Source organism: Burkholderia sp. YHN3-13 (assembly GCF_055810675.1).
The window spans coordinates 1-57,154 of record NZ_JBVVNQ010000029.1 but is presented as its reverse complement, the minus strand read 5'-3'; the positions used below and the strand labels follow the sequence as shown (position 1 = coordinate 57,154).

General features: G+C 69.0%; 50 protein-coding genes. 18 read left to right on the top strand and 32 right to left on the bottom strand.

Translation table 11 applies throughout. The features are described 5' to 3' along the window. Window positions 1–7 precede the first annotated feature (7 nt). From aroC to AC0KUR_RS35355, 3 genes are all read right to left on the bottom strand, one after another. Window positions 8–1,108 (bottom strand): chorismate synthase, encoded by a 1,101-nt coding sequence (aroC, locus tag AC0KUR_RS35365; RefSeq protein ID WP_034191153.1) that lies wholly within the window; start codon window positions 1,106–1,108, stop codon window positions 8–10. 242 nt (window positions 1,109–1,350) lie between these two features. Further along, window positions 1,351–3,285, bottom strand: coding sequence for an MFS transporter (locus AC0KUR_RS35360; RefSeq protein WP_034191154.1), 1,935 nt, complete (start codon window positions 3,283–3,285; stop codon window positions 1,351–1,353). 139 nt (window positions 3,286–3,424) lie between these two features. After that, window positions 3,425–3,880: a CBS domain-containing protein gene (locus tag AC0KUR_RS35355; RefSeq protein WP_006488504.1), complete on the bottom strand. Its 456-nt coding sequence runs from the start codon at window positions 3,878–3,880 to the stop codon at window positions 3,425–3,427. A gap of 159 nt (window positions 3,881–4,039) precedes the next feature. Here AC0KUR_RS35355 and AC0KUR_RS35350 point away from each other — a divergent pair, with 159 nt between their 5' ends. Then, window positions 4,040–4,357: an Mpo1-like protein gene (locus AC0KUR_RS35350; RefSeq protein ID WP_034191155.1), complete on the top strand. Its 318-nt coding sequence runs from the start codon at window positions 4,040–4,042 to the stop codon at window positions 4,355–4,357. Between the two features lie 16 nt (window positions 4,358–4,373). On the opposite strand, the gene AC0KUR_RS35345 is transcribed toward AC0KUR_RS35350, so the two are convergent. Further along, complete coding sequence (locus AC0KUR_RS35345) at window positions 4,374–5,705, bottom strand: YihY family inner membrane protein (protein WP_034191156.1); 1,332 nt, start codon at window positions 5,703–5,705, stop codon at window positions 4,374–4,376. A 145-nt stretch (window positions 5,706–5,850) separates the two neighbouring features. On the opposite strand from AC0KUR_RS35345, the gene wrbA reads away from it, so the two are divergent. The 4 genes from wrbA to AC0KUR_RS35325 are packed head-to-tail and all read left to right on the top strand — an operon-like array spanning window position 5,851 to window position 9,156. Beyond that, a complete protein-coding gene (wrbA, locus tag AC0KUR_RS35340) occupies window positions 5,851–6,471 on the top strand; it encodes an NAD(P)H:quinone oxidoreductase (RefSeq protein ID WP_034191157.1) in 621 nt (206 codons plus the stop codon). After that, the gene (locus AC0KUR_RS35335) at window positions 6,468–6,860 is read left to right on the top strand and encodes a DUF2069 domain-containing protein (protein ID WP_034191158.1); all 393 of its coding nucleotides are present in this window, start codon (window positions 6,468–6,470) and stop codon (window positions 6,858–6,860) included. Before wrbA ends, AC0KUR_RS35335 begins: the two co-directional genes overlap by 4 nt. An 18-nt stretch (window positions 6,861–6,878) precedes the next feature. Then, a complete protein-coding gene (locus AC0KUR_RS35330) occupies window positions 6,879–8,300 on the top strand; it encodes an FAD-binding oxidoreductase (protein ID WP_049032386.1) in 1,422 nt (473 codons plus the stop codon). Between the two features lie 25 nt (window positions 8,301–8,325). After that, window positions 8,326–9,156: a metallophosphoesterase gene (locus AC0KUR_RS35325; RefSeq protein ID WP_059556980.1), complete on the top strand. Its 831-nt coding sequence runs from the start codon at window positions 8,326–8,328 to the stop codon at window positions 9,154–9,156. 59 nt (window positions 9,157–9,215) lie between these two features. On the opposite strand, the gene AC0KUR_RS35320 is transcribed toward AC0KUR_RS35325, so the two are convergent. Both AC0KUR_RS35320 and AC0KUR_RS35315 read right to left on the bottom strand, forming a co-directional pair. Next, window positions 9,216–9,368, bottom strand: a complete 153-nt coding sequence (locus tag AC0KUR_RS35320; RefSeq protein WP_006476208.1) for a hypothetical protein — start codon at window positions 9,366–9,368, stop codon at window positions 9,216–9,218. Window positions 9,369–9,485: 117 nt separating this feature from the next. After that, window positions 9,486–10,427: a LysR family transcriptional regulator gene (locus tag AC0KUR_RS35315; RefSeq protein WP_034191161.1), complete on the bottom strand. Its 942-nt coding sequence runs from the start codon at window positions 10,425–10,427 to the stop codon at window positions 9,486–9,488. Window positions 10,428–10,584: 157 nt separating this feature from the next. On the opposite strand from AC0KUR_RS35315, the gene AC0KUR_RS35310 reads away from it, so the two are divergent. The 4 genes from AC0KUR_RS35310 to AC0KUR_RS35295 are packed head-to-tail and all read left to right on the top strand — an operon-like array spanning window position 10,585 to window position 15,491. Then, a complete protein-coding gene (locus tag AC0KUR_RS35310; protein WP_473377202.1) occupies window positions 10,585–12,183 on the top strand; it encodes an efflux transporter outer membrane subunit in 1,599 nt (532 codons plus the stop codon). Window positions 12,184–12,198: 15 nt separating this feature from the next. Beyond that, a complete protein-coding gene (locus tag AC0KUR_RS35305) occupies window positions 12,199–14,403 on the top strand; it encodes an FUSC family protein (protein ID WP_301740730.1) in 2,205 nt (734 codons plus the stop codon). Continuing rightward, complete coding sequence (locus AC0KUR_RS35300; protein ID WP_011351756.1) at window positions 14,400–14,603, top strand: DUF1656 domain-containing protein; 204 nt, start codon at window positions 14,400–14,402, stop codon at window positions 14,601–14,603. The genes AC0KUR_RS35305 and AC0KUR_RS35300 overlap by 4 nt, the downstream gene beginning before the upstream one ends. A 12-nt stretch (window positions 14,604–14,615) precedes the next feature. Then, on the top strand, window positions 14,616–15,491 hold the full coding sequence (locus AC0KUR_RS35295) for an efflux RND transporter periplasmic adaptor subunit (protein ID WP_014897260.1): 876 nt from the start codon (window positions 14,616–14,618) through the stop codon (window positions 15,489–15,491). 21 nt (window positions 15,492–15,512) lie between these two features. Here AC0KUR_RS35295 and AC0KUR_RS35290 read toward each other — a convergent pair whose 3' ends face one another. Next, window positions 15,513–17,186, bottom strand: coding sequence for a methyl-accepting chemotaxis protein (locus tag AC0KUR_RS35290; RefSeq protein ID WP_034191164.1), 1,674 nt, complete (start codon window positions 17,184–17,186; stop codon window positions 15,513–15,515). Window positions 17,187–17,589: 403 nt separating this feature from the next. Between AC0KUR_RS35290 and AC0KUR_RS35285 the strand changes: the two genes are divergently transcribed. Next, the gene (locus tag AC0KUR_RS35285) at window positions 17,590–18,828 is read left to right on the top strand and encodes an MFS transporter (protein WP_034191165.1); all 1,239 of its coding nucleotides are present in this window, start codon (window positions 17,590–17,592) and stop codon (window positions 18,826–18,828) included. 66 nt (window positions 18,829–18,894) lie between these two features. On the opposite strand, the gene AC0KUR_RS35280 is transcribed toward AC0KUR_RS35285, so the two are convergent. Together AC0KUR_RS35280 and AC0KUR_RS35275 are read right to left on the bottom strand one after the other, a co-directional pair. Beyond that, window positions 18,895–19,689 (bottom strand): 5'-methylthioadenosine/adenosylhomocysteine nucleosidase, encoded by a 795-nt coding sequence (locus tag AC0KUR_RS35280; RefSeq protein ID WP_473377204.1) that lies wholly within the window; start codon window positions 19,687–19,689, stop codon window positions 18,895–18,897. After that, the gene (locus tag AC0KUR_RS35275; protein ID WP_034191167.1) at window positions 19,689–22,052 is read right to left on the bottom strand and encodes a UvrD-helicase domain-containing protein; all 2,364 of its coding nucleotides are present in this window, start codon (window positions 22,050–22,052) and stop codon (window positions 19,689–19,691) included. The genes AC0KUR_RS35280 and AC0KUR_RS35275 overlap by 1 nt, the downstream gene beginning before the upstream one ends. A 213-nt stretch (window positions 22,053–22,265) precedes the next feature. Between AC0KUR_RS35275 and AC0KUR_RS35270 the strand changes: the two genes are divergently transcribed. Next, window positions 22,266–25,133 (top strand): valine--tRNA ligase, encoded by a 2,868-nt coding sequence (locus AC0KUR_RS35270; RefSeq protein ID WP_034191168.1) that lies wholly within the window; start codon window positions 22,266–22,268, stop codon window positions 25,131–25,133. Window positions 25,134–25,220: 87 nt separating this feature from the next. Next, the gene (galU, locus tag AC0KUR_RS35265) at window positions 25,221–26,102 is read left to right on the top strand and encodes a UTP--glucose-1-phosphate uridylyltransferase GalU (RefSeq protein ID WP_034191169.1); all 882 of its coding nucleotides are present in this window, start codon (window positions 25,221–25,223) and stop codon (window positions 26,100–26,102) included. 52 nt (window positions 26,103–26,154) lie between these two features. On the opposite strand, the gene AC0KUR_RS35260 is transcribed toward galU, so the two are convergent. From AC0KUR_RS35260 to AC0KUR_RS35230, 7 genes are all read right to left on the bottom strand, one after another. Next, window positions 26,155–26,769: a DUF4136 domain-containing protein gene (locus AC0KUR_RS35260; protein WP_034191170.1), complete on the bottom strand. Its 615-nt coding sequence runs from the start codon at window positions 26,767–26,769 to the stop codon at window positions 26,155–26,157. A 37-nt stretch (window positions 26,770–26,806) separates the two neighbouring features. Next, complete coding sequence (locus AC0KUR_RS35255) at window positions 26,807–29,194, bottom strand: CHASE2 domain-containing protein (protein ID WP_473377201.1); 2,388 nt, start codon at window positions 29,192–29,194, stop codon at window positions 26,807–26,809. A 10-nt stretch (window positions 29,195–29,204) separates the two neighbouring features. Beyond that, window positions 29,205–30,566, bottom strand: coding sequence for a FecR family protein (locus tag AC0KUR_RS35250; RefSeq protein ID WP_059556985.1), 1,362 nt, complete (start codon window positions 30,564–30,566; stop codon window positions 29,205–29,207). Beyond that, window positions 30,563–31,267, bottom strand: a complete 705-nt coding sequence (locus tag AC0KUR_RS35245) for a response regulator transcription factor (protein WP_006490421.1) — start codon at window positions 31,265–31,267, stop codon at window positions 30,563–30,565. Before AC0KUR_RS35245 ends, AC0KUR_RS35250 begins: the two co-directional genes overlap by 4 nt. Window positions 31,268–31,534: 267 nt before the next feature. Further along, window positions 31,535–31,969, bottom strand: coding sequence for a hypothetical protein (locus AC0KUR_RS35240; RefSeq protein WP_034191173.1), 435 nt, complete (start codon window positions 31,967–31,969; stop codon window positions 31,535–31,537). Window positions 31,970–32,156: 187 nt separating this feature from the next. Beyond that, window positions 32,157–32,384, bottom strand: coding sequence for a sulfurtransferase TusA family protein (locus AC0KUR_RS35235; protein ID WP_006402122.1), 228 nt, complete (start codon window positions 32,382–32,384; stop codon window positions 32,157–32,159). A gap of 117 nt (window positions 32,385–32,501) precedes the next feature. Then, the gene (locus AC0KUR_RS35230; protein ID WP_034191174.1) at window positions 32,502–33,437 is read right to left on the bottom strand and encodes a LysR family transcriptional regulator; all 936 of its coding nucleotides are present in this window, start codon (window positions 33,435–33,437) and stop codon (window positions 32,502–32,504) included. Between the two features lie 110 nt (window positions 33,438–33,547). Between AC0KUR_RS35230 and AC0KUR_RS35225 the strand changes: the two genes are divergently transcribed. Further along, on the top strand, window positions 33,548–35,068 hold the full coding sequence (locus AC0KUR_RS35225) for a CoA-acylating methylmalonate-semialdehyde dehydrogenase (RefSeq protein WP_034191175.1): 1,521 nt from the start codon (window positions 33,548–33,550) through the stop codon (window positions 35,066–35,068). Window positions 35,069–35,125: 57 nt separating this feature from the next. On the opposite strand, the gene AC0KUR_RS35220 is transcribed toward AC0KUR_RS35225, so the two are convergent. The 8 genes from AC0KUR_RS35220 to AC0KUR_RS35185 form a co-directional block, all read right to left on the bottom strand. Continuing rightward, window positions 35,126–36,010, bottom strand: coding sequence for a MurR/RpiR family transcriptional regulator (locus AC0KUR_RS35220; RefSeq protein ID WP_034191176.1), 885 nt, complete (start codon window positions 36,008–36,010; stop codon window positions 35,126–35,128). Between the two features lie 287 nt (window positions 36,011–36,297). Continuing rightward, a complete protein-coding gene (locus AC0KUR_RS35215; protein ID WP_034191177.1) occupies window positions 36,298–37,470 on the bottom strand; it encodes a Gfo/Idh/MocA family protein in 1,173 nt (390 codons plus the stop codon). A 32-nt stretch (window positions 37,471–37,502) separates the two neighbouring features. Continuing rightward, the gene (locus AC0KUR_RS35210; protein ID WP_473377200.1) at window positions 37,503–38,429 is read right to left on the bottom strand and encodes a TIM barrel protein; all 927 of its coding nucleotides are present in this window, start codon (window positions 38,427–38,429) and stop codon (window positions 37,503–37,505) included. A 29-nt stretch (window positions 38,430–38,458) separates the two neighbouring features. Next, window positions 38,459–39,472 (bottom strand): bifunctional inositol 2-dehydrogenase/D-chiro-inositol 1-dehydrogenase, encoded by a 1,014-nt coding sequence (gene iolG / locus AC0KUR_RS35205; RefSeq protein WP_473377199.1) that lies wholly within the window; start codon window positions 39,470–39,472, stop codon window positions 38,459–38,461. A 59-nt stretch (window positions 39,473–39,531) separates the two neighbouring features. Beyond that, window positions 39,532–40,443 carry a sugar phosphate isomerase/epimerase family protein gene (locus tag AC0KUR_RS35200; protein ID WP_473377198.1) on the bottom strand — a complete coding sequence of 304 codons (912 nt, stop codon included), beginning with the start codon at window positions 40,441–40,443 and terminating at the stop codon, window positions 39,532–39,534. Between the two features lie 43 nt (window positions 40,444–40,486). Next, on the bottom strand, window positions 40,487–41,512 hold the full coding sequence (locus tag AC0KUR_RS35195; RefSeq protein ID WP_034191181.1) for an ABC transporter permease: 1,026 nt from the start codon (window positions 41,510–41,512) through the stop codon (window positions 40,487–40,489). A gap of 27 nt (window positions 41,513–41,539) precedes the next feature. Beyond that, window positions 41,540–43,117 carry a sugar ABC transporter ATP-binding protein gene (locus tag AC0KUR_RS35190; protein ID WP_034191182.1) on the bottom strand — a complete coding sequence of 526 codons (1,578 nt, stop codon included), beginning with the start codon at window positions 43,115–43,117 and terminating at the stop codon, window positions 41,540–41,542. Between the two features lie 68 nt (window positions 43,118–43,185). Next, on the bottom strand, window positions 43,186–44,112 hold the full coding sequence (locus tag AC0KUR_RS35185) for a sugar ABC transporter substrate-binding protein (protein WP_034191183.1): 927 nt from the start codon (window positions 44,110–44,112) through the stop codon (window positions 43,186–43,188). Between the two features lie 306 nt (window positions 44,113–44,418). Between AC0KUR_RS35185 and AC0KUR_RS35180 the strand changes: the two genes are divergently transcribed. The 5 genes from AC0KUR_RS35180 (at window position 44,419) to AC0KUR_RS35160 (ending at window position 50,724) form a co-directional block, all read left to right on the top strand. Further along, window positions 44,419–46,377 (top strand): bifunctional 5-dehydro-2-deoxygluconokinase/5-dehydro-2-deoxyphosphogluconate aldolase, encoded by a 1,959-nt coding sequence (locus tag AC0KUR_RS35180; RefSeq protein WP_049034648.1) that lies wholly within the window; start codon window positions 44,419–44,421, stop codon window positions 46,375–46,377. Window positions 46,378–46,423: 46 nt separating this feature from the next. Beyond that, the gene (iolD, locus tag AC0KUR_RS35175) at window positions 46,424–48,307 is read left to right on the top strand and encodes a 3D-(3,5/4)-trihydroxycyclohexane-1,2-dione acylhydrolase (decyclizing) (protein ID WP_301740718.1); all 1,884 of its coding nucleotides are present in this window, start codon (window positions 46,424–46,426) and stop codon (window positions 48,305–48,307) included. 61 nt (window positions 48,308–48,368) lie between these two features. Then, window positions 48,369–49,298, top strand: a complete 930-nt coding sequence (gene iolE, locus AC0KUR_RS35170; RefSeq protein WP_069706075.1) for a myo-inosose-2 dehydratase — start codon at window positions 48,369–48,371, stop codon at window positions 49,296–49,298. Between the two features lie 36 nt (window positions 49,299–49,334). Then, window positions 49,335–50,153 carry a 5-deoxy-glucuronate isomerase gene (gene iolB / locus AC0KUR_RS35165; protein ID WP_034191187.1) on the top strand — a complete coding sequence of 273 codons (819 nt, stop codon included), beginning with the start codon at window positions 49,335–49,337 and terminating at the stop codon, window positions 50,151–50,153. A 79-nt stretch (window positions 50,154–50,232) separates the two neighbouring features. Then, window positions 50,233–50,724, top strand: coding sequence for a heme-degrading domain-containing protein (locus AC0KUR_RS35160; RefSeq protein ID WP_034191188.1), 492 nt, complete (start codon window positions 50,233–50,235; stop codon window positions 50,722–50,724). Window positions 50,725–50,767: 43 nt separating this feature from the next. On the opposite strand, the gene AC0KUR_RS35155 is transcribed toward AC0KUR_RS35160, so the two are convergent. The 8 genes from AC0KUR_RS35155 to AC0KUR_RS35120 all read right to left on the bottom strand — a co-directional run. After that, the gene (locus AC0KUR_RS35155; protein WP_034191189.1) at window positions 50,768–51,514 is read right to left on the bottom strand and encodes an SDR family NAD(P)-dependent oxidoreductase; all 747 of its coding nucleotides are present in this window, start codon (window positions 51,512–51,514) and stop codon (window positions 50,768–50,770) included. Between the two features lie 159 nt (window positions 51,515–51,673). Continuing rightward, entirely contained in the window at window positions 51,674–52,378 is a 705-nt protein-coding gene (locus AC0KUR_RS35150) for an ABC transporter ATP-binding protein (RefSeq protein ID WP_059556993.1), read from the bottom strand. Beyond that, window positions 52,375–53,127: an ABC transporter ATP-binding protein gene (locus AC0KUR_RS35145; protein WP_473377197.1), complete on the bottom strand. Its 753-nt coding sequence runs from the start codon at window positions 53,125–53,127 to the stop codon at window positions 52,375–52,377. The genes AC0KUR_RS35150 and AC0KUR_RS35145 overlap by 4 nt, the downstream gene beginning before the upstream one ends. Beyond that, a complete protein-coding gene (locus tag AC0KUR_RS35140; RefSeq protein ID WP_473377196.1) occupies window positions 53,124–54,344 on the bottom strand; it encodes a branched-chain amino acid ABC transporter permease in 1,221 nt (406 codons plus the stop codon). Before AC0KUR_RS35140 ends, AC0KUR_RS35145 begins: the two co-directional genes overlap by 4 nt. Further along, window positions 54,337–55,272: a branched-chain amino acid ABC transporter permease gene (locus tag AC0KUR_RS35135; protein WP_034191193.1), complete on the bottom strand. Its 936-nt coding sequence runs from the start codon at window positions 55,270–55,272 to the stop codon at window positions 54,337–54,339. The genes AC0KUR_RS35140 and AC0KUR_RS35135 overlap by 8 nt, the downstream gene beginning before the upstream one ends. Before the next feature lie 9 nt (window positions 55,273–55,281). Continuing rightward, the gene (locus AC0KUR_RS35130; protein WP_034191208.1) at window positions 55,282–55,719 is read right to left on the bottom strand and encodes an acyl-CoA thioesterase; all 438 of its coding nucleotides are present in this window, start codon (window positions 55,717–55,719) and stop codon (window positions 55,282–55,284) included. Window positions 55,720–55,858: 139 nt separating this feature from the next. After that, window positions 55,859–56,395, bottom strand: a complete 537-nt coding sequence (locus AC0KUR_RS35125; protein ID WP_034191194.1) for an NUDIX domain-containing protein — start codon at window positions 56,393–56,395, stop codon at window positions 55,859–55,861. A 121-nt stretch (window positions 56,396–56,516) separates the two neighbouring features. Further along, window positions 56,517–57,154 (bottom strand): YbfB/YjiJ family MFS transporter (locus AC0KUR_RS35120; RefSeq protein ID WP_473377195.1); only part of this gene is annotated, 638 nt, incomplete at its 5' end.

Sequence of the window (57,154 nt, the reverse complement as noted above, 5' to 3'; positions counted from 1 at the left end):
GCTTGTGTCAGGTCGCGCTACCGGCGATCTTCGGCGTCGACGTCTCGACGTCGCCGCATTGTGCGCGATGGCGCAGCGCGTGATCGATCAACACCAGTGCGAGCATCGACTCGGCGATCGGCGTCGCACGAATGCCGACGCACGGATCGTGACGGCCGAACGTTTCCACCGTCGCCTCGTCGCCTGCCTTCGTGATCGAACGACGCGGCGTGCGGATGCTCGACGTCGGCTTGATCGCGATCGACACGGTGATGTCCTGCCCCGTCGAAATCCCGCCGAGCACGCCGCCCGCATGGTTGCCGACGAAACCACCCGGCGTCAACTCGTCGCCGTGCGCGGAGCCGCGCTGCGCGACGCTGTCGAAGCCCGCCCCGATCTCGACGCCCTTCACCGCGTTGATGCTCATCATCGCCTTCGCGATATCGGCATCGAGACGGTCGAACACGGGCTCGCCCCAGCCGACCGGCACGCCCGACGCGACGACGTCGATGCGCGCACCGATCGAATCGCCCTCCTTGCGCAGCGCATCCATGTACGCCTCGAGCTCCGGCACGACCGCCGCATTCGGCGAGAAGAACGGATTCTCGCGCACGTGCGACCAGTCGACGAACGGCACGTCGATCTCGCCGAGGCTGCTCATGTAGCCGCGCACTTCGACGCCGAAGCGCTCGCGCAGCCACTTCTTCGCCACGGCACCCGCGCCGACGAGCGGCGCGGTCAGCCGCGCGGACGAGCGGCCACCGCCGCGGTAGTCGCGGATGCCGTACTTCTGCCAGTACGTGTAATCGGCATGGCCGGGACGGAACGTCTCGACGATGTTGCCGTAGTCCTTGCTGCGCTGGTCGGTGTTGCGGATCAGCAGCGCGATCGGCGTGCCGGTCGTCACGCCTTCGAACACGCCCGACAGGATCTCGACCTCGTCCGCCTCCTGCCGTTGCGTCACGTGCCGCGACGTGCCGGGCTTGCGGCGGTCGAGCTCGAGCTGGATGTCGGCTTCGGTCAGCCCCATTCCCGGCGGGCAGCCGTCGATCACGCAGCCGATCGCGGGACCGTGCGATTCGCCGAAGGTCGTGACAGTGAAAAGCGTGCCGAGAGTATTGCCGGACATGATGGAACCGCCCAAAGATAAATGGGCAAACCGATGCGCTGCCGTGCCGCGGGCAGATCGATCGTTTGCCGGTCGAGAAAAAGAGGTAAACCGCTATTATGCCAGCCGTCCCGGAACCGCGGGACGCGTGACACGCCGGTCAGGGCGCACGGTACGTGCCGGTGCGGCCCGATGGGGGCGGCCGGCGGCCCGTTCCACCCGGACAGCAGCCGCATGCCGGCACGGCGCCGGCCGGCGCCCGCCTACTTCCGCGCGCCGCGCAGCTCGGTCACCGCCGCCTGCAGCGACTCGGGCGTCGCGACCGACGCCGGGACCGGCTCGCCGACTGCCAGCGTGAGCCGGCTCATCACGCCGCGCTTGATGGGGCGCGGCATCCGCGCATCGGAATGCCGCGAGAAATAGCTGCCCCACAGTCCGCGCAGCGCCATCGGGATGACCGGTGCCGGGGTGCGGCTCAGGATCTCGGTGATGCCGTGGTGGAACGTATTGATGTCGCCCGTCTTGGTCAGCTTGCCCTCGGGGAAGATGCACACGAGTTCGCCGTCCTTCAGCGCGGCCTCGCACAGGTCGTACGCACGCGCGAGCATCGCCGGATCCTCGTGGCGCGGCGCGATCGGGATCGCCTTCGCATGCCGGAACACCCAGCTCGCGAAGCGCGTCTTGAAGATCCGGTGATCCATCACGAAACGGATCGGGCGCGGGCTCGCGGCCGCCAGCACGAGCGCATCGACGTAGCTGACGTGGTTGCACACGAGCACGGCCGCGCCTTCCGCCGGAATCCGCTCCGCGTGCACGAGGCGGATCCGGTAGAAGGTGTGCACGAGCACCCACGCGACGAAACGCAGCAGGAACTCGGGCACGAGCAGGTAGATGTACGTCGCGACGATCACGTTCAGCAGCGCGGTGGCGAGGAACAGCCCCGGGATGTCGACACCGGCCTTGGTCAGCCCCATCGCCATCACGGCCGACAGGATCATGAACAGCGCGTTCAGGATGTTGTTCGCGGCGATGATCCGTGCGCGGTGCGTCGGCGCGCTGCGGCTCTGGATCAGCGCGTACAGCGGCACGCTGTAGAAGCCGCCGAACATCGCGAGCAGGAACAGGTCGGCGAGGATGCGCCAGTGCCGCGCGCCGGCCAGGAATTCGCCGACCGACAGCAGATGGCCCGGCGACGGCAGCGCGCGGCTCGCGAAATACAGCTCGATCGCGAACACGCTGATGCCGATCGAGCCGAGCGGCACGAGGCCGATCTCGACGCGCCGCTGCGACAGCCGCTCGCACAGCAGCGAGCCGAGGCCGATGCCGACCGAGAACGTCGCGAGCAGGATCGTGACGACGTCGGGGCTCGCGGACAGCACGTCCTTCGCGAAATTGAAGAACGACGTGAGGAAGGTCGCGCCGACGAACCACAGCCACGAGATGCCGAGCAGGCTGAGGAACACGGTGCGATTCTGGCGCGCCAGCCCGAGGTTGCGCCACGTTTCGCTGACCGGATTCCAGTTGATCACGAGATCGGGCTGCGGCGCCGGCGTCGACGGCACGCGCTGCGCGACGAGGCGCCCCGCGAGCGCGATCACGACGACGCTCACCGCGAGCACGCGTTCGCCGGCGCCTTCGATGCCGGCGGCCGCGCCGCCGATGATCGTGCCGATCAGGATCGCGATGAACGTGCCCATTTCGACGAGGCCGTTGCCGCCGACCAGCTCATGCTCGCCGAGATGCTGCGGCAGGTACGAATACTTGACGGGCCCGAACAGCGTCGAGTGCATCCCCATCATGAACGTGCACAGATACAGCAGCGTCGCGCTGTGCGTGACGAAGCCGGCGGCGCCGACGAGCATCAGCACGATCTCGAAGGTCTTCACGAAGCGCGTGAGGGTCGCCTTGTCGTATTTGTCGGCGATCTGGCCGGACGTCGCCGAGAACAGCACGAACGGCAGGATGAAGATCGCGGAAATCAGGAACGCGGCCGTCTTGGCGTCGACGCCGGCGAACCGCGCGGTGTGATAGGTGACGAGCGACGTGAAGCCGATCTTGAAGACGTTGTCGTTCAGCGCACCGAGGAACTGGGTCGTGAAGAACGGGGCGAAACGGCGCTCGCGCAGCAGGTCGAACTGCGACGCGTGGGCACGCCGTTCGTCGCGCCGCTCCGAAGTGGCTTGCGTGTGATCGCTCATGCGGAATACGCGCGCGTCGTCTCGGCGAAGCTGCGCGGGCCTCGTGTTGTCGTTGAAAAAAAGGCGGCGCAGGACAAGCCTGCGCCGCCGCATGCCGGATGGCGGCGCCCATGCATCGAGGTGCCGGGCGCGGCGCGGTTCACGGCTTGTGCGCTTCGGCTTCCGATTCCGGCCAGTCGCGGATGTACGCCTTCAGCATCCGGTTCTCGAAGCTCTGCGCCTCGACGACCGTCTTCGCGACGTCGTAGAACGAAATGACGCCCATCAACACCTTCTTGTCGAGCACCGGCATGTAGCGTGCGTGACGCTCGAGCATCATCCGGCGCACTTCGTTGACGTCGGTTTCCGGCGTACACGTGAGCGGCTCGTCCATCACCTTGCGCACCTGGACGTCGCCGATCGCGCCGCCGTTCACGTGCAGGCGCAGGATGATCTCGCGGAACGTCAGCATCCCGACGAGATCGCCGTACTCCATCACGACGAGCGAACCGATATCGTGTTCGGCCATCGTATCGACCGCTTCGCGCAGCGGCTTATCGGGCGTCACCGTAAACAGCGTGTTGCCCTTCACTTTCAGAATATCGCTGACGCGCATCGTAGTCCCCTCATGCTTGAATGCAAAATCTCTTTCGATCCTATCGGAAAGCCTGTCAAAAGGAAAGCGCGGCCCCGGCGCGGCGGCCGCGCCCCCGCTTGCGGACATGGGCCGCCCGCCGCACAATGAAGCCATCGACAGCGGCCCGAGGAGGCAGCGATGGCGCATACGCATTCGGAGCAGTTCGCCCGCTTCGCCGATTTCTACCCGTATTACCTGAACGAACACCAGAACCTGACGTCGCGCCGGCTGCACTTCATCGGCTCGCTCGGCGTGATCGGCTGCGTCGCGATGGCGATCGCGACCGGCAACTGGCTGTGGCTGCCGGCGGCGATCGTCTGCGGTTACGGCTTCGCGTGGGTCGGGCACTTCTTCTTCGAGAAGAACCGTCCGGCCACGTTCCGGCACCCGATCTACAGCCTGATGGGCGACTGGGTGATGTTCAAGGACATCTGCACCGGCAAGATCCCGCTGTAGCCCGCCGGCCCCGCCGTCACGCGGGCCGCGGCGGCCGCGCGTGCGGGTCGGGCACGGCGCCTGGCGCCTGCCCGGCGTTCCCCGCCGGCTGCGCGCCCGCGAGCCGGTGCGCGGCGATCAGCGTCGCAAGCGACACGTCGAAGCGATCGCTCGACAGCACCGCGAGCAGGGCCGCGCCCTCGACGTGGCTGCGCCGCCGCTCCAGCTGGTAGGTCAGCTCCGCGCGGTCGATCACCAGCACGTCGAACAGTTGCGCGAGCGTCAGCTGCTCGGGGTTCGCGAGCATGATGTAGCGCGGCGTGGTCTCGGCGCCGCCGTCGAGCCGCGCGATCCACTCCCGCTCCTCCATCGTCGTCAGCAGCCGCTGCGCGGTTTCCATGTCGCAGCGCAACATGGTCGCGAGCCGCATCGCCGTATAGCCGCGCTTGCCGGCCGCACGCGCCTCCGCCAGCCGCGCGAGCAGCTCGAGCGCGTCGAGCAGGTCGCTGCCCGGATAGTGGATGCGGTGGAACTGGCCGACGCGGATCGCCGGCAGCGCGGACGCCACCATCGCCCCGAGCAGCGCGATGAACCAGCTCAGGTACACCCACAGCAGGAACACCGGCAGCGCCGCGAACGCGCCGTAGACGGCCGTATAGGTCGGAATGCGCCGCACGTAGTAGCCGAAGCCGCGCTTGGCCAGCTCGAACGCGACGGCCGCGAACAGCCCGCCGATCACCGCGTCGCGCCAGGCGACCGTACAGTTCGGCAGGTACACGTACAGCAGCGTGAACGCGAGCACCGTCAGCGGCAGCGACGCGAGCGCGAGCAGCCATTCGACGATCGACGTGGTCGGCGCCGCGCCGGTGAACGCGAGCGACTGCGTGAACAGGTACGACGAGATCGACAGGCTCACGCCGAACAGCAAGGGCCCGAGCGTGATCAGCGCCCAGTACGCGAGCACGCGCTGCGCGAACGGCCGCGGCTTGCGTACCCGCCAGATCAGGTTGAACGCCGATTCGATCGTCATCATCGTCATCACCGACGTGACGACCAGCACGATCAGGCCGGCCGTGGTCAGCCCCTTGGCCTTCGACGCGAACTGGTTCAGGTACTTGAAGATCTGGATGTTGAACTGCGCGGGCATCAGGTGATCCGCGAGGAACCCCTGCAGCGAGATCTGGAACGACGCGAACATCGGGAACGCGGTGAACAGCGCGAACGCGACCGTCACGAGCGGCACGAGGGCCAGCATCGTCGTGAAGGTCAGGCTGCCCGCCACTTGCGGGATGCGATCCTCGGCGCTGCGCCGGGCCGCGAACTGCGCGAGGCGCTTGAGGGTGTCGAGATCGACGCTCAACTTCGGCAAACGGCTTCTCCTTCTTGATGCCGCGCGCCTCTCGGCGCGCCGCCGCCGCGCTGCGCGACGGCTTCAGCCCCTATAATAGCCGCTCGATTCCAGCAGGGGCCGACTGCACCGGGCACGCGCGCGGCCGCATGCGGCTCCGTCGCCCATGAAAGACATCCTCGTCCTCTATTACAGCCGTCACGGCGCCACGCGCGATCTCGCGCTCGCGATCGCGAACGGCATCGACAGCGTGCCGGGCATGCAGGCGCGCATCCGCACCGTGCCGCCCGTGTCGACCGTCTGCGAAACCACCGCCCCCGACATCCCCGCCGACGGCCCGCCGTACGCGGAACTGCGCGACCTCGAGGAGTGCGCGGGCCTCGCGCTCGGCTCGCCGACGCGCTTCGGCAACATGGCCGCGGCACTCAAGTATTTCCTCGACGGCACGACGCCGCAATGGCTGTCGGGGGCGCTGACCGGCAAGCCGGCGAGCGTATTCACGTCGACGGGCAGCCTGCACGGCGGCCAGGAATCGACGCTGCTGTCGATGATGCTGCCGCTGCTGCATCACGGGATGATGATCGTCGGGATCCCGTACACCGAATCGGCGCTCAGCACGACGCGCACCGGCGGCACGCCGTACGGCGCGTCGCATGTCGCGCAGCACGACCGTAGCGCGCCCGGCGGGCTGTCCGCGGACGAAAAGGCGCTCGCCGCCGCGCTCGGCGTGCGGCTGGCGCGCGCGGCCGCCGCGCTGTCGGCCGCCCAGGCTGCCGAGACCGCATGAACACCCCCGCCCGCCCCGCCGTCGCGGCCCGGCCGCGCTACGCGCTGGCCGCCGCCGCGTGCCTCGTCGCGCTGATCGCGCTGTCGCTCGCGTGGGAGCTGTGGCTCGCGCCGTTGCGCCCGGGCGGCTCCGCGCTGATGCTCAAGGCCGTGCCGCTCGCGCTCGCGCTGCCCGGCGTCTGGCGGCGTAACATCTATACGATGCAGTGGGCGAGCATGCTCAGCCTCGTCTATCTGGCCGAAGGCATCGTGCGCGGCATGTCCGATCGCGGGCTGTCCGCCACGCTCGGCTGGTGCGAGACCGCGCTTGCCGTCGGCTTCTTCGTGGCGGCGCTGGCCTATGTCGCGCCGTACAAGCGCGCGGCAAAAAAGTCGCGCGCCGCGTCCTGACCCTTACGCGACAAGGTGATGATGTCTTCCGAAGCTTTCGTTTCCGCGTGCCGCGACGCGCTCGGCACCGACCACGTGCTGACCGATCCGCACGATACCGAACCGTTCCTGACCGACTGGCGACGCCGCTACAAGGGCGCCGCGTGCGCGGTGCTGAAGCCCGCGAACACGGCCGAAGTCGCCGCGCTCGTGAAGCTGGCCAACGCGCACGGCGTCGCGCTCGTGCCGCAAGGCGGCAACACGGGCCTCGCCGGGGGCGCCACACCCGATGCGAGCGGCAGCCAGGCCGTGCTGAGCCTCGCGCGCCTGAACCGCGTGCGGGCGCTCGATCCGCACAACAATACGATCACCGTCGAGGCCGGCGTGATCCTCGCCGACGTGCAGGCGCGCGCCCGCGAAGGCGGCCGGCTGTTCGCGCTGAGCCTCGCGGCGGAGGGCAGTTGCACGATCGGCGGCAACCTGTCGACCAATGCGGGCGGCACCGCGGTGCTGCGCTACGGCAACGCGCGCGAGCTGTGCCTCGGGCTCGAGGTCGTGACGCCGCAGGGCGAGATCTGGGACGGCCTGCGCGGACTGCGCAAGGACAACACGGGCTACGACCTGCGCGACCTGTTCATCGGCGCGGAAGGCACGCTCGGGATCATCACGGCGGCCGTGATGAAGCTGCATCCGCTGCCGGCCGCGCAGGTCACGGCACTCGCCGCGCTCGAATCGCCGCACGCGGCGCTCGACTTCCTGTCGCTCGCGCAGCGCGCGGCCGGGCCGCTCCTGACCGGCTTCGAGCTGATGTCGGATTTCTGCATGCAACTGGTCGGCAAGCACTACCCGCAACTGCGCTACCCGTTCGCGCAGACGCACGCGCAGACGGTGCTGCTCGAGCTGTCCGACAACGAAAGCGAAGCGCATGCGCGCGCGCTGTTCGAGAAACTGATGGAAGAAGCGTTCGAGGCCGGGCTCGTGGTCGACGCGGTGGTCGCCGAGAATCTCGCGCAGTCGCGCGCGTTCTGGGACCTGCGCGAGCACATCCCGCTCGCGCAGGCCGACGAAGGGCTCAACATCAAGCACGACATCGCGGTGCCGATCTCGTCGATCGCGCGCTTCATCGACGAGACCGACGCGGCGATCCAGCAGGCCGCGCCGGGCGCGCGGATGGTCACGTTCGGCCACCTCGGCGACGGCAACCTCCACTACAACGTGCAGATGCCCGAAGGCGGCGACGCGAAGGCGTTCCTCGCGGCGTTCCAGGCGCCGATCAACCGGATCGTCTACGACAACGTGCACCGCCACCACGGCACGATCAGCGCGGAGCACGGGATCGGCCAGCTGAAGATCGACGACGCGCAGCGCTACAAGTCGCCGGTCGAAACGACGCTGATGCGCACGCTGAAGACCGCGCTCGACCCGCGCGGCCTGATGAATCCCGGCAAGATCCTGCACTGAAGCCGCCCACTTCGGAGCCCCGCCCGTGAAAATCCGCGTCCTGTCCGACCTGCATCTCGAAAGCAACCTGCCCGATGCGATCCCGCACGCCGACGCGGATCTCGTCGTGCTGGCCGGCGACATCCACAATCACGCGGAAGGCCTGCGCTGGGCCGCCGAAACGTTCGACCCCGCCGTGCCCGTGATCTACGTGCCGGGCAACCACGAGTACTACGACGGGGAATTCGGCGCGCTGGAGACGGCGATGCGTGACGCCGCGCACTCGCTCGACAACCTGCATTACCTGAACAACGGCGTCTACGTCGATCCCGGGCAACGCTTCCGCGTGCTCGGCACGACGCTCTGGGCCGATTTTTCGCTGTTCGGCCAAGACGAAGCCAGCCAGGCCGGCGCAATCGAGGCCGCGCTGCGCGTGATGCTCGATTTCAAGGGACTGATCCAGGTGACGTGGCCGCACGACGCGGCGCTGCATGCGGCGCCGGGTGCGCCTGAACGGGATTTCTCGCCGGCCGACGCGATCGCGCTGCACCGGCAAAGCCGGACCTGGCTGGAAACGCGGCTCGCGACACCGTTCGCGGGCAAGACGATCGTCGTCACCCATCATGCGCCACATCGGCGCTCGCTGGCTGAACGTTATGCGACGGATCTCGCTTCGGCGGGGTTCGTGACGGACATGGCGGAACTGGTGCGGCCGCCGGTGGATCTGTGGCTCCACGGCCACACTCATACGTCATTCGACTATGTTGCGGACGGCGGCACGCGCGTGGTGTGCAACCCGCGCGGCTACCTTCACCGTCGTACCGGCGAACGGGAAAATCCCGCGTTCGCGTGGGACAAGGTGGTCGAGCTCGGCTGAACACCGGCTCGCCAGGCCGCCTTGCGCGGCCTGCCCGCCTCCCCGCGCGTACGGCAGGATCAGCGGCCGGGGCGGCGCGGCTCGCGCACCCGTACCGGAACCGGCTTCATCTGCGCCTTCGCCTTCATCGCACGCAGCAGGTCGCGGGTCGCCGCGGCGGCAGCGGCTGCGCCCAGCAGGACGCCAAGGCCGATCATCAGGTGCGTATCCATCGCTACTCCGGGGTTGCGTATCTCGTTAATCCCTACAGTATCAAACTGTCTGACACGCGTTCGTAAAAAAATGTTGCGTGAAGGACAAATCTCGTCAGATGGCGGCCAACCGCGCCGTCATGTCGCACGCGTGTATTGCTCGAGCGCGGCCTCGTCGGCCTTGAGCGTGACCGGCAACTCGTCGCGCAGGAAATCGACCCAGGTGCGGATTTTCGCGTCGAGGTACTGGCGCGACGGGTACAGCGCGTAGATGTTCATCACGTGCGACCGGTACTCCGGCATCACGCGCACGATGTGCCCGCTGCGCAGCCAGCCGATCGCCGAATAGAGCGGCAGCCCGCCGATCCCCATCCCCTCCCGCACGGCCACCGCAAGCGCCTCGGCGACGTTCACGCGAAACGGCGGCGCCGCGATCGGGACGACCTCGTCGCCGTTCGGCCCCGCCAGCGCCCATTCGTCGAAGTGAAAGCCCGGCGCGACCATCCCGAGGCACACGTGCTGCGCGAGATCGGCCGGCCGCTGCGGCACGCCATGCGCCTCGACGTAGCCGGGCGACGCACACACGACGCTGTAGCTCTCGCCGAGCCGCTGCGACACGAGCCCCGAATCGGGCAGGTCGCGGCCGACGACGATCGCCACGTCGTACCCCTCGTCGAGCAGGTCGGGCATCCGCTGCGCGAGCGTCAGCTCGACGTGCACGTCCGGATAACGCTCGCGGTAGCGCGCGATCGCCGGCACCAGGTAGTGCTGGCCGAGGCTCGTGAAGCAATGGACCTTCAGCTTGCCCGACGGGCGCGCGTGCGCGTCGCCGGCCTCGGCTTCGGCCTGGTCGACGTACGCCAGGATCTGCTCGCAGCGCTGCAGATAGCGCTCGCCGGCTTCGGTCAACGCGATCCGGCGCGTCGTGCGGTTCAGGAGACGCGTGCGCAAGTGCGCCTCGAGATCCGAGACCGCGCGCGACGCGTAGGCGGTGGTCGAATTCATCTGCTGGGCGGCCGCGGTAAAGCTTCCCGCGTCCACCACGCGGACGAACACCCGCATGTTTTGTAGCGTATCCATCCCATTACCCGTTTGAATCCGGACGGATTGTTGCACAGGGGCCAACAAATATTATCTCAGGATTCGTAAAAATGACTTGCACCGTTGTCCATTTATTCAGGAATCACTGAAAAATATAATCGCATCCGACTCATCTATATCCGAAAGGGAGAAAATCGTGCAGTCTCCGGCGACAAAAGGGACGCTCGCACTGGCGGTTCTTGCAGTCTCATTAATAATGGCCGGTTGTGCGAGCATGGGCGACAACAAGACCCAGTCCACGCGTATCGAAGCGAACACGCTCGACGCCGGCGCGGCCATCCGCGCGGCCGACCGCGACGCCGGCTGGCCCGCCGCCGACTGGTGGCGCGCATACCGCGACCCGCAGCTCGATGCATGGATCGCCACCGCCCAGGCCGGCAATCCGACCCTCGCGGCGGCCGAGGCCCGCGTGCGCGAAGCGCAGGCGATGGCGCGCGTCGCCCGGTCGGCCGAACTGCCGCAGATCAACGGCAATCTGTCGCTGATGCGCCAGCACTGGCCGGACAACGTGTACTACGGCCCGGGCCCGCTCGCGAACACCGACACCTGGAACAATACCGGCACCCTCGGCCTGTCGTACCACCTCGACCTGTGGGGCAAGGACAAGAACGCGACCGAGCGCGCGCTCGACACCGCACATGCGACCGCCGCCGACGCGCGTGCGGCGAAGCTCGAACTCGAAGTCAACGTGGTGCGCGCGTATGTCGGCATGTCGATGAACTATGCGCTGCTCGACCTCGCGCATGAAACGTTCGAACGCCAGCGTTCGCTCGCCGATCTCGCGCGCAAGCGGCTGCAGGCAGGCCTCGGCACGCAGCTCGAAGTGAGCCAGGCGGAATCGACGCTGCCCGACTACGAGCGCCAGATAGACAGCTATGAGGAAGCGATCCAGCTCGCGCGCCACCAGCTCGCCGCACTGGCCGGCAAGGGCCCGGGCGCCGGCGACGCGATCAAGCGGCCGCGACTGTCGCTCGATGCGCCGGCCGGGCTGCCGTCGGCGCTGCCGGCCGACCTGCTCGGCCGCCGCCCCGACGTCGTCGCGGCGCGCTGGACGGTCGATGCGCAGGCACGCGGCATCGACGTCGCGAAGGCATCGTTCTACCCGAACATCGACCTGCTCGCGACGGTCGGCGGCTTCGGCGTGACCGCGCCGTTCACCGACTTCCTGCGCGCGATGAACGGCGGCTGGACGGCCGGCCCCGCGCTGTCGCTGCCGATCTTCGAAGGCGGCCGGCTGCGTGCGCAGCTCGGCGCGGCGAACGCCGGCTACGACCAGGCGGTCGAGCGCTACAACCAGACGATCGTCGGCGCGCTCAAGGACATCGCCGACCAGGTCGTGCGGATCCGCTCGCTCGATACGCAGAAGAAAGACGCCGCGCGCTCGGTGGCGGCCAACGACCGCAGCTACCAGTTGTCGCGCGAAGGCTTCCGTCGCGGGCTGACCGATTACGTGAACGTGCTGGTCGCGCAACAGCAGTTGCTGCGCGCGCAGGAGACGGCCGCCCGCATCGATGCGGAACGCCTCGCCGCGCATGCGCAGCTGATGGCCGCGCTCGGCGGCGGCGTCGAGACGGGCGAGGATGTGCCGCACGACGAAACGCCGGCCGCCGGCACGCCGGAAAACGGCGGCCCGCAAGCGCCTTCCGGCGCACCGGCCACGAAACCGTCGGCGGCCGTCGCGCGGCCCGCAACGGTCGCGACGACCGGCACGTCCGGCTCGCCGGCCGCGCGGTAACGCGGAGCAACCGCCATGTCAGCCTCCTCCCCCGCTTCCACGCCCGCCGGCGGCCCGTTCGCGGCCTGGTCCGCCGCGTTCGGCGACTGGGCCCGCACCGACGGCGCCGCGTGGCTCTATCTGTTCAAGGCGCTGCTCGCCGCGTTCATCGCGACCGGCGTGTCGATGCGGCTCGACCTGCCCGCGCCGAAAACGGCGATGACGACGGTGTTCATCGTGATGCAGCCGCAAAGCGGCGCGGTGCTCGCGAAGAGCTTCTACCGCGTCGCCGGCACGATCTTCGGGCTCATCGCGACGCTCACGTTCGTCGGGCTGTTCCCGCAGCAACCGCAGTTGTTCCTGCTGGCCGTCGCGCTGTGGGTCGCGCTGTGCACGGCCGGCGCCGCGCGCAACCGCAACTTCCGCAGCTACGGCTTCCTGCTGGCCGGCTATACGACCGCGCTGATCGGACTGCCCGCGTCGCAGCACCCGGACGGCGCGTTCATGAGCGCGATGACGCGCGTGGCCGAAATCATGGTCGGAATCGTGTCGGCCGGTGTGGTCAGCGCGCTCGTGTTTCCGCAGACCACCGGCGAACAGATGCGCACGACGGTACGCAAGCGCTTCGGCAGCTTCGTCGACTACGTTGCGTCGGCGCTGTCGGGCAAGCTCGATCGCGCGCATATCGAAACCATCCATACGCGCTTCGTCGCCGACGTGGTCGGGTTCGAGGCCGCGCGCAGCATGGCCGTGTTCGAGGATCCGGACACGCGGATGCGCAGCGGCCGCCTCGCGCGACTGAACAGCGAATTCATGAGCGCGTCGAGCCGCTTCCATGCGCTGCACCAGCTGATGAACCGGCTGCATGCGGCCGGCGCGCAGGCCGCGATCGACGCGATCGAGCCGTATTTCCGCGAAATCGCGCCGCTGCTGCTGACGCAGGCCGGCGAACCGGTGCGCACGGCGGCCGACGCGGGCCACGCGGCCGAGCAACTGCTCGCCTGGCGCGACGCGCTGCCGCGCCGCATCCGTGCGACGCGCGCGACGCTCGAAACGCAGCCGGACTTTCCGCTGCTCGACTTCGACACGGCCGCCGAGCTGCTGTACCGCTTCATCACCGACCTGCACGAGTACGCGGCCACCTACGCGTCGCTGTCGACCGCGACGCACGAGCGCGAACGCTGGATCGAGCGCTACGAGCCGCGCACCAACCTCACCGCGATGGTGATCGCGGCGATCCGCACCGCGACCGTGATCCTCGTGCTCGGCTGGTTCTGGATCGAGACCGCGTGGCCGAGCGGCGTGACGCTCACGCTGACGGCGGCGGCCACCTGCGCCCTCGCGTCGTCGACGCCGCGCCCGACCGCGATGTCCGCGCAGATGGGCATGGGCACGGCGCTCGCCGTCTGCACCGGCTTCCTGCTGACGTTCGGCATCTATCCGCACATCGACGGGTTCCCGCTGCTGTGCGTCGCGCTCGCGCCGCTGCTCGCGATCGGCATCTTCATGACGCTGAAGCCGAAGCTCGCCGGGTATGGAATGGGCTACCTGATTTTCTTCAGCTTCCTCGCCGGTCCGGACAACATCACGCACTACGATCCGACCAGCTTCATGAACGATGCGCTCGCGCTCGTGCTGTCGATGCTGGTGTCGGCGATCGCGTTCGCGGTACTGTTCCCGCCGACCGCGCCGTGGCTCAAGAAGCGGCTGTTCGCCGACCTCCGCCACCAGGCCGTCGCGGCCGGTCATGCACGGCTCGCCGGCTTGCGCACGCGCTTCGAAAGCGGCGCGCGCGACCTGATGTACCAGGCGCACACGCTGTCGGCCGACCAGCCCGACGTGCAGCGCGACGCGCTGCGCTGGATGTTCGCGGTGCTCGAAGCCGGCAACGCGACGATCGACCTGCGCCACGAGCTGGCGACGCTGCCGCCCGACCCGCGCTATGCGCCGGCGATGCCGTGGCGCCGCGCGATCGAGACGATGCGCACCGCGCTGGCCGCGCTGTTCTCGAAGCCGAACGCCGCGCGGTTCGACGCGACGCTCGCCGCGACCAATGCGGCGATCGACGCGACGCGGCAGACGCTCGATGCGTTCGAGCCGTCGCGCGAGGAGCGCCACCGGCTGCAGCGCATCCTGAGCCACCTGCATTTCGTGCGTACCGCGCTGCTCGATCCGGAATCGCCGCTCGAGCCGCTTCACCGCAACCGCCCCGTGCGTCCCCAACCAGGAGCCTCGTCATGATGCCGCGTGAAATCGCCATTCTCGATGCCTACATGCCCACGGTGGTGCTGATGTTCGTCCTGGGCGCGCTCGCGACCTGGGCCGTCGACCGCCTGCTCGCCTATACGGGCCTCTACCGCCTCGTCTGGCACCCGTCGCTGTTCCGGGCCTGCCTTCTCGTCTGCATTTGCGGCGGACTGAGTCTCGCCGTTTACCGTTGATTCCGAACCATCATGATTCTCAGAAAACTCTTCGGCTTCGTCGCGACCGCCGTCATCCTTCTCGTCGCGATCCTGATCGGGCGCTCGCTGTGGGTGCACTACATGGACGATCCGTGGACGCGCGACGGGCGCGTGCGCGCCGAGATCGTCAACGTCGCGCCGGACGTGTCGGGCGCGATCGTCGAGCTGCCCGTGCATGACAACCAGCTCGTGAAAAAAGGCGACCTGATCATGCAGATCGACCCGTCGCACTACCAGATCGCGGTCGAGCAGGCGCAGGCGGCCGTCGCCGCCCGCCGCGCGGAACTGCAGATGCGTCGCGACGACGCGGCCCGCCGCGCGGACCTCGACGCGCTCGTCGTGTCGAAGGAAAACCGCGAGAATGCCGCGCACAGCGCGTCGAGCGCCGATGCGCAGTACCAGCAGGCGATCGCCGCGCTCGACGCCGCGAAGCTCAACCTCGAGCGCACGCGCGTCGTCGCGCCGGTCGACGGCTACATCACGAACCTGCAGACGTTCAAGGGCAACTACGCGGTGGCCGGCCAGGCGAAGCTCGCGATCGTCGACAGCCACTCGTTCTGGGTCTACGGCTACTTCGAGGAAACCAAGCTGCCGCGCGTGAAGATCGGCGCGCCGGCCGAGATGCGGCTGATGAGCGGCGGCGTGATGAAGGGCCACGTCGAGAGCATCTCGCGCGGCATCTACGATCGCGACAATCCGCAAAGCCGCGACCTCGTCGCGGACGTGAACCCGACCTTCAACTGGGTGCGCCTCGCGCAGCGCGTGCCGGTACGCATCCGGATCGACGAAGTACCGGCCGACGTGGTGCTGTCGGCGGGCACGACCTGCACGGTCATCATCGATCCGGACAAGCAGAAGAAGTCGTAACCGCCGCGCGCCGCGCGGCGCTCAGGCCGCGAGGCGGAACCGCCCGACCAGCCGCTTCAATGCCTGGGCCTGCTCGTCGAGCGCGTTGGCGGCAGCGGCCGCCTGCTCGACGAGCGCCGCGTTCTGCTGCGTGCCGGCGTCCATCTGCGTGACCGCGCGGCCGATCTCGTCGATCCCGGCGCTCTGCTCGTCCGACGCCGCCGAAATCTCGCCGATGATGTCGGTCACGCGCTTGACCGCGCGCACGACGTCGCCCATCGTGCGGCCGGCGTCGTGCGCGAGCGCCGCGCCGTTCGCGACGCGCTCGACCGATGCGCCGATCAGCTCGCGGATCTCCTTCGCCGCGGTTGCCGAGCGTTGCGCGAGCAGGCGCACCTCGCCCGCGACCACCGAGAAGCCGCGCCCCTGTTCGCCGGCGCGCGCGGCCTCGACCGCCGCGTTCAGCGCCAGGATGTTGGTCTGGAACGCGATCCCCTCGATCGTGCCGATGATGTCGCGAATGTTCTTCGCGCTGTCGTCGATCTCGCTCATCGTCGCGACCACGCGCCCGACGACTTCCCCGCCCGTTTCCGCCACCGACGACGCATTGGCCGCGAGCGCGCTCGCCTGCCGCGCGTTCTCGGCGTTCTGCCGCACGGTCGACGTGAGCTGCTCCATGCTGGCCGCGGTGCGCTCGAGCGCGACGGCCTGCTGTTCGGTGCGCCGCGACAGGTCGAGGTTGCCGGTCGAAATCTCGCCGGACGCGGCCGCGATGGCCTCGGCGCTGACGGCGATCTCGCCGACGGTCGCCGCAAGCCCCGTCTGCATGTCGGCCAGCGCGCGCACCATGCTGTCGCGATCGTGCCGGCCGAGCGTGATCGGTCGCGTGAGGTCGCCGCGCGCGATGTCCGCGGCGATCGCCTTCGCGTGCGCGGGCTCGCCGCCGAGCTGCGATGCGAGGCGCCGCACGACGCGCTCGGCGATCACGATCGCGAGCACGATCAGCGCGGCCGTCATCGCGGCGATCATCGCGAACGACGACGAGAAGATCGTGGCCGACGCATCGAGCGTCGCCTTCGACTTCTCGCCGCGCGTCTTCACGAGGTCGGCGACGAGTTTCTCGAGCTTGCCGGTCTCGACCAGCAGCGATACGTCCTGCGTGCCGACCTGCCAGTTCATCTGCGACAGGTCGAGCGGCTGCGCGCGCACGAGCGTGACGAAATCACGCAAATGCGTGCTCCACGTGCCGACGGCCGTCGAGAATGCGCGCAGCCGCGCCGAATCGTCGGCATCGGCCGGATCCGCGTAGCGCTGCAGCGTGCCGAGCGCCTGGCCGATCGACGCGAGCCCCGCACCGACGTCAGCGCCGAGGTCGTCGCGCTCCTTCGCGGTGGTGGCGGTCAGCAGCATCTTCTGTGCGCGGCTCGCGCGCAGCACCTCGGCCCGAACCTCCTGCGCCGCGCGGCTCGCGACGTGCCCCTGCTCGTAGACCGACGCGATCGACGCGTTCAGGCGGCTGATCTGCCACAGCGAAAACACGCCGATCACGAGCGTGCCGGCCAGCAGGATCGCGAATGCGGCGCGCAACGTCGCCTTGACGGTCCACGGCCGGCGCTCACGCCGCGCCGCATGCGCGCGTCGTGCGGCGCGACCGGCGGCAACGTCGGGTGCGGCGGCCGCCGCACCGGGCTGTGGATGCAAAGATGCTGCTTTCATCGAACTATCCCCGTATGGATCACGCAGCCGGAAAGGTCGGTCCCGGCATTCCCGCGATGGCTGGCCATGCCGCGCGTCCCGAGCCCGCCCGGCGGGTAGCCGGTGCCGGGCGCCAAGCGCGCCTGTTGTCGTTACGTCGTTCTACGGCTGCCACCGCCGTTTCTTGAGTCCGATGAAACACCGACCGGACTCGCGCCCCCGCCGACGGAGCGAGCGCGCCGCCTGCGTTATACCCGGCCAAAAAAGCGGATACCGGCCGATCCATCGGACGAATGTCCGAATCACGACAAAACTTGGCAGGACATTCTCGATGCGCCAAATTACACTTCTTTGACGCAACAACGATTGAAAACGCGCCGATCCCCATCAGAGCGCGCCCGCCACCTCAACTCGCTCAGCTCACATGGAAACCAGCCTCGACACGGGAACCGCCGGCGCAGCCGCCGCCCAGCCGTCCGCCCCGCCCGCGCCGCGCACCGTCTACCCGGTGCTCGGCGCGATCAGCTTCTCGCACATGCTCAACGACATGATCCAGTCGTTGATCCTCGCGATCTATCCGATGCTCAAGAGCCAGTTCGCGCTGTCGTTCGCGCAGATCGGCCTGATCACGCTCACCTACCAGATCACCGCGTCGCTGCTGCAGCCGCTCGTCGGCCTCTATACCGACAAGCGTCCGAAACCGTATTCGTTGCCGGTCGGCATGGGCTTCACGCTCGCCGGGCTGCTGCTGATGTCGGTCGCATCGAGTTTCCCGATGCTGCTGGTGGCCGCGGCGCTGGTCGGCTGCGGCTCGTCGGTGTTCCATCCGGAGTCGTCGCGGGTCGCGCGGATGGCGTCGGGCGGCCAGCACGGGCTCGCGCAGTCGGTGTTCCAGGTCGGCGGCAACGCGGGCTCGGCGCTCGGGCCGCTGCTCGCCGCGCTCGTGATCATCCCGCACGGCCAGCACAGCATCGCGTGGTTCTCGGCCGCCGCGCTCGTCGCGATGATCGTGCTCACGCAGATCGGCCACTGGTACAAGAAGCATCCGTCGATGAAGAAGAAGGCCGTGTCGGCCGGCCATCCGACGCTGTCGCGCGGCCGCGTGATGGGTGCGATCGGCGTGCTGGTGCTGCTCGTGTTCTCGAAGTACTTCTACCTCGCGAGCATCAACAGCTATTTCACGTTCTACCTGATCGACAAGTTCCACCTGTCGGTGCAGGCCGCGCAGATCCACCTGTTCGTGTTCCTCGCGGCCGTGGCGGCCGGCACGCTGATCGGCGGGCCCGTCGGCGACCGGATCGGCCGCAAGTACGTGATCTGGGTATCGATCCTCGGCGTCGCGCCGTTCACGATGCTGCTGCCGTACGCGAACCTGTTCTGGACGAGCGTGCTGACCGTGATCATCGGCGTCGTGCTGGCGTCGGCGTTCGCCGCGATCCTCGTCTACGCGACCGAACTGATGCCCGGCAAGGTCGGCATGGTCGCGGGCCTGTTCTTCGGCTTCGCGTTCGGCCTCGGCGGCGTCGGCGCGGCGGTGCTCGGCCAGCTCGCCGACGCGACGAGCATCCCGTTCGTCTACAAGGTGTGCTCGTTCCTGCCGCTGATCGGCGTGCTGACGGTGTTCCTGCCGAACCTCGAAAGCAGCCGGCGCAAGCAGGCGTGACGCGCCGGCCGCGGCGTGCGCGCCGCGGCCGGTCAACCGGCTCGAAGGGGCAATACGACGGCGGCTTCAGGCCGCCGTCGTCGCATGCAGCGTCAGGAAACGCTTGAGGATGCCGGACGAATAGCTGCTCGCGATCGCCGACAGGAAGTGCGAGAACGACTGCGTCGCGTGATCGTCGGCCGTGTCGGAGATCGTGCGCACGAGCGCGAACGGCACGTCGTGTTCCGCGCACACCTGCGCGATCGCGGCGCCTTCCATTTCGACCGCGAGCGCGTCCGGCAGCGCGTCGCGCAGCGCGACGACCTCGCGCTCGCTCGACACGAAGCGGTCGCCGCTGATGACGAGCCCCGCGTGCAGCGCCGCGCCGGCGAGCCCGAAGCGCTCGGCGAACCGCGCGCCCTCGTCCGCGACGAACAGCGTGCAGGCGTCGCGCAGGCGCGCCGTCAGCGCCGCGTCGGTCGCGAAGCGCGTGATGCCGAGCAGCGGCACCTCGTAACGCGGAAAGAGCGGCGACGCGTCGAGATCGTGCTGCAGCAACGTATCGGCCACGACAACGTCGCCGACCCGCACCGTGCGCGACACGCCGCCCGCGACGCCGGTGAACACGACGCCCGACACGCCGAACACGTGGATCAGCGCGCTGACCGTCGCGGCGGCCGCGACCTTGCCGACCCGCGCGAGCGTGACGACGCAGGCCGCGCCGTGCACGGTGCCGACGTGATAGTCGCGGCGCCCGAGCATGACCGTCTTCATCGCGCCCTCGGCGCGCATCGCGGCGATCAGGTCGCCGAGCTCCTCGGGCAGCGCGGCGAGAATGCCGAGCGGGCGAGCCGAAGGCGTGAACGCTCCGTCGACGCCCATCATTCCACCGCCTGCAGTTTCGCGACCGCGAGCGCGAGCCATTTCTCGCCATGCCGCTTGAACTTCACCTGCGCCTTCGCGTCGGTGCCGTTGCCTTCGAGCGCGGTGACGGTGCCTTCGCCGAACTTGGTATGAAACACCTGCTGGCCGACCCGGAAGCCGGTGTCGGCTGCGCGCTGCTTGTTCGCGAACGCGGGCAGCGGCGCGGATACGGCCGCGTCGACGATCTGCTCGCGGCTGCCGCCGCCCGGCCGCGCGAACCAGTCGCGCCCGTACCCGGCGTTGTCCGAACGCCCGCCCCAGCGCGAGCCGGCCTCGACCTTCGGCGTCAACCACTTCAGCACGTGCTCCGGCAGTTCGTCGAAGAAGCGCGAGCGCACGTTGTAGCGGGTCTGGCCATGCAGCATCCGGCTCTGCGCGAACGACAGGTAGAGGCGCTCCTTCGCGCGCGTGATCGCGACGTACATCAGCCGGCGCTCTTCCTCGAGGCCGTCGGATTCGAGCACGCTGTTCTCGTGCGGAAACAGCCCTTCCTCGAGGCCCGTGATGAACACGGCCGAGAATTCGAGCCCTTTCGCCGCGTGCACCGTCATCAGCTGCACGGCGTCCTGGCCGGCCTGCGCCTGGTTGTCGCCGGCCTCCAGCGACGCATGCGACAGGAAGCCCGCGAGCGGCGTCATCGTGTCGGGGTTCTGCGCCGGGTCGGCGGGCGATGCGGGATCGAGCACGTCGAGCGCCGGATCGTCCGTCGCGGTGCCAAGCTCGGGCGCCGCGATCGCACCCGCGCGCAGCGGGATCGAGCGGGCCGGCGTGTCGAGCCCGTAACCTTCCTCGGCGATGAACGCGGTGGCCGCGTTCACGAGTTCCTGCAAGTTCTCGAGGCGGTCCTGGCCTTCGCGCTCGCCCTGGTAGAAATCGGCGAGACCGCTGGCGCGCACGATGTGCTCGACGGTGTCGGGCAGGTTCATGTGCTGCGTATCGGCGCGCATCTTCGCGATCAGGTTCGCGAACCCGCCGAGGCTCGTGCCGGCCTTGCCCGTCACGTACGGAATCGCGGCGGCCATCGAGCAGCCGTACAGGCGCGCGGCGTCGGCGAGCTGCTCGACCGAGCGCGCGCCGATCCCGCGGGTCGGGAAGTTCACGACGCGCGCGAACGCGGTGTCGTCGTTCGGGTTGTCGATCAGGCGCAGGTAGGCGAGCGCGTGCTTCACTTCCTGCCGCTCGAAGAAGCGCAGGCCGCCGTACACGCGGTACGGGATGCCCGACGACATCAGCGTGTGCTCGATCGAGCGCGACTGCGCGTTGCTGCGGTACAGGACGGCCACTTCGCTGCGCGCCATCCCGGTGTTGATCAGCGAGCGGATCTCCTCGACGATCCAGCCGGCTTCCTGCGAATCGGTGCTCGCCTCGTACACGCGCACGGGCTCGCCGTGTCCGGCGTCGGTACGCAGGTTCTTGCCGAGGCGGTGCGCGTTGTTCGAGATCAGCTGGTTCGCCGCGTCGAGGATGTTGCCGTGCGACCGGTAGTTCTGCTCGAGCTTGATCAGGTTGCGCACGCGGAATTCGTCTTCGAAGTCGCGCATGTTGCCGACGTTCGCGCCGCGGAACGCGTAGATCGACTGGTCGTCGTCGCCGACCGCGAAGATCGCGTTCTCGCCGCCCGCGAGCATCTTGAGCCACGCGTACTGCAGCTTGTTGGTGTCCTGGAACTCGTCGACGAGGATGTGCCGGAAGCGCGCCTGGTAGTGCGCGCGCAACGGCGCGTTGTACGCGAGCAGCTCGTAGCAGCGCAGCAGCAGCTCGGGGAAATCGACGACGCCCTCGCGCTGGCACTGCTGGTCGTACGCCTGGTACAGCTCGACGAACTTGCGGTTGAAGTTGTCGGTCGCGTCGACCTTGTCGGGGCGCAGCCCCTGCTCCTTCGCGTTGTTGATGAAGTACTGGACGTTCTTCGGCGGATACTTTTCGTCGTCGACGTTCGCGGCCTTCATCAGCCGCTTGATCGCGGACAGCTGGTCGGCCGTGTCGAGGATCTGGAACGTCTGCGGCAGGCCGGCGTCGCGCCAGTGCGTGCGCAGCATCCGGTTGCACAGGCCGTGGAACGTGCCGATCCACATCCCGCGCGTGTCGATCGGCATCATCGCCGACAGGCGCGCCATCATCTCGCGCGCGGCCTTGTTCGTGAAGGTGACGGCGAGCACGGTGGGCGGCGATGCGTAGCCCTGCTGGATCAGCCACGCGATGCGCGTGATCAGCACGCGGGTCTTGCCGCTGCCCGCCCCTGCAAGGATCAGCGCCGGTTCGTTCGGCAACGTGACGGCGGCGAGTTGTTCGGGGTTCAGATTGGCGAGCAGATCGGGCATGGAGCGGCAGCTGACGGGCAAGAAAAATGCGGACCCGACATTATAAGTCGGCCGCGCGATGCCGTTCCCGATCCGTTCGGCCGCATGTTGCGCACGCGTGGCGGGCCCGTCGCGACGGGCCCGTGCGGGCAAGGCGATGGCTGGGCGATGGGCATCCATTTATAATTGTCGGATTCGGCATCCAATTCACGCATTTTTCGGCAGATTTCCAACATGAGCGACAACACGCTTGCGAAGAGCTTCGAGCCCCATACCATCGAGTCCCAATGGGGGCCGGAGTGGGAAAAACGCGGTTATGCCGCCCCGGCATTCGATCCGTCCCGCCCCGATTTCGCGATCCAGTTGCCGCCGCCGAACGTGACGGGCACGCTGCACATGGGCCACGCGTTCAACCAGACGATCATGGACGGCCTCGCCCGCTACCACCGGATGCTCGGCGAGAACACGCTGTGGGTGCCCGGCACCGACCACGCGGGGATCGCCACGCAGATCGTCGTCGAGCGCCAGCTCGACGCGCAGGGCGTCTCGCGCCACGATCTCGGCCGCGAGCAGTTCGTCGAGCGCGTGTGGGAATGGAAGGAAAAGTCCGGTTCGACGATCACGGGCCAGGTGCGCCGCCTCGGCGCGTCGACCGACTGGTCGCGCGAGTACTTCACGATGGACGACAAGATGTCGGCCGCCGTGCGCGACGTGTTCGTCACGCTCTACGAACAGGGCCTGATCTACCGCGGCAAGCGCCTCGTCAACTGGGATCCGGTGCTGCTCACCGCCGTGTCGGATCTCGAAGTCGCGAGCGAAGAGGAAAACGGCCACCTGTGGCACATCCGCTACCCGCTCGTCGACGGCTCGGGCTCGCTGACGGTCGCCACCACGCGCCCCGAGACGATGCTCGGCGACGTCGCGCTGATGGTCCATCCGGAAGACGAGCGTTATGCGCACCTGATCGGCAAGCTCGTCACGCTGCCGCTGACGGGCCGCGAGATCCCGGTGATCGCCGACGACTACGTCGACCGCGCGTTCGGCACGGGCGTCGTGAAGGTCACGCCCGCGCACGATTTCAACGACTACCAGGTCGGCCTGCGCCACCACCTCGCGCCGATCGAGATCCTGACGCTCGACGCGAAGATCAACGACAACGGCCCCGAGCAGTATCGCGGCCTCGACCGCTTCGACGCGCGCAAGGCGATCGTCGCGGACCTCGACGCGCAGGGCTTCCTCGATTCCGTGAAGCCGCACAAGCTGATGGTGCCGCGCGGCGACCGCACGGGCGTCGTGATCGAGCCGATGCTGACCGACCAGTGGTTCGTCGCGATGACGAAGCCGGCGCCGGAAGGCACGTTCAACCCGGGCAAGTCGATCACCGAAACGTCGCTTGACGTGGTGCGCAACGGCCAGATCAAGTTCGTGCCGGAAAACTGGACGACCACCTACTACCAGTGGCTCGAGAACATCCAGGACTGGTGCATCTCGCGCCAGCTGTGGTGGGGCCACCAGATTCCCGCGTGGTACGGCGAGAACGGCGAGGTGTTCGTCGCGCGCAACGAGGAAGAAGCGCGCGCGCAGGCCGCCGCGAAGGGTTATGCGGGCGCGCTGAAGCGCGACGAGGACGTGCTCGACACGTGGTTCTCGTCGGCGCTCGTGCCGTTCTCGTCGCTCGGCTGGCCGAACGAAACGCCCGAACTGCAGCACTTCCTGCCGTCGTCGGTGCTCGTCACGGGCTTCGACATCATCTTCTTCTGGGTCGCCCGGATGGTGATGATGACCACGCACTTCACCGGCAAGGTGCCGTTCCATACCGTCTACGTGCACGGCCTCGTGCGCGACGCGGAAGGCCAGAAGATGTCGAAGAGCAAGGGCAACACGCTCGACCCGATCGACATCGTCGACGGCATCGACCTCGAGACGCTGGTCGCGAAGCGCACGACGGGCCTGATGAACCCGAAGCAGGCCGCGACGATCGAGAAGAAGACCCGCAAGGAGTTCCCGGACGGCATCGCCGCGTTCGGCACCGACGCGCTGCGCTTCACGATGGCGTCGATGGCCACGCTCGGCCGCAACGTGAACTTCGACCTCGCGCGCTGCGAAGGCTACCGCAACTTCTGCAACAAGCTGTGGAACGCGACGCGCTTCGTGCTGATGAACTGCGAAGGCCACGACTGCGGCACCGACAAGCCGGAAGTGTGCGGCGCGGGCGACTGCGGCCCCGGCGGCTACCTCGACTTCTCGGCGGCCGACCGCTGGATCGTGTCGCTGCTGCAGCGTACCGAGGCCGACATCGCGAAGGGTTTCGCCGATTACCGCTTCGACAACATCGCCAGCAGCATCTACAAGTTCGTGTGGGACGAGTACTGCGACTGGTATCTCGAACTCGCGAAGGTGCAGATCCAGAACGGCACGCCGGAACAGCAGCGCGCGACGCGCCGCACGCTGCTGCGCGTGCTGGAAACGGTGCTGCGCCTCGCGCACCCGGTCATCCCGTTCATCACCGAGGCGCTCTGGCAGAAGGTCGCGCCGCTCGCCGGCCGTTATCCGCAGGGCAAGGCCGAGGGCGAGGCGTCGCTGATGACGCAGGCGTATCCGCTGGCGAACCTGCAGAAGATCGACGAGGCGTCCGAGCAATGGGCGGCCGACCTGAAGGCGATCGTCGACGCCTGCCGCAACCTGCGCGGCGAGATGAACCTGTCGCCGGCGACCAAGGTGCCGCTGCTGGCTGCCGGCGACGCCGAGCGCCTGCGCTCGTTCGCGCCGTACGTCCAGGCGCTCGCGCGCCTGTCGGACGTGCAGATCCTCGCGGACGAAGCGACGCTCGACAAGGAAGCGCACGGCGCCCCGATCGCGATCGTCGGCCCGAACAAGCTGGTGCTGAAGGTGGAAATCGACGTCGCGGCCGAACGCGAGCGCCTGTCGAAGGAAATCGCGCGCCTGACGGGCGAGATCGCGAAGTGCAACGCGAAGCTCGGCAACGAGGCCTTCGTCGCGAAAGCGCCGCCGGCCGTGGTCGAACAGGAGCAGAAGCGGGTCGCGGAATTCCAGAGCACGCTCGAAAAGCTGCGCGCGCAGCTCGATCGGTTGCCTGCGTAACAAACGGTAAGGTCGTTTGCGTTCACTATAATGCGAACGTGAACATAAGCCGTCTGACAAGTCGATTACAGGAATAAAGGTTCGATCATGTTGAAAGTCACCAAGGCAGTATTCCCCGTCGCCGGCCTCGGCACGCGGTTCCTGCCGGCAACGAAGGCGAGCCCGAAGGAAATGCTGCCGGTTGTCGACAAGCCGCTGATCCAGTACGCGGTGGAGGAAGCGATCGCCGCGGGCATCACCGAGATGATCTTCGTCACCGGACGCAGCAAGCGCGCGATCGAGGATCACTTCGACAAGTCGTACGAGGTCGAGGCCGAACTCGAGGCGCGCGGCAAGGAAAAGCTGCTCGAGCTCGTGCGCAGCATCAAGCCGAGCCATGTCGACTGCTTCTACGTGCGCCAGCCGGAAGCGCTCGGTCTGGGCCACGCGGTGCTGTGCGCGGAGAAGCTGGTCGCGGACAACCCGTTCGCGGTGATCCTGGCCGACGACCTGCTCGACGGCAACCCGCCGGTGATGAAGCAGATGGTCGACGTGTTCGACCACTATCACAGCTCGGTGATCGGCGTGGAAGAGATCCCGCCGTCGGAAACGAAGTCGTACGGTATCGTCGACGGCAAGGAGTGGGAAGAGTCGATCGTCAAGATGTCGGCGATCGTCGAGAAACCGGCGCCGGAAGTCGCGCCGTCGAACCTCGGCGTGGTCGGCCGCTACATCCTGAAGCCGCGGATCTTCGAGCACCTGCGCGCGCTGAAGCCGGGCGCGGGCGGCGAACTGCAGCTCACCGACGCGATCCAGGCGTTGCTCGCCGACGAACAGGTGCTGGCCTACAAGTACCAGGGCACGCGCTACGACTGCGGCAGCAAGCTCGGCTACCTGAAGGCGACGGTCGAATTCGCGCTGCGCCACCCGGAAGTCGGCACCGAGTTCGACGCGTACCTGCGCACGCGCGGCATGCAACCGGCCGCCTGACCGCGGCAAGGGCTCGCCACGGCGAGCCCGCCCTCACCTCGCCGGCCGGCGCTCAGCGCGTGTCGGCCGGCTTCACCGAGACGACGCCCGGCATCCCGCCCGCGTCGTCTTTTTTCGTCTTGACGAGCCAGCCGCTGGCGTCGTCGAACGGCAGCTTCGCCAGCGCGCTCTTCACGAGCGCCGGCGCGGCCTGCTGCGTGCCGGGATCGCGATCGCGCAGCGCAGCCGATACACGGTACACGTCGGCCCCCGAGCGCGCGTCGACGAAACGCAGCGTGAGCACGTGGCGATACACGGTGCCCATGAACGGCAGCGCGAACGGCGCCGGCCCGTCGACCGTCACGCACGCGCTGCTCGCGGCACCGCACCGGTCGGCGATTGCCGCGACCGACGCCGGCTGCGTCGCGTACGCGATCGACAGCCGGTAGCGCGCGTCCTTGAGCGGCCGCGCATCGAAGCCGCGGCGCGCGAGTTCGTCGCGCACGAGCGTCTCGATCTGCCGGTATTCGGTGTCGCCCGCCTGCGCGGCCGTCCGCACGAAATCGTAGCCGTGCGCACCGGATGCAAACGCGTTCGGCTGCCCGACCGTACTCACGCCGCTCGTCACGCCGGCGCAACCCGTCAACAGCGACGCCGCCAGTGCGGTCGCTGCCCATTCCTTTCTCATGGCTTTCCCCAAATACCTGCCGTCGTGCCCGGCCCTGTCAGGCGGACGGCTCGTCGATCGCGGGCAGCGACACCGTCACCGCGGTGCCGACACCCACTTCGCTGTCGACCGACACGCTGCCCCCATGGCGCGTGACGACCGTCTTCACAAACGCCATGCCGAGCCCGGAACCCGAGATCTCGGGCCGCTCGCCGGCATGGAATCGCTTGAAACGCTCGAACAGATGCCGCTGATCTTCCGGCGCAATGCCGTACCCCTGATCGCAAATCGTACAGAACATCCGTTTCGATGCGTGCTCGACCGTCAGCGTACACGTGATTACGGTGTCGGACGGACTGTATTTGACCGCGTTGTTCAGCAGGTTCACGAAGGCGCGCGTGATCAGCGAGCGGTCGGCGCGCACCCAGCACATGTCGGTGCCGACCTCGGTGTCGATGCGGATGTGCTTCGCCTGCGCCTGCGGCCACACCTCGTCGCTCGCGTCGATCAGCACGTCGACGAGACTCGTCACCTCGAACTGGTACGCCTGCGACTCGGCGCGCGCCAACTGCACGAACTCGTCGGCGAGCGACAGCGCGCGGTGCGCATAACGCTCGATCCGCGCGAGCAGCCCGCGCATCGCGTCGCTGTCGACGCGGTCGCGCTCGATCTCGACGAGCGCGAGGATCGACGCCTGCGGCGAGCGCATGTCGTGCGACAGCAGGTGCAGCGCTTCCTCGCGATGCCGCTCGGCCGCGTGCAGCTCGGTCACGTCGACGAGGCCGGCGATCCAGCCCGTCACGCGGCCCTGCGCGTTCGTACAGGCCGCGTAGCGCAACAGATGGTCGAGGCCGTCGCGATCGCGCACCTCGATGCCGCGCGCCATCGCGTCATGCTCGGCCTCGAGCGTCGGGTCGAGCGCGGCCGGCCAGTGCTCGCGGATCGCCGCGTCGTGCTCGGCGTTGCCGTCGACGGTCTTCATGAAGGTCAGCTCGCCGAGCGCGGTGCGCAGCGGCCGCCCTTCCGGCAGCGGCAGCGACAACCGCGACCCGTAGCGCTTCGCCGCGTGGTTCGCGATCAGCACGGTGCCGGCGAGGTCGGTCACGAAGATCGGCTCGGGCATGCTGTCGAGGCTGTCCCACACGAAGCGCTTCATGTCCTGCACACGCTGCGCGGCCTGCGCCATCAGCGCCATCTGCCGCTCGAGCACGTCGCCGCCGACGCTGCGCGTGCGCGGCGCCTCGGGCAGCAGGTGCGGCTCGTCGGCGAGCCGCTGCAGCTCGCGGCGCAGGTACGACATCGTCATTTCCAGGCGCCGCCAGTTCCAGATCGGGTAGACGGCGATCAGCCCGAAGATCGCCGGCGCCGGCGTCAGCCAGATGCGCGCCTCGAACAGCAGCGCCAGGCTCGCGACCGCGGCAAGCGCGGCGAGACTCATCGTCAGCAACAGCGCGCGCCACGGCGACAGCATCAGGAAACCGCCGAGCAGCGCGGCGAGCGGCAGCAGCGACGCGGCGAACAACCCCACGCGCGACGCGGGCGAGATCGCACTGCCGGTCGCCAGCATGTCGAGCACGTTCGCATGGATGTACACACCGGCCAGCGGGCCGAACTCGCCGGACACGGGTGTCGCGAAGCGGTCGTACAGCCCGGACGCCGTCACGCCGACGACGACGATCTTGCCGCGCAGCGCATCGGGTTTCACGCGCCCTTCGAGCACGTCGTCGAACGACAGCGTCGGATACGCCGGCGTGTTGCGGCTGAACGGGATCAGATAGCGGCCCTCGCCGGCCGCATCGCGCGACAGGTCGTGCGCGTTCGCGCCCGGCACGCCGCCGACCGGATGCAGCCGGCCGGCCTGGATCGCGCGGTACACGGGCACCATCAGTTGCGGCCAGCGCACGCGGCCGTCGCTTTCGAACAGCGCCACGCTGCGCACGATGCCGTCGCGATCGACTTCGAGATTGATGTGACCGAGCCCCGTCGCGCGCGCCGCGAGCGCGGCGACCGGCGGATCGACGCTGCGCGTGCCGTCCGCTTGCTCCGGGCTCAGCAGCACGGGCAGGAAGGTCGGCACGCGGCTCATCGCGTCCGCGAACGCGCGATCCTCCGGCGACGGTTCGGTGAACAGCACGTCGTAGACGACGGCGGCCGGCTGCGCGCGCGCCAGCGTGTCGAGCAGCCGCGCATGCACGTTGCGCGACCACGGCCAGCGGCCGAGCGCGGACACGCTCTGGTTGTCGATGTCGACGACGACGACGTCGGGCGACAACGGCAGGCTGCGCAGCATCAGCATCCGGTCGTAGATCAGCCCGTCGACGCTCGACGACAGGCGGCCGAGCGCGCACGCGAGGATCACCGCGATCCCGAGGCAGCCGATCGCGATCCATTCGATGAGGAAGCGGCGGCCGAGGCGCCGCCGCGGGGACACGGAATCGGGTTTCATGCGCCGCGGGTCAGCGCGACAACGTGAACGCGCTGACCGGACTGGTCTTCTCGTAGAACTTGCCGCCTTCGAACTCCTCGACGGTCACGGCCCAGAAATAGTCGCCCGGCGGCAGATGCGCGACGGTGAGCTGGCGCGCCTGCAGGCCGACCTGGTCGACGACCGGCGCGCTCAGGTCCTTCGAGCGCGACAGCACGAACCGGTAGCGCGCATCCTTGCCCGAACCGTTCGGCGACCAGCGGAACGCGTAGCCGCCGGCACCGGGCGCAGCGCTCGCGTCGAGCCCCATCACGCGACGCTCGAACGCATAGGTGCGCGGCAGCCCCTCGAGGCCGTTCGCATCGATCGCGGCGATCCGCAGGAAGTAGTTGCCGTTCGGCACGTCGCGAAACACCGCGCGCGGCGCATCGGTGCGCGTTTCGCGGAACAGGTCGAGCAACCCCGCGTCGTGCGCGAGCTGGACGTGGTAGCCGCGTGCCTGCGCGAGCGGCGCGACGTCGAACGTGACGTCGGGCTCGTCCTGCACCTTGTCCGGATGCGCGAGCGCGGGCGGGGCCAGCAGCTCGACGGGCGCCCCGACCGCGCCGGACGCCGTCGACACGCTGCCGAAATTCGCGTGCACGAGCGTCGCGTCGGCCGCCTGCCGGTGACCCGCGACGCCGACGGTGCCGTCGAGCACTTCGACACGCGTCGACGCATTGCCGGCCGCGTCGTAGTTCACGCGAAAACGCGTGCCGCGCACACCGGCCACAACGGACGGCGAGCGGATCTGGAAGCGGTCGTCGCGTTTCTTCAAATGGGTGACTTCGCTGTCGACCGAGCCGCGCGTGAGTTCGAACTCGCGATCGAGCGTGCCGGTCAGCACGGTGCGGCGCAGCGACTTCAGGTCGAGCTGGCTGTCGGGCGGCAGGCTCATGTGCGTACCATCGGCCAGCTCGATCGTCACGAAACCGTTCGGGCCCGTGCGCACGCGGTCGCCTTCCGCGAGCGTCGCGTCGTTTGCAAGCGCCGTGAAAGCGCCGCCGGACGCGCGTTCGGCCGTGCCCTGCACCGCGATCACGCGTGCGGTCAGCTTTTCCTTGCGCAGGCGCGCGACCGGCAGCTTCAGCGCGACGCCGGGCTGCAGGTGCTTCGGCGCGGGCACGCCGTTGATCTGCTGGAGCAGTTGCCAGTCGTCCGCGCCCTGCAGATAGCGCGCGGCGACGTCGTACAGCGTGTCGCCCGCCTGCGTGCGGTATACGACCGTCTTGCCCGCGGCGGCGGGCGGCTGCGCCGCCGCGTGCTGCGCGGCGAACGCACACGCGACCGCACAGGCCGCGCGCAGCGCCGCCGTGCGCAGGGTCGCCGTGCGCTGCGTGATTCCCGTCATCACTCCGGTTCTCCCTGGCCGACCCGTTCGAGCCGGTAGCCGTAGCCGTAGATCGGCGCGAGGCGATAGCCGTTCTCGGGCCGCAGGCCGAGCTTGGTGCGCAGCATCGAGATGTGCGTGTCCATCGTGCGCGACGGGATGTCGGTCGCCTGCTTCCACACGAGATCGAGGATGTGCGCGCGCGACAGCGGCCGGTCGAGGTGCTGGAACAGCAGCAGCGCGAGCTCGAATTCCTTCTGCGTGAGGCTCACGGCCTTGTCGCCGACATACGCCTGCTTCAGGTTCACGTCGAAACGGAACTGATCGAACTCGCGGACGGTGGCCTCGGCGTTGACCGGATACGCGCGGCGCAGCAGCGAGCCGATGCGCGCGCGCAGGATCGGGCCGGACACGGGCTTGACCACGTAGTCGTCGGCGCCGGCGTTGAGGATCTGCGTGATCCCCGCCTCGTCGTCGCGGCTCGTCATGAAGATGATCGGCAGGCTGTGCTCGGTCTGGTTCGCACGCACCCACTTGAGCACTTCCTCGCCGGACATGTCGGGCACGTTCCAGTCGAGCACCAGCAGATCGAACGTCTCGCGCTGCAGGCGCTTCTTCAGGGCCTTGCCTTCCTTGAACGCGTAGCATGTGTGGCCAACGGCCGTCAGCGTTTGACTGACGAAATCCGTCTGGGCCGGATCGTCATCCAGTACAGCAATTCTCATAGCACCCCGCAAATCGAAATCGATTCGTCCATTCAACTCCCGCGCCTACCCCGGCCGCGCACCACGTGCGCGGCGCCCGGATATCGGCCGGCGAGCCGTCGTTGGCCGTTCGCGCCGCCTGGGCAAACCGGCGACCCCGGTCAAATATCTCAAAAACGGGGCACGGACGAACCGGCGATTTCATCATAGTAGTATGAAATTCGCCAAGAAATTGCGCGGACTACCGTCCTTTCTTCGAATAATCCTTCCGGCCGCGCAATCGGACGCCTAATCCGCGCCCGCGATGCCGGTCACCGGCTGGGCAACATCGTCGGCCGGCGCGCGTGGCGACGGCCGTTCGGACAGCGGCGGTTGAACCAGCATCCGCTGCAGCTGGCCGCGCACGCGCTCCCACGCAGCCGCTGCGTAGTCGGGCTGGGCTGCCGCCCACGCCTGCGCCACATCGAACACGCGCTCGATCGTCGCACCGCAGTAGGTCAGGCCCGCGCCGTCGTCCTGCGCGGCATCGCGCAGCCGTTCGTCGAGCCACTCGGCCAGCCACGGCATCTCGGCCGCGGCCGAATCCGCATAAGCCTCCAGCGCGGCGCGCGCATGGCGATCCTGACGCGGATCGAGCTCGATCCGGCTCAATTCCGACGCGCGTGCGGGCGCCATGCATTCCGCTCCGGACGGACTTCGAAGGGTCCCTGGTCTGAAGGACATGTCCTCTCCCCGTTGTACGACGGTAGCGTCAGGCAAGGCCCCCGTGCCCGCCTTGCGACGTACCGTGGCCGGCGCGTCGCTGGGAGCGGACGACCGGCCGGGTCAGTATACGCAGCCCGTCACGCAACGAGGTTTAAGAATTGTCAGAGAGGCCCGGCCGGCGCGGCGGCACGGGCGAGGCGGGCCGTCAGCGGCGGCGCATCAGGAATACGAAGGTCTTGTCCTGCGTCGTCGATTCGACGATCTCGTTGCCCGTCTGCTTCGCGAACGCGGCGAAATCGCGCTGCGAGCCCGGGTCGGTCGCGAGCACCTTGAGGATCTGCCCGCTTTCCATATCGGCGAGCGCTTTCTTGGCACGCAGGATCGGCAACGGGCAATTGAGCCCGCGCGCGTCCACTTCCTTGTGAATCTGCATCGGATGTCGACCTTCGAATGACGCGCCACAGGCGGCGCGGGAGGAAGCCGCGATTTTACCGCAGCGCCGCCGCGCCTGCCCGCCCCGCCCGCGGCGCGACGCGCGCGGGTGCCGGGCTCACGCGCCCGCGAAGCCGCCCGCGAGCCGTTCGCGCAGGTGCCGCACGAGCGCGCGCACCGCGCTCGGCACGACCGGACTGTACGGCCGGATCGCGAAGATGTGGTCGCCGAACGCGCCCGAGGGCCGCCAGCCGTCGAGCAGCGCGACGAGCCGGCCGGCGTCGAGATCGCGCCGCGCGCTGAAATCCGGCAGCAGCGCGATGCCGAGCCCGCCGAGCGCGGCCTCGCGCATCGCCTCGCTGTTGTTCGCCGCGAAACTGCCGCGCACGGGCACGCTCACGCGCTCGCGCCGCCGGCCGTGCAGCTCGAAGCTCCACGCGGCCGGCTCGTGGTCGCGCAGGTAGCACAGGCAGCTGTGGTCGACGAGTTCGTTCGGATGGCGCGGCGCGCCGCGCGCATCGAGATAGTCGCGGCTCGCGACCAGCAGCGAGCGCGTGTCGCACAGCTTCCACGCAACGTGGGTCTGCGGCGCGGTGGTCGTATGGCGAATCGCGAGATCGAAACCCTCCTGCGTCAGCGAATGCAGCCGATCCGACAGGTCGAGCTCGATCTGCACGCCCGGATGCTGCCGCAGGAAATCGGGCAGGTGCGGCACGACCTGCTGGCGCCCGAGCGCGACCGGCACCGTCAGGCGCAGCAGGCCGCGCGGCTCGCCGGCCAAGTCCTTCACGCGCGCGAAGTGCTGCCCGATCGACTCGAACGCATCGCGCGTGCTGTCGACGAGCGTCTGGCCCGCATCGGTGAGCCGCACGCTGCGCGTCGTGCGGCGCACGAGCGGCACGCCGGCCGCCTTTTCGAGATCGGCGATGCGCTGGCTCATCGCGGCCTTGCTGATGCCGAGCCGCTGCGCGGCCGCCGTGAAACTGCCGGCCGCGGCCAGCACCGTCAGCGAATGGATGTGCGGCCAGAGCGCCTGGACATTTTGCTGATTCATTCGCCGATTATTCAGAATTCTGAACAGTGAATCAAGTTTCGCGGCCTTCTCCCGCCCTGCCGGTTTCCCTAGACTGGGCCCTGTTCCCCCCCTCATCCCCAGGAGACACGATGAATCCGGTTCCCGCCTACACGTCCGACGCCGACGTCGGCCACTATGTCGACGGCGCGCCCGCGGCCGGCCGCAGCGGCCGCTTCCAGGACGTCCTCAATCCGTCGCTCGGCCGCGCGGTGCGCCGCGTCGCGCTCGCCGACGCCAGCGAAGTGCAGCGGGCCGTCGCGTCGGCCCATGCCGCGTTCCCGGCCTGGGCCGCGACGCCGCCGATCCGCCGCGCACGCGTGCTGCACCGCTTCCTGCAGCTGATGAACGAACACCGCGACACGCTCGCGGCGATCATCACGGCCGAGCACGGCAAGGTGTTCTCCGACGCGCAGGGCGAAGTCGCGCGCGGCATCGACATCATCGAATTCGCGTGCGGCGTGCCGCAACTGCTGAAGGGCGACTTCACCGACCAGGTCAGCACCGGCATCGACAACTGGACGATGCGCCAGCCGCTCGGCGTCGTCGCGGGCATCACGCCGTTCAACTTCCCGTGCATGGTGCCGTGCTGGATGTTCCCGGTCGCGATCGCGACGGGCAACACGTTCGTGCTGAAGCCGAGCGAGCGCGACCCGTCGGCCGCGCTGTTCATCGCCGACCTGCTCACGCAGGCCGGGCTGCCGGCCGGCGTATTCAACGTCGTGCAGGGCGACAAGGGCGCGGTCGACGCGCTGCTCGACCACCCCGACGTGCAGGCCGTCAGCTTCGTCGGCTCGACGCCGATCGCGGCCTACGTCCAGCAGCGCGCGGTGCAGTCCGGCAAACGCGTGCAGGCGCTCGGCGGCGCGAAGAACCATCTGGTCGTGATGCCCGATGCGAACCTCGAGCAGGCCGTCGACGCGCTGATCGGCGCTGCGTACGGCTCGGCCGGCGAGCGTTGCATGGCGATCAGCATCGCGGTGCTGGTCGGCGACGTGGCCGACCGGATCGTGCCGGCCATCGCCGAGCGCGCCCGCAAGCTGGTGATCGGCGACGGCATGTCGCCGGAAGTCGAGATGGGGCCGATCGTCACCGGCGAGGCGCTGAAGCGCATCGAGGGTTATATCGAGCAAGGCGTGAACGAAGGCGCGCAACTGGTGGTCGACGGCCGCGGGCTGCGCGTGCCGGGCCGCGAGTCAGGCTTCTTCACCGGCGGCACGCTGTTCGATCACGTGACGCCCGGCATGCGGATCTACAAGGAAGAAATCTTCGGGCCCGTGCTCGGCTGCGTGCGCGTGAAGGATTTCGGCGAAGCGGTCGACCTGATCAATGCGCACGAGTTCGGCAACGGCGTGTCGTGCTTCACGAGCGACGGCGGCATCGCGCGCGAATTCGCGCAGCGCATCCAGGTCGGCATGGTCGGCATCAACGTGCCGATCCCGGTACCGATGGCATGGCACGGCTTCGGCGGCTGGAAAAAGAGCCTGTTCGGCGACATGCACGCGTACGGCGAGGAAGGCGTGCGCTTCTACACGCGCCAGAAATCGGTGATGCAGCGCTGGTCGTCGAGCATCGGCAAGGGCGCCGAATTCGCGATGCCGACCGCGAAGTAAGCCGGCCGGCGCGCCGCCCGCCGATCGAGATCGCGGGCGGTGCGCCGCCGCAACACGTCAGCCGGCCTTGGTGCCGTGCGCGCCGTCGGCGGTCGGCCGGTACGACAGCTCGAGCCGGTACGCGAGCGCGACGAACAGGCTCTGCGCGAGACCCATCGTGGCCGTCAGCGCACGAAAACCGAACGTCTCGCTGTCCTGCACCATCAGCGTCACCTCGGCCTCCCGCGCAAGCGGGCTCATCCGGCTGTCGGTGATCGCGATCACGCGCGCGCCGCGCTGCACGGCCTGCTGCGCGACCTGGACGGTTTCCTCCGCATACGGCATGAACGAGATCACGATCATCACGTCGCCCGCGCGCACCGAGCGGATCTGCCCGAGATGCATGCTGCCGAGCGCGCTGAAGAGGCCGATGCGCTTGTCGGTGTGCTGCAGCGCGTAGTCGAGATACACGGCGATCGGAAACGCGCGACGCGAGCCCGCAATCCAGATCGCCTGCGTATCAGCGAGCAGGTCGACGGCCTGCGCGAGCGCCCGAGAATCGAGCGTCTGCCGCAATTGCTGCATGCCCGCGATGCTGCCCTTGATGAATTCGTCGGCGATCTGTTCGGGCTGCAGGCTCGACGAGCCCGCTTCGATCACGTCGCGCAGCCGCAGGTTGTACGCTCGCCCGGGCGCGATCTGCTGCGCGAGCCCTTCGCGGAACAGCCGCTGCATCTCGGAGAAGCCGGAGAAGCCGAAGTGCTTCGCAAAGCGGACGACGGCCGACGGCTGGACGCCGCACGCCTCCGCGAGCGACTGGATGCCTTCCAGGCCCAGCTGGTCCCGATGCGTTTCCACGTGGCGCGCGATCACCTTCAGGCGATTGCTGAGGCCGTCGTACTCCTGCGTCAGATGCTGCAGGAACTGCTCGACGGTGGCGGGAGGTTTCTCGGATGAACTCATCGGATAGCGCGAAGTTGACGGCCCCGATGCGCGCGCGATGCTGGCGGACGCGGCCCGGAACTCACCTGGATACATGCATGAAGGGCGAATTTAATCACGTTTGCGGCACGGCCCGCGCCGCACGCTCGCTCCCACGCGCTCGATCATCACTTGCACACGCTCCACGGCAAGGCTGGAAGCGATTGTCCAACGCGCTCGCGGCGTCGTAAAGATTAGGGCGTGTACCGAGTACCGGGGCCGGCCGCCGGTGCGCACGTGACGCAGCCCGCGCGGCCGGCCCGCCCCGCTCACCGATAGTCGACCCACACGCCGCCCGCGTCGGCGGAGCGCACGCAGTGCTCGACCCAGCGTACGCCCTCGACGCCGGCGTGAACGTCCGGATAACGGATCTGCTTCAACGCGTCGGCGTCGCCGCGATCGGCCGCATCCATCGCACGCGCGAACCGCGCGTAGAGATTCGACCATGCCTCGAACAGCCCTTCCGGATGCCCGGCGCCGATGCGGTCCTCGTGCAGCGCCTGCGGATGCAGGTAGCCCATCCCGCGATCGAGCACCTGCGCGGGCTGGCCCTGCACTTCGTAGCGCAACTGGTTCGGATGCTCGTCCCACCATTCGATGCTCGCCTTCGAGCCGATCACGCGCACCTTCTGGCCGTGCATCGAGCCGGCGTTCACCGCGCTCGACCACACGTAGCCGACCGCGCCGGTGTCGTACTCCATGATCGTGAATGCGTTGTCCTCGAGCGGCGCGCGGCTCTTCACGAAGCTCTGCCGCGAACACATCAGCCGCCGGATCTTCAGTTCCGGCGCCATCACCTCGGAGATGTACAGCGGATGCGTGCCGATGTCGCCGAGCACGTAGCTCGGGCCCGCGAACTTCGGGTCGACGCGCCAGCGCGCGGCCGCGCTCGCGGCCTCGACGCCTTCGCTGTGGAAGCCGTGCGCGAACTGCATCTGCACGATGCGGATCTCGCCGAGCTCGCCGCGCGCGATCATCTCGCGCGCCTGCTCGATCATCTGGTGTCCCGAGTAGCCGTACGCGACGCCGACGATCCGGTTCTTCTCGACCGACAGCCGCTGCAGCGCCTCGGCCTCCTCGGTCGTGAAGCACAGCGGCTTCTCGCAGACCACGTGCAGCCCCGCGTTCAGCGCGGCGCGGCAGATCGCGAAGTGCGTGTTGTTCGGCGTCGCGATCGACACCGCGCGGATGCCGTCCGGGCGCCGCGCCTCGGCGTCGAACATCGTCGCGTAGTCGGGATAGCAGCGTTCGGCCGCGACGCCGAGCTTCACGCCGAACTGGCGGCCGCGTTCGGGATCGAGGTCGAATGCGCCGGCAACCAGCTGGAAGCTGCCGTCGCGCAGCGCGGCCGACCGATGGCTGTAGCCGATCTGGCTGCCGAGCCCGCCGCCGACCATGCCCCAGCGAATCGAATGTCCAAGCAGAATCTGTCCGTCAATCATGATGGTGGTGTTCCTGGTGCGGGTTCAGTGGGTCAGGCAAAGCCGGCCGACGCGAGAAACGCGCGGCTCGCGGCGACGTCGCGCAGGCTCGTGGCGGCGTTGCGCGGGTCGCGCTCCTGCTCGATCGTGATGTAACCCGCGTAGCCGATCTCGTCGAGCGCCTGGCGGATCGCGCGGTAATCGAGCACGCCGGTGCCGATCGGGCACATCACGCCGCGCGCGCAGGCAGCGAAGAATGCGATGTGCTCGCCCATCACCGCGTCGTACACGGCCGCGTCGATATCCTTGAAATGCACGTAGTCGAGGCGCGCCGCGTGGCGGCGCAGCCAGGTTTCCGGGTCCATGCCCGAGTAATGCAGGTGGCCGGTATCGAGACACAGGCCGGCCGTCTCGGCCGGAATGTCGGCGACGATCCGGTCGATCTCGTCCGCGAACTCGATGTAGCCGCCCGCATGCGGATGGATCACCGCGCGCACGCCGAACTCGTCGCGCGCGATCGTCGCGATCTGCCGGATATGGTCGACCATCCGCGCCCAGTGCTCGGCGGACAACCGCGGCGCGCGATCGCCGTGGCCGGCCGCGTAGTCGCGCACTTCGTGGCCCCAGTCGATCACGACCAGGTACGGCGCCGCGTAGCGCTGGCCGTCCTGCGTCGGCAGCCTGGGCAGCCGCGTGATCAGCGTGCAGATGTCGCGCGTCTGGCGCAGCAGGTTCGGCAGGTTCTCCGGCGACACGAGATCGTCGAAGATCGTGCCGGCGGTGATGCTCAGGCGTTGCCGCTCGAGTTCGGCGCTGACCACGTCGAGTTCGAGCGGGATGTAGCCGTACGGCCCGAGCTCGATGCCCGAGTAACCGGCCTGCGCGGCTTCGGCGAGCACGTGCCGCCACGGCGGCAGGTGCGGGTTCTTCACGTCGTCGACGCCCCAGCAGCAGGGCGCGCAGCCAATCTTCATCGTCATGTCGGTCGCTCCGTCAGGTCAGCCGCGGGTCAGCCGCGATAGAACGCGGGACGGCCGGCCATCGCGATCGGTTCGACCGCGCCGCTCTTCTGCGCCCGCACGCACGCATCGGCCGCGACCGCCGCCGCGTAGCCGTCCCATGCGGACGGCCCGGTCAGCGCGCCCTGCCGCACGCCGTCGATGAACGCCTGCAGCTCGACGTCGTACGACGCGATGAAGCGCTCCTTCCAGTCGGTCATGATCTCGACCGACCGCCGCGCCGCGTGCTTGAGCCCGACGGCCGGCGGATCGGGCAGCTTCGCGATGCCCTGCTCGCCGACCACTTCGCACTGGATGTCGTAGCCGTACTGGCAGTTCACGAAGATCTCGACGTCGATGCGCACGCCGCTCGCGGTTTCGAGCAGCACGATCTGCGGATCGGCGAGATGCGCGGACGCGTGCCGCGTCTTCTTCGGATAGACGACCTGCGCGCTCGTGTAGTCCTCGCCCAGCAGCCAGCGCAGCACGTCGAGTTCGTGGATCAGCGTGTCGGTGATCGCCATGTCGGTCGTGTAGCGCTCGCCGACCGACTGGTTGCGATGCGCGCAATGCAGCATCAGCGGTGCGCCGATCTCGCCGCTGTCGATCACGCGCTTGAGCGCGCGATAGCCTTCGTCATACGGCCGCATGAAGCCGACCTGCACGAGCCGCTTGCCGTGCGCGACCTCGGCTTCGACGATCCGCATGCAACCGTCGGCCGTGACGGCCAGCGGCTTCTCGCAGAACACCGGCTTGCCGTGCGCGATCGCGTCGAGCACGAACGCTTCGTGCGTCGGCCCCCACGACGTGACGAGCACGGCCTGCACGTCGGCGGCCGCGACCACTTCGCGGCCGTCGCCGTAGATCTCGGCGTCGAGCCCGTACTTCGTCACCGCGTCGCGCGCCTGCTGCGGGTCGATGTCGTTGACGGCCACGACGCGCGCGCCGGACAGCGTGCGGGTCAGTCTGCGGATGTGGTCCTGGCCGATCGCGCCGCAGCCGATCACGCCGATTTGCAAGCTCATCTACAAGTCTCCAGTCGTTCATCAGCGGCGCGGCCCCCGCCGCGCCGGTCGGGAATCGGTCAGCGCGCGCGGCGATCGAAATGGCGATCGACGTAGCGCTGGATCGTGTCGCGCATGTAGCGCGACGAGGCTTCCGCGCGGTCTTCCCAAGCGAACACGCACGACGACATCACGCCGTCGAAGCCGGCGGCGCCGAGCGCGCCGAAGAACCCGTCCCAGTCGATCTCGCCCTGCCCGATGTCGAGATGCTGGTGCACGCGGATCTGGTTCGAGCCGGGCGGGTTCACGATGTAGCGCAACTGGCTGCTCTTGCGGTGGTCGAACGTGTCGGCCACGCGCACGTGCGCGAGGATCGGCGCGGCCTGCGCGATCATCGCGGCCATGTCGTCGCCGTAGTAGAACGTGTGCGGTGCGATATACGACAGCTTCAGCGACGGCGAACCGAGGTTCGTGACGATGTCGATCGCCGGTTGCAGCTGTTCGATCCAGTCCTCGGGATGCGGCTCGACCGACAGCACGATGCGTTCGCGCTCGAGGATCGGCAGCAGCTCGTCCATCGACCGGAACCACGCGGCTTCGCACAGCTCCTTCGGGTTCGCGCCCGGCCGCTCGCCGACCGAACGCTCGGGCGACGCGCCGCGCCCGAATTCCGACACCATCAGCGGGCATTCCATCTCGACCGCCACCTCGATCGCCTTGCGCCAGCAGCGCACGGCCCATTGCCGCTCGTCCTCGAACGGGCTCGCCCAGCGGTACATCGGCTGCAGCGACGCGAGCCCGACGCCGCTCGCGCGCATCGCCTGACGGAACCCGGCCATGCGCGCCCGCGTCGCGCGCGGCATCACCCACCAGTCGAGAAAGTCGCTGCGCGGCGACAGCTCGATCTGGTCGTAACCCAGCTCGGCTACCGCATGCGGCAGCCGGTCGAGCGGCAGGTGGCGAATCATGTACGGGTCGAGTGCGATCTTCATCGGGCGTCCTTCGTGAAGGCGGATGTCGGGCTCACGCGCGCGCTCAGCGGCGCTTCTTCTTGTTGCGGTACTGGTCGGCGATCACGGCCGCGACGATGATCGCGCCCTTCACCATCTCCTGGTAATACGCGTCGATCCGGATGAACGTGAAGCCCGACGTCATCACGCCGAGGATCAGCACGCCGATCACGGTGCCCGTCACGCGGCCGAGGCCGCCCGACAGCGACGTGCCGCCGATCACGACGGCCGCGATCGCATCGAGCTCGTACATCACGCCCATGCCTGACTGGCCGGAGATCGCGCGCGCGGCCGTCACGGTGCCGGCGATCCCGCTCAAGAGGCCCGCGATCGCGTAGACGAACACCAGGTGGCGCGTGACGTTGATGCCCGACACGACGGCCGCGTGGCGGTTCGCGCCGATCGCGTAGGTGTACTTGCCGAAGCGCGTGTAGCGCAGCACGACGTGGAAGATCGCCGCGATCACGAGAAAGATGATCACCGGATTGGCACCCGCGCCGATCGCCGCGAACTGATCGGTCAGCATCGACACCGGCATCCCGTTGGTGAACCACTTCGCGAAGCCGCGCGCGGCAACCATCGTGCCGAGCGTCGCGATGAACGGCGGGATGCCCGTCATCGCGATCAGCGTGCCGTTCAGCAGGCCGACCAGCAGCCCGACGCACACGCCGGCCAGCACCGGCCAGATGATCGGCAGGTCGGTGAGGTGCGGAAACACCGCACGCGGGAAGTCGGACACCTGCGCGAGGCTCGCCGACACGACGGCGGCCGCCGCGACGACCGACCCCGACGACAGGTCGATCCCGCTGGTGATGATCACGAGGTTCACGCCGACCGCGATGATGCCGATCACGGCCATCTGCAGCACGATGATCTCGAGCCGCTCGGCGTTGAACAGGAAGCTCTGGCCGACGACGATCCAGCCGACGATCTCGAAGAACAGGCTGATGCCGACCAACACGAGGAAGATGCTCAGCTCGGGCGGCCACTTCGTGTGCCGCGACTTGAGTGTGATGGTCTGCGCATCCGCGACCGGATTCAGGTTGCCCATTTCAGTTGTCTCCAATCTTGTTTCGGCTCAGCGCGACGCGAGATCCATGATGCGGACCTGGTCGGCGTCCTTGCGATCGACGATGCCGGTCATGCGCCCTTCGTGCATCACCATCACGCGATCGCTCATCCCCAGCACTTCCGGCATTTCCGACGAGATCATCAGCACCGCGACGCCCTTGCCGGCGAGCGCGCTGACGAGCCGGTGAATCTCGGCCTTCGCGCCGACGTCGATGCCGCGCGTCGGTTCGTCGAGGATCAGGATGCGCGGCTGCGTGAGCAGCCAGCGGCCGATCAGCACCTTCTGCTGGTTGCCGCCCGACAGGTTCTGGATTGCCTCGTGCAGCCCCGGCGACTTCACGCGCAGCATCCGGCTCATTTCCTCGCAATCGCGCTTCAGTTGCGCCTGCTGCACGAAATTGAACTTCACGTAGCGGTGGCTGAGCACGGCCGCTTCCATGTTCGCGAGCAGGTCGAGATTCAGGAAGCAGCCGCTGTCCTTGCGGTCCTCGGTGAGGAACGCCATCCCGTGCTTCATCGCCTGCGCGGGCGTCGCGATCCGCACCGGCTTGCCGTCGATCCGGATCTCGCCAGACGTGGCCGGCACGACGCCGAACAGCGCCTCCGCGACGTTCGAGCGCCCCGAGCCGACGAGGCCCGCGACGCCGAGGATTTCCCCCGCGCGCAGCTCGAAGCTCACGTCGCGGAACACGCCGTCGACGCAGAGATCCTTCACCGACAGCACGACGTCGCCGATCGGCACGTCTTCCTTCGGGAACATCTGCGTGATCTCGCGCCCGACCATCATGCGGATGATGTCGTCGCGCGTGACGTCGCTCGATGCATGCGTGCCGATGTACTTGCCGTCGCGGAACACCGAGAACTCGTCGGCGATCTCGAACAGCTCGTTCATCTTGTGCGTGATGTAGACGATGCCCTTGCCCTGCTCGCGCAGCTGGCGAATGATCCGGAACAGGTGCGTGACTTCCTTGTCGGTCAGCGCGGAAGTCGGCTCGTCCATGATCAGCACGTCGGAGTCGAACGACACGGCCTTCGCGATCTCGACCATCTGGCGGCTCGCGACGGTCAGCGTGCGCACGTCGGTTTCCGGATCGATGTCGATCGACAGCCGTTCGAACAGCGCGGCCGTGCGGCGGCGCAGCTCGGCGTGATCGATCAGGCCGAAGCGGTTCTTCGGTTCGCGGCGGATCCAGATGTTCTCCGCGACCGTCATGTACGGCATCAGGTTGAGTTCCTGGTGGATCATCGCGATCCCGCGCTCGAGCGCATCGAGCGGGCCGTTCAGCACGACCGGTTCGCCGTTGATCAGGATTTCGCCCTGGTCGGGCGTGTAGACGCCCGCGATGATCTTCATCAGCGTGGACTTGCCCGCGCCGTTCTCGCCCATCAGCGCGTGGACGGTGCCGCGGCGCACGCGGAACTGCACGCCGTCGAGCGCGACGACGCCGGGAAAGGACTTGCCGACGCCGCGTACCTCGAGCACGCAGTCGGCCGCGAAAGAAGCCGGCGCGGCGGACGACCCGCCGGACGAGGCGGCCGGTGCATCGCCGCCGGCCATCGGGCGCGCGACCCTGGCTGTAAACATGGACGTTCCTCGACAAAGCGCGCGCGAACCCGGCAATGCCGGGCCCGCGCAGTTCAACGGACCGCCGGTCAGTGCTTGGCGTACTGGTTCATGTTCTCGGGCGTCACGAGCTCGAACGGCACGTTCACGTAGCGGTCGACCGGCTGCTTCTTCGCAAGCTTCAGCGCGGCGGCCACCGACTGCGCGCCCTGCCCGATCGCGTTCTGGTACACCGACACCTTCAGCTCGCCGGCCTTCATCGCCGCGAGCCCGTCCGGCGTCGCGTCGATGCCGGCGACGACCGTCTTCGGCGTCAGCTTGCGCGCGGCCTTCAGCGCGTTGATCGCACCGATCGCCATCTCGTCGTTGTTCGACACGATCGCGTCGAACTTGGTCCCGGAGCTCAGCCAGTTCATCGTGATGTCCTGGCCCTGCGTGCGGCTCCACTTGCCTTCGCGCTTGTCGACGATCTTCATGCCCGCGCAGTCCTTGGTCGCGATCACGTCCTCGATGTCCTTGGTGCGGGCACGCGCCGATTCGTTGGACAGCTCGCCCATCAGCACGAGAATGTCGCCCTTGCCGCCGAGCAGCTTGCACACCTGGCGCGCCTGCAGCGTGCCCGACTGCTTTTCGTCGGACGCGACGACCGCGACGCCGGCCGGCAGCTTGTCGAAATCGACCGGCTTGCGGTTGACGTAGACCAGCGGGATCTTCGCGGCCGTCACCATCTTCGTGATCTTCGGCGTCGCGTCGGTATCGACCGGGTTCACGATGATCGCGTCGACCTTCTGCGCGATCATGTTCTGGACCTGGCTCAACTGCTTGCCGACGTCGTTGCCGCCGTCCTCGATCTGCACGGTCACGCCGTCCTTCTTCGCCGAATCGGCGATGCTGTTGCGCAGGATGGTCAGGAACGTGTCGTCGAACGACGCCATCGTCACGCCGATCTTCTCGGCATGCGCGAGCGGCGCAGCCAGGATCGCGGCGGCCGCGACGGCCATCAGCTTGGTCTTCATGATCAATCTGTCTCCTCATCTCCGGGGGGCGGAAGACGGCGCGTTGCGCGCCGCCGGGCCGAGTCCGATACGGACTGAAGCATCCGGATGGAACTGTAGATCACTTCCTCGAACATTTGGAAATTTATTTCTACGTGATTTCACCTAGGGAACTGGATTTCCAAAAAGTCTAGACTGCGTCCGTAGCCCGATTCCCCGCGGCAGGCAGTCCCGCGTCGTGCAGCGCACGTCACGGCGTGCGGCCAGAGGATCGGTCCCCCAATCCGCCGGCAACGTCGACCGCCGGCCGCGAGCGTGACACGTGATATGAGCCAGCTGAACTTTCCGAGTGACCGCCCCATCGATCTCGCCTGCCTCGGCCGCGTGGCCGTGGATCTCTATGCGCAGCAGTACGGCAGCCGCCTCGAAGATGCCCGCAGCTTCCAGATGTATCTCGGCGGCTCGTCGGGCAACGTCGCGTTCGGCGTCGCGCGGCTCGGGCTGAAGACCGCGATGATTTCGCGCGTCGGCGACGAACAGATGGGCCGCTTCCTGCGCGAGACGCTCGAGCGCGAAGGCTGCGACACGAGCCAGCTGCAGACCGACCGCGAGCGCCTCACCGCGCTGGTGCTGCTCGGGCTGAAGGATCGCGACACGTTCCCGCTGCTGTTCGTGCGCGAGAACTGCGCGGACATGGCCGTGCGCGCCGACGAGATCCGCGAGGACTTCATCGCCGGCTGCCGGGCGCTGGCGATCACCGGCACGCACCTGTCGACGCCGGGCACGCGCGAGGCGTCGCTGACCGCGCTCGGCTACGCGCGCCGCCACGGCGTCGTGCGGATCCTCGACATCGACTACCGGCCCGTGCTGTGGGGGCTGACCGCACGCGGCGCGGGCGAGAACCGTTACGTGCCGGACGCGCAGGTCACGCGGCAGCTGCAGCAGGTGCTCGGCGAATTCGACCTGCTGGTCGGCACCGAGGAGGAATTCCTGATCGCGGGCGGCGTGCCGCACGACCTGATCGGGTCGCTGCGGGCCGTGCGCGCGATCACGAACGCGACGCTGGTCGTCAAGCGCGGCGCACTCGGCTGCTGCGTGATCGAAGGCGACATTCCGGCCGGCATCGACGCCGCGCCGACGTTCGTCGGCGAACGTGTCGAGGTGCTCAACGTGCTCGGCGCGGGCGACGCGTTCCTGTCGGGCCTGCTGTCGGGGCTGCTGCGCGGCCGCGACTGGGCCGAATCGACGCGCCTCGCGAATGCGTGCGGCGCGATCGTCGTGTCGCGCCACGCATGCTCGGCCGCGATGCCGACGCCGGCCGAACTCGCGCACTGGTTCGACGGCAGCCGCAATCCGGCGGTCGATGCCGACCGCACGCTCGCGCACCTGCATCGCGTGACGGTGCCGCGCCGCGAATGGGACGACCTGTGCGTGATGGCGTTCGACCACCGCAGCCAGTTCTACGAACTCGCGGTGCAGGCCGGCGCGGACGAAGCGCGCATCAGGACGTTGAAGCGCCTGCTCGTGCGCGCGGTCGAGCAGGTCGAGCGCGAGCGCCGGATCGAAGGCCACGTCGGCGTGCTGATCGACGGCGGCGCCTACGGCAGCGACGCGCTCGCGTCGGCCACCGGGCGCGGCTGGTGGGTCGGCCGCCCGGTCGAGCTGCCGGGCTCGCGGCCGCTGCGGTTCGACGAGACACGCTCGGTCGGCTCGTCGCTCACGCACTGGCCGACCGAACAGGTCGTGAAATGCCTCGTCCACTACCACCCCGACGACGACGTCGACCTGCGCGTCGAGCAGGAGCAGCGCGTGCTGGAACTGTGGGAAGCCACCCGCGCCAGCGGCAACGAGCTGCTGCTCGAGATGATTCCGCCGCGCGCGGTCACGCCGGCCGGCACCGAGGACGACGCGGTGCTGCGCACGATCGCGCGCTTCTACAACCTCGGCGTGAAGCCCGAATGGTGGAAGCTCACGCCGCTGAGCGCGGACGGCTGGACGCGGCTCGCCGCGCTGATCGCCGAGCGCGACCCGCATTGCCGCGGCGCGGTGATCCTCGGGCTGAACCAGCCGCTGCAATACCTCGTCGACAGCTTCCGCGCGGCGACCAACCCGATCGTCAAGGGCTTCATGGTCGGGCGCACGCTGTGGGCCGACGCGTCGCTGAACTGGTTCGCGGGCCGCATCGACGACCAGGCGCTGATCGACGAAGTCGCCGGCAACTTCACGCAACTGGTCGACGCATGGCTGGGCCGCCGTGCGGCCGCGCGCACCGCCGCCGCGGCCTGATGCCCGTGCCCGTGACGACCACCCGACTCCTCTCTATCGACCGACGATGACCCACACCGTGAGACTGACCGTCAGCCAGGCGCTCGTGCGCTACCTGGCCGCCCTGCGCGCCGAAGTCGTCCAACCCGACGGCCGCACCGACATCCTGCCGTACTGCGGCGGCGTATTCGCGATCTTCGGCCACGGCAACGTGGCCGGGCTCGGCGAAGCGCTGCATGCCGAGCGGGACCGGCTGCCGACGTTCCGCGCGCACAACGAACAGGGGATGGCCAACGCGGCCGTCGCGTTCGCGAAAGCGCATTTCCGCCAGCGGATGATGGCCGCGACGTCGAGCATCGGCCCCGGCGCGACCAACATGCTGACCTCCGCCGCGCTCGCGCACGTCGGCCGGCTGCCGCTGTTGCTGCTGCCCGGCGACGTGTTCGTGTCGCGGCTGCCCGACCCCGTGCTGCAGCAGGTCGAGGATTTCGAACAGGGCGACGTCAGCGCGAACGACTGCTTCCGGCCCGTGACGCGCTACTTCGACCGCATCACGTCGCCCGAGCAACTGCTCGTCGCGCTGCCGCGTGCGATCCAGGTGATGACCGATCCCGCGCAGTGCGGCCCCGTCTGTCTCGCGCTGCCGCAAGACGTGCAGACCTTCGCGTTCGACTGGCCCGAGGATTTCTTCGCGCCGCCGGTGATCCGGATGCGCCGGCCGCCGGCCGACGCGCTCGAACTCGCCGACGCCCTCGACGTGCTGAAGGCCGCGAAGAAACCGCTGATCGTGGCCGGCGGCGGCGTGCTGTACAGCCAGGCGTGGGACGCGCTGCGCGCGTTCGCCGACACGCACGGCGTGCCGGTCGCCGAATCGCAGGCCGGCAAGGGCAGCCTCGCGTGGGATCACCCGCTGAACCTCGGATCGATCGGCGTGACGGGCTCGCCCGCCGCGAACCGCGCGGCCGCGCAGGCCGACGTCGTGTTCGCGGTCGGCACGCGGCTGCAGGATTTCACGACCGGCTCGCATGCGCTGTACGGCGACGCGACGCTGCTGAGCCTGAACGTGCAGCCGTTCGACGCGGGCAAGAAACGCGGCCGGCAACTGATCGCCGACGCACGCACGGGCCTCGGCCAGCTGTCAGGCGCGCTGGCCGGCTGGCACGCCGATCCCGCGTGGACGGCCGCGAACCGCGACCAGGCCGCCGCGTGGAACGCGCGCGTGACCGAGCTGACGACGCGCATCCCGAAGGACACGCTGCCGTACGACGCGGAAGTGATCGGCGCGGTGCGCGACTCCGCGACCGACGCGGGACGCGACAGCGCACGCGACGACCTCGTCGTCTGCGCGGCCGGCACGCTGCCGGCCGAGTTGCACAAGCTGTGGCGCAGCGGCGTGCCGGGCAACTATCACATGGACTATGCGTACTCGTGCATGGGCTACGAAGTGGCGGGCGGCCTCGGCGCGAAGCTCGCCCGGCCCGAGCGCGAGGTGATCGTGATCGTCGGCGACGGCTCGTACATGATGCTCAACGCGGAGCTCGCGACGTCCGTGATGCTCGGCCGCAAGCTGATCGTCGTGATCCTCGACAACCGCGGCTACGGCTGCATCGAGCGGCTGCAGCTGAACTGCGGCGGCGCGAGCTTCAACAACATGCTCGACGATTGCGTGCCCGAAGGCGGCGAACGCTCGACGATCGACTTCGCGATGCATGCGCGCGCGATGGGCGCCGAAGCCGTGCACGTGCGCGACATCGTCGAATTGCGCCACGAGATGAAGCGCGCCCGCGCGGCGAGGAAGAGCCAGGTGCTCGTGATCGACACCACCCACCGGCGCACGACCGACGACGGCGGCGCGTGGTGGGAAGTCGCGGTGCCGCAGGTATCCGCACGCGCCGGCGTCGACGCGGCGCACCGCGCGTATCTCGACGCGAAAACCCGGCAGCGGCGCTGACCGCGCCCGCCGCCCGCTAAAGCACCCGACAAGAACACCCTCCGAACCAAGGAAGCAAGTCATGAGCTGGAACGTCCGCATCGGCATCAATCCCCTGTCGTGGATGAACGACGACCTGCCGTCGCTCGGCGGCGAGACGCCGCTCGAAACGGCGCTGAAGGAAGGCGCCGAAATCGGCTATGCGGGCTTCGAGCTCGGCAACAAGTTTCCGAAGACGGGCCCCGAACTGAAGGCGAAGCTCGCCGAATTCGGCCTCGTGTGCGTGTCCGGCTGGTATTCGGGCTTCCTCGCGGAAGTCGAACCGGGCATGAGCGACGCCGAGGCGGTCGCGGCCGAAATCGAGCGCTGCCGCGCGCACCTGACGAAGCTGCAGTTCAACGACGTGAAGGTCGTGGTCTACGGCGAATGCGCGGGCACGATCCAGGGCAGCATCGACACGCCGGTCGCGAAACGGCCGCGTTTCGTCGACGACGACGCCTGGCGGCGCTACGCGGCACGCCTCGACGCGTTCGGCGCGCACCTGCTCGACACGTACGGGATCAAGCTCGCCTACCATCACCACATGGGCGCGTACGTCGAGTCGCCCGACGACGTCGACCGGCTGATGGCGCTGACCGACCCGACGAAGGTGTTCCTGCTGTTCGATACCGGCCACGCGTATTTCGGCGGCGCGGCCGACCCCGTCGCGCTGCTGAAGAAGCACGTGTCGCGCGTCGCGCACGTGCATTGCAAGGACGTGCGGCCGCAGGTCGTCACGCAGGCGCGCAACGACGGCTGGAGCTTCCTGAACGGCGTGATCAACGGCACGTTCACGGTGCCGGGCGACGGCGCGCTCGATTACGACGCGACGCTGCGCACGCTGAAGGACGCCGGCTACGAAGGCTGGCTCGTCGTCGAGGCCGAGCAGGATCCGGCCGTCGCGCCGAGCTATGCGTATGCGAAAAAGGGCTACACGTCGCTGCGCGCGATCGTCGACCGGTTGAGTGCGTGAGCGCTTGAGCCCCCTTCCATTGCGGAGCCCCACCCCATGACGATTTCTCCCCTGCTGGTCAAGGCATCCGCCGACCGCGAAATCTGCAACGTCACGCCCGAGTCGGCCGGCTGGAAGCATGTCGGCTTTCGCGCGCTGCGCCTGAAGGCCGGCGACACCGAAACGCTCGACACCGGCACGCGCGAGCTGTGCGTCGTCGTGCTGACGGGCACGGTGCGCGCCGAAGTCGACGGCGCAACCCACGATGCGCTCGGCAAGCGCGACAGCGTCTTCGAAGAGGTGTCGCCGGACGCGCTGTACGTGCCGGGCGGCAAGACCGTCACGCTGGTCGCGACGCGCGACGCGGAAATCGCGTTGTGCACCGCGCCCTACGCAAGCGGCGACAAGCCCGTGCAACGCCTCGACGGCGAACGGATGCGCCGCTCGGTGCGCGGGCAAGGCACCAACACGCGCTACGTGTGCGACATCCTGATGGGCGACAACCCGGCGGCCGACCGGCTGCTCGTGGTCGAAGTCGTCACGCCGGCCAGCCATTCGAGCAGCTATCCGCCGCACAAGCACGATCGCGACGCGGCGCCCGACGAGACGTCGCTCGAGGAAACCTACTATCACCGGATCGATCCGCCGCAGGGTTTCGCGTTCCAGCGCGTGTACACGGACGACCGCAGCCTCGACGAAGCGTGCGCGGTCGAGAACCACGACGTCGTGATGGTGCCCCGCGGTTACCACCCGGTCGTCGCGCCGCACGGCTACAACCTGTACTACCTGAACGTGATGGCCGGGCCGAGCCGCGCATGGGCGTTCAAGAACGATCCGGCGCACGAATGGATGATCGACGCGGCGCCGAAGCGCTGAGCGCAAGACGGGTGAGCGCGCGGCCCGTCGCGGTGCGATACCCGCGCGCAATCCGCATTTGCGACGACACGGAGCCGCCATGGTGACGATCTTTCCGCGCCTCGATCACGCGCCCTTCGACGAAGGCGCGCGCGAAACGGCGTTGCCGCGCTTCAATGCCGACGTCGCGCGCCGGCTCGGGGAAATCGCGGTCAACATCGCGTCGCGCCGCGGGCTGCCGATCGCGGTCGGCATCGTCGGCAAGGCGCCGCTGTTCTACTGCGCGCTCGACGGCAGCGGCGCGCGCGACAACGACGCGATCCGCCGCCGGCAGAACACGGTGCTGCGCTTCGGCCTGAGCTCGCTCGAAGTCGGCGCGCGCTTCCGGCACGCCGGCTGGTCGCTGCAGTCGCAGGGGCTGTCGGACGACGACTATGCGCTCGACGGCGGCGGCGTACCGTTACGCGTCGCCGGCGCCGGCATCGTCGGTGCGATGACGATCGCCGGACTCGAGTCCGAACGCAACCACGCGCTCGTCGTCGAGAGCCTGCGCTGGCACGTCGGCGCGAACGCGCTGGCGATGATCGCGTAACCGCGCGGCCGGCCCGTGCGGGCCGATGCCGCGCGTGGCGCGATCAGTTCAACCCGCCGCTCACGACGAGGTGCTCGCCGGTCATCCAGCGTGCATCGTCCGAGGCGAGGAACACGGCGACCGACGCGATGTCGTTCGGCTCGCCGAGACGGCCGAGCGGCGTCTCGCCGAGCACCTGCTTTTCGAGATCGGAGCCGATGATACCCGCGCTGTGCGTGCCTTCGGTCACGATCATGCCCGGGTTGATCGCGTTCACGCGGATCTTGCGCGGGCCGAGTTCGAGCGCGAGCACGCCGGTGATCGCGTCGACCGCGCCCTTCGTGCCGCTGTACACGGCGCTCGCCGGCGGCGTGATGCTGGTCACCACCGAGCTGATGTTGATGATGCTCGCGCCTTCGCCGAGATGCTTGACGGCCGCCTGCGTCGTCAGCAGCACACCGAACACGTTCGTGTCGAACTGCCGGCGGTAGTGTTCCTCGGTGATCGCCTCGATCGGCGCGAATTCGTACACGCCGGAATTGTTGACGAGCACGTCGAGACGGCCGTACGTGTCGATCGCCGTATCGACGATGCGCTGCGCGTCGGCGGCCTTCGCCACGTCGCCGCCGACCGCGACCGCGCGGCCGCCCGCTTCGACGATCGCGCTCACGACCGCGTCGGCGCCGGCCTTGCTGCTCGCGTAATTGACGACGACCGATGCGCCTTCCGCGGCCAGTGCCTTCGCGATGGCCGCGCCGATGCCCTTCGATGCGCCCGTGACGATCGCTACCTTGTTTGCCAGCTTGCTCATGATTTCATTCCTCGGTCAGAAGACATTCGATGGTGGGCGCCGATGCCGCGTTGCCGCGGCGACCGGCATGACTGGCAATGTACGGCGCGTCGCGGCAGTGATAAAGCGGCCCGACACGAATTGACTGGCGGCGTTTGCCGAACAATCGATCGCGCGCGGTCAGCCGGCACTCAGCCATGCGTCGGCGACCTCGCCGCCCAGACCGTCGAGCGCGCCGTCGTAGACGATCTGTCCCCGCCCCATCACCGCGACCCGCCGCGCGAGCCGCGGCGCGAACTGCAGGCGCTGCTCGATCAGCACGATCGCGACGCCGTCGGCCTGCAGCGCGGCGAGGCAGGCACCGACCTCGTCGACCGCGAGCGGCGCGAGCCCCTCGGCCGGCTCGTCGACGATCAGCACCCGCGGGCGGCCGGCCAGTGCCCGCACCAACGCGAGCACCTGCTGCTCGCCGCCCGACAGCCGCCCCGCTTTCACGTCCGCGCGTGCGGCCAGCAGCGGAAAGCGGTCGAACAGGCGGTCGAGCGCCGCGCGTTCGGCCGGGCCGCGTGCGCCGCGCAATCCGAGCCGCAGGTTGTCGCGTACCGTCAGCAGCGGGAACACGTCACGGCTTTCGGCCACGTAAGCCACGCCGCGCCGTGCGATCTCGAACGTACGCGCGCCCGCGCATTCGGCGCCCGCGATGCGCACCGACCCGGCCGTGCGCACGAGCCCCATCACGGCCTTCGCGAGTGTCGAGCGGCCCGAGCCGTTGCGGCCGAGCAGCGCGAGCGTCTCGCCCGGCGCGAGCGCGAGATCGACGCCGTCGAGCACGGGCTGCAATCCGTACCACGCGCGCAGGCCGCGAATGTCGAGCAGTGCGTTCATGCGCGGCCTTCGCCCAGGTACGCGGCACGCACGCGCGGATCGGCGCGGATCGTATCGGGCGCACCGGTCGCGACGACCGCGCCGCGAACGAGCACCGTGATGCGTTCGGCGAAACCGAACACCGCATCCATGTCGTGCTCGATCATCAGCACCGTGCGGCCCTGCGTCGTCGCGCGTATCAGCGCGATCATCCGCCCCGCCTGCGCGCGGCTCATGCCGGCCGTCGGCTCGTCGAGCAGCAGCGTGCGGGCGCCGCTCGCGAGCGCGATTCCGAGATCGAGCGCGCGCTGTTCCGCGTAGCTCAGTTCGGCGGCCGGCGTGTCGCGCCGCGCCTCGAGCCCGATGTCGCGCAGCACGCGCGCGGCCGCGAGATCGATCGACGCCGATTCGCGCAGCCGGTTCCACCAGCGCCGCCGTTCGACCGGCGCATGCAGCGCCGCGCAACGCAGGTTGTCGAACACGGTCAGCCGCGCGAACGCGCTCGTTTGCTGGAAACTGCGGCCGACGCCGAGGCGGCTCGCGACGACGGGCCCGCGCCCGCGCAGGTCGACGCCGTGCAGCACGACACGCCCGCGCGTCGGCCGTACCGCACCGGCAATCACGCCGAACAGCGTCGACTTGCCCGCGCCGTTCGGCCCGATCAGCGCATGGCGCTCGCCGGCCGCGATGCTCAGTTCGACGCCGTCGAGCACGGTCTGCGCGCCGAAGCGCTGCACGACGCCCTGCAGCGCGATCGCATTGCCGTTCATCGCACGTCCTCCCGCTTGCCGGCCCGCGCGAACCGCGCGCGCCAGCCCCACAGCAGCGTGCCGATGCCGGCCGCCGAGCACGCGACGGCCCAGCCGGCCGGCGTATCGGCGTCGATGCCCCATGCGCCGAACGCGAGGCCCGTGCCGTCGTCCTGCGCGAAGCGCCACGCATAACCGAGCTCGCCCGCGCAGACGATCGCGACGCCCCAGAACACGCACGCGCCGAGCGCGCACAGCATGCGCCACCGCTCGGGCGCCGGCGCATCGCGCCGCATCGCATGCACGAACGCCTGCGCGATGCCCGCGAGCCCGCGCGGCGCGGCCACGACGATCGCGACGAACAGCACGCCGAGATACAGCGCCCACGCGCGCGACACGCCCGCGACACCGATGCTCAGCGCGGTCAGCACCGCAGCGCCGGCCGCGGGCCCGAAGAACGCGCCGGTACCGCCGATCACCGCGGCGATCAGCACGGTCGCCGAGCGCGCCATCGACACGCTGTCGGGCGTCGCGATCTCGATGTCGATCAGCGTCAACGTGCCCGCGATGCCCGCGAAGAACGACGCGCAGGTGACCATGGCGAGCCGCACGCGGCGCGGATCGGTACCGAGCGCGGCGACGCGCGCCGGGTTGTCGCGCACCGCGTTCGCGAGCCGCGCGAGCGGCGTGCGCGTCAGCGCGTGCATGGCCCACGCCGAGACGATGCACCACGCGGCGATCACCGCATACGCGTGCGCCGGTGCGCCGAATTGCCCGTTGCCCCACGGCGCGCCGCTCGCGCGATCGATCGGCACGCCGCCGAGACCGCCGAACCACGCGGGCACGCTCCACGCCGCCGCCGCGACGCATTCGCCGAGCCCGAGCGTGATCATCGCGAACGCGGTGCCGGAGCGACGCGTCGCGAGCAGCCCGGCGACGCAGCCGAAACCCGCGCCGGCCGCGCCGCCGACGAGCGGCAGCAGCGGCAGCGGGCCGCCGAGATGGTTGAACCAGTGCGCGGCGGCGAACGCACCGAGGCCCGCGAACGCCGCGTGCCCGAACGACAGCAGCCCGGTCGTGCCGAGCTGCAGGTTGTACGACAGCGCGAGCACGACGAGCGCGGCCGTCTGCGCGAGATAGCCGAGCACCGCGCCATGCGGCCACAGCCACGCGGGCAGCACGAAGCACGCGGCGAACAGCGCCCAGCGCGCGAGTCCGGCGAACGCGCGGCTACGCATCGGCACGCTCGCCGAACAGCCCGCGCGGCCGTGCGACCAGCACCGCGACGAGCAGCAGGTACGGCACCAGCGGCGCGAGTTGCGCGATCGACACCGCGGCCACGCGGTCGGGCAACGCGATGCCGATCCATTGCGCGAGGTCGCGCAGCGACGTGTCGCTCGCGGCCGCGAAAGTCTGCGCGAAGCCGACCGCGAGCGACGCGACGAATGCGCCGCCGAGCGAGCCGAGGCCGCCGATCACGACGACCGCGAAGACGACCGACCCGACGGTCTCGGCCAGCGCGGGTTCGATCACCGCGAGCGGCGCGCCGATCACGCCGGCCAGCGCCGCGAGCGCGGTGCCGGCGCCGAACAGGCCCGTCATCACGCGCGGCACGTCGTAGCCGAGCGCCTCGACGGCCGCGCGATGCGTGAGCGCCGCGCGCACGACGAGCCCGAGGCGCGATGCGCGCAGCAGCGCACCGAGCGCGACCAGCATCGTCGCGGACATCGCCATCATGAACAGCCGGTAGCGCGGCAACGCGAGGCCGAACACGCTCACCGGCGCGCCGTCGAACAGCCGCGGCACCGGTGCCGGCAGCGGCGCGAGGCCCCAGGCGAGTTTCGCGCCCTCGCCGATCAGGTACGCGAGACCGAAGGTCAGCAGCAGCTCACTGGTATGGCCGCGCGCCTGCACGCGGCGCAGCAGCGTGCGTTCGCAGCCGGCGCCGAGCAGCCCGACCGCGAGCGGCGCGAGCACGAGCGCGGGCCAGAAGCCCGCCTGGGCCGCGATGCTGTAGCCGACATACGCGCCGAGCATGTAGAAGCTCGCATGCGCGAAGTTCAGCACGCCCTGCACGCTGAAGATCAGTGTGAGGCCGGCCGACAGCATGAACAGCAGCAAGCCGTAGCTGAGGCCGTTGAAGGCCTGGAGCGCGAACGCGTGCACCGCGAGCCGTCAGGCCGTGAGCGGCTCGAGCGCGGCGCGCAGCGCATCGGGCAGCGGCACGGGGCGGCGTGTCTCGCGATCGACGTACACGTGCACGAAATGGCCCTGCGCGGCGGGCGACGCAGCGCCTTGCGCGAACAGCCCGACCTCGTAGCGCACGCTCGACGTGCCGAGCTTCACGACGCGCAGCCCCGCGTCGACCGACTGCGGAAACACGAGCGGCGCGAAGTAGTTGCACTGTGTCTCGACGACCAGCCCGATCGTCTGCCCGTGCTCGACGTCGAGCACGCCCGCGCGGATCAGGTACTCGTTCACGACGGTGTCGAAGTAGCTGTAGTAGACGACGTTGTTCACGTGCCCGTAGACGTCGTTGTCCATCCAGCGGGTCGTGATCGGCAGGAAGTGGCGATAGGCGTCGCGCGGACGCGGCTGCGGCTTGTCGGACATGGCGATGGCGGTCAGGACGATGGAAACGGTGAGGACGACGCGCGGCGGCCGTGCGGCACGGCACGCTGGCATGAAGCGCCACGCCGCGGCGCGATCGCGCGCGGCGCGGCGAATGACACCCTGCGGGCAGGCCGGCCCGTCACTGCCCCGGCCGGTCGACGAACTCGACATCGAGGCCGCGCGCACGCATCCAGTCGGCGAGCGCGAAGCCCGTACCGGCACGCCACGGACGCAGCAGCGGCGGATCGACGAGCCGGTATTCGAGCAGTTCCGGCGACAGCGACACCGTGCCCGACGCCCGCACGTGGTACGCGATGATCAGCTCGTTCTTGCGGATGAATTCGTACACGCCGACGAGCGACACGTGCTCGGCCTTCAGCGCGGTTTCCTCGAACACCTCGCGCGCGATGCCGTCCTCGGGCGTCTCGCCGTTTTCGAGGAAACCGGTGATCAGCGCGAACATCCCCTCGGGCCACGCCGCGTTGCGGGCGAGCAGGATCTGGCCGTCGAGCTCGACGATCGCGGCGACGACCGGCAGCGGGTTGTTCCAGTGCACATAGCCGCAAGTGTCGTCGGGACACGCCTGGCGGATGCGGCCGCCTTCATGTTCGGGATCGGCGCGCTCGGTCAGCGGGCTCGCGCAGCGCGGGCAGAAGCGGTAGTCGGCGGTGGTCATCGGTGAGGATCTGGCGAGCGCCGGACGGCCGCCTCCCGGCTGCCCGCGCACCCGCTCGGCGCGGGAAAGGCTTCATTCTAGCGAGTTTGCCCGCGCCGCAGACGATCCGTCCCCGCCGGCGTCAGGATTGCCGGCGCGCGCTCGCGGCGGTCGCCGCGAAGCCGGCGGCGCCCGCGAGCAGCGCGGCGACCGCGACCCACAACGCCGGCGTGAACGACCCGAAACGCGCGGCCAGCGGCGCCGCGACGAGCGGCCCGAGGATCTGCCCGATCCCGTACGACGCGGTCGCATAGCCCATCAGCCCGGCCGCGCGCTCGCCGTGCAGCCGCCGCGCCTCGCGCATCGCGAACAGCGTGATCGCGGTGAACGGCAGGCCGAGCAACGCGCTGCCCGCCGAGAAGCCGGCCGCGTTCGGCCACACGATGCCGGCCACGATGCCGAGCGCCTGCGTCGCGCAGCCGGCCGCGAGCAGCAGCCGGTTGTCCCAGCGGCCGGGCAGCCGCGCGGCCGTGATCGCGCCGACGATCAGCGCCGCGCCGAACATCGGCCAGAACAGGTCCGGCCACGGCGAGCCGGCCGGCAGCGCGGCGCGCGCGATCACCGGCAGGAACGTCGCGGTGATGATGTAGCCGAAGCCCGGCGCGCCGTACAGCACGACGAGCCACGCGGCATCGAGGCGCCGGCTTCGCACGCCGGCGGCCGGCGCCGTCGAGGCTGCCGTCGCGCCCGCGGCCGCATGCGGCACGGCAGCCGCCGAGG

Coding starts and splice junctions, on each gene's coding strand:
- AC0KUR_RS35195 (WP_034191181.1), bottom strand. CDS start 41,512: ATGGGCAACCTGAATCCGGTCGCGGATGCGCAGACCATCACACTCAAG.
- AC0KUR_RS35220 (WP_034191176.1), bottom strand. CDS start 36,010: ATGAGTTCATCCGAGAAACCTCCCGCCACCGTCGAGCAGTTCCTGCAG.
- AC0KUR_RS35350 (WP_034191155.1), top strand. CDS start 4,040: ATGGCGCATACGCATTCGGAGCAGTTCGCCCGCTTCGCCGATTTCTAC.
- AC0KUR_RS35150 (WP_059556993.1), bottom strand. CDS start 52,378: ATGAACGCACTGCTCGACATTCGCGGCCTGCGCGCGTGGTACGGATTG.
- galU (WP_034191169.1), top strand. CDS start 25,221: ATGTTGAAAGTCACCAAGGCAGTATTCCCCGTCGCCGGCCTCGGCACG.
- AC0KUR_RS35200 (WP_473377198.1), bottom strand. CDS start 40,443: ATGAAGATCGCACTCGACCCGTACATGATTCGCCACCTGCCGCTCGAC.
- AC0KUR_RS35300 (WP_011351756.1), top strand. CDS start 14,400: ATGATGCCGCGTGAAATCGCCATTCTCGATGCCTACATGCCCACGGTG.
- AC0KUR_RS35305 (WP_301740730.1), top strand. CDS start 12,199: ATGTCAGCCTCCTCCCCCGCTTCCACGCCCGCCGGCGGCCCGTTCGCG.
- AC0KUR_RS35320 (WP_006476208.1), bottom strand. CDS start 9,368: ATGGATACGCACCTGATGATCGGCCTTGGCGTCCTGCTGGGCGCAGCC.
- AC0KUR_RS35360 (WP_034191154.1), bottom strand. CDS start 3,285: ATGAGCGATCACACGCAAGCCACTTCGGAGCGGCGCGACGAACGGCGT.
- AC0KUR_RS35285 (WP_034191165.1), top strand. CDS start 17,590: ATGGAAACCAGCCTCGACACGGGAACCGCCGGCGCAGCCGCCGCCCAG.
- AC0KUR_RS35240 (WP_034191173.1), bottom strand. CDS start 31,969: ATGTCCTTCAGACCAGGGACCCTTCGAAGTCCGTCCGGAGCGGAATGC.
- AC0KUR_RS35295 (WP_014897260.1), top strand. CDS start 14,616: ATGATTCTCAGAAAACTCTTCGGCTTCGTCGCGACCGCCGTCATCCTT.
- iolE (WP_069706075.1), top strand. CDS start 48,369: ATGAGCTGGAACGTCCGCATCGGCATCAATCCCCTGTCGTGGATGAAC.
- AC0KUR_RS35180 (WP_049034648.1), top strand. CDS start 44,419: ATGAGCCAGCTGAACTTTCCGAGTGACCGCCCCATCGATCTCGCCTGC.
- AC0KUR_RS35185 (WP_034191183.1), bottom strand. CDS start 44,112: ATGAAGACCAAGCTGATGGCCGTCGCGGCCGCCGCGATCCTGGCTGCG.
- AC0KUR_RS35315 (WP_034191161.1), bottom strand. CDS start 10,427: ATGGATACGCTACAAAACATGCGGGTGTTCGTCCGCGTGGTGGACGCG.
- iolG (WP_473377199.1), bottom strand. CDS start 39,472: ATGAGCTTGCAAATCGGCGTGATCGGCTGCGGCGCGATCGGCCAGGAC.
- AC0KUR_RS35255 (WP_473377201.1), bottom strand. CDS start 29,194: ATGAAACCCGATTCCGTGTCCCCGCGGCGGCGCCTCGGCCGCCGCTTC.
- AC0KUR_RS35145 (WP_473377197.1), bottom strand. CDS start 53,127: ATGAACGGCAATGCGATCGCGCTGCAGGGCGTCGTGCAGCGCTTCGGC.
- aroC (WP_034191153.1), bottom strand. CDS start 1,108: ATGTCCGGCAATACTCTCGGCACGCTTTTCACTGTCACGACCTTCGGC.
- AC0KUR_RS35140 (WP_473377196.1), bottom strand. CDS start 54,344: ATGCGTAGCCGCGCGTTCGCCGGACTCGCGCGCTGGGCGCTGTTCGCC.
- AC0KUR_RS35125 (WP_034191194.1), bottom strand. CDS start 56,395: ATGACCACCGCCGACTACCGCTTCTGCCCGCGCTGCGCGAGCCCGCTG.
- AC0KUR_RS35215 (WP_034191177.1), bottom strand. CDS start 37,470: ATGATTGACGGACAGATTCTGCTTGGACATTCGATTCGCTGGGGCATG.
- AC0KUR_RS35155 (WP_034191189.1), bottom strand. CDS start 51,514: ATGAGCAAGCTGGCAAACAAGGTAGCGATCGTCACGGGCGCATCGAAG.
- AC0KUR_RS35280 (WP_473377204.1), bottom strand. CDS start 19,689: ATGGGCGTCGACGGAGCGTTCACGCCTTCGGCTCGCCCGCTCGGCATT.
- AC0KUR_RS35210 (WP_473377200.1), bottom strand. CDS start 38,429: ATGACGATGAAGATTGGCTGCGCGCCCTGCTGCTGGGGCGTCGACGAC.
- AC0KUR_RS35260 (WP_034191170.1), bottom strand. CDS start 26,769: ATGAGAAAGGAATGGGCAGCGACCGCACTGGCGGCGTCGCTGTTGACG.
- AC0KUR_RS35160 (WP_034191188.1), top strand. CDS start 50,233: ATGGTGACGATCTTTCCGCGCCTCGATCACGCGCCCTTCGACGAAGGC.
- AC0KUR_RS35355 (WP_006488504.1), bottom strand. CDS start 3,880: ATGCGCGTCAGCGATATTCTGAAAGTGAAGGGCAACACGCTGTTTACG.
- AC0KUR_RS35130 (WP_034191208.1), bottom strand. CDS start 55,719: ATGTCCGACAAGCCGCAGCCGCGTCCGCGCGACGCCTATCGCCACTTC.
- wrbA (WP_034191157.1), top strand. CDS start 5,851: ATGAAAGACATCCTCGTCCTCTATTACAGCCGTCACGGCGCCACGCGC.
- AC0KUR_RS35290 (WP_034191164.1), bottom strand. CDS start 17,186: ATGAAAGCAGCATCTTTGCATCCACAGCCCGGTGCGGCGGCCGCCGCA.
- AC0KUR_RS35225 (WP_034191175.1), top strand. CDS start 33,548: ATGAATCCGGTTCCCGCCTACACGTCCGACGCCGACGTCGGCCACTAT.
- AC0KUR_RS35270 (WP_034191168.1), top strand. CDS start 22,266: ATGAGCGACAACACGCTTGCGAAGAGCTTCGAGCCCCATACCATCGAG.
- AC0KUR_RS35335 (WP_034191158.1), top strand. CDS start 6,468: ATGAACACCCCCGCCCGCCCCGCCGTCGCGGCCCGGCCGCGCTACGCG.
- AC0KUR_RS35230 (WP_034191174.1), bottom strand. CDS start 33,437: ATGAATCAGCAAAATGTCCAGGCGCTCTGGCCGCACATCCATTCGCTG.
- iolD (WP_301740718.1), top strand. CDS start 46,424: ATGACCCACACCGTGAGACTGACCGTCAGCCAGGCGCTCGTGCGCTAC.
- AC0KUR_RS35275 (WP_034191167.1), bottom strand. CDS start 22,052: ATGCCCGATCTGCTCGCCAATCTGAACCCCGAACAACTCGCCGCCGTC.
- AC0KUR_RS35245 (WP_006490421.1), bottom strand. CDS start 31,267: ATGAGAATTGCTGTACTGGATGACGATCCGGCCCAGACGGATTTCGTC.
- AC0KUR_RS35330 (WP_049032386.1), top strand. CDS start 6,879: ATGATGTCTTCCGAAGCTTTCGTTTCCGCGTGCCGCGACGCGCTCGGC.
- iolB (WP_034191187.1), top strand. CDS start 49,335: ATGACGATTTCTCCCCTGCTGGTCAAGGCATCCGCCGACCGCGAAATC.
- AC0KUR_RS35190 (WP_034191182.1), bottom strand. CDS start 43,117: ATGTTTACAGCCAGGGTCGCGCGCCCGATGGCCGGCGGCGATGCACCG.
- AC0KUR_RS35235 (WP_006402122.1), bottom strand. CDS start 32,384: ATGCAGATTCACAAGGAAGTGGACGCGCGCGGGCTCAATTGCCCGTTG.